The 57010-nt window shown below is 53.7% G+C and carries 53 protein-coding genes and 1 tRNA gene (1 of these 54 cut by a window edge); 24 read left to right on the top strand and 30 right to left on the bottom strand.

Annotated elements, in window-relative coordinates:
* Nucleotides 1-1614: the 5' portion of a Tex family protein gene (locus ACJJIB_RS00635; protein ID WP_252083812.1), read on the bottom strand. The gene continues 741 nt to the left of window position 1, outside the view; the window shows 1614 of its 2355 coding nt (coding positions 1-1614); its start codon is at nt 1612-1614; its stop codon lies beyond the left edge, outside the window.
* A 295-nt stretch (nt 1615-1909) separates the two neighbouring features.
* Between ACJJIB_RS00635 and ACJJIB_RS00630 the strand changes: the two genes are divergently transcribed.
* The 6 genes from ACJJIB_RS00630 to ACJJIB_RS00605 all read left to right on the top strand — a co-directional run bounded on the left by ACJJIB_RS00630 (nt 1910) and on the right by ACJJIB_RS00605 (nt 8909).
* On the top strand, nt 1910-3151 hold the full coding sequence (locus ACJJIB_RS00630) for an efflux RND transporter periplasmic adaptor subunit (RefSeq protein WP_444887540.1): 1242 nt from the start codon (nt 1910-1912) through the stop codon (nt 3149-3151).
* Nucleotides 3151-6282, top strand: coding sequence for an efflux RND transporter permease subunit (locus tag ACJJIB_RS00625; protein ID WP_444887539.1), 3132 nt, complete (start codon nt 3151-3153; stop codon nt 6280-6282). Before ACJJIB_RS00630 ends, ACJJIB_RS00625 begins: the two co-directional genes overlap by 1 nt.
* A gap of 135 nt (nt 6283-6417) precedes the next feature.
* The gene (locus ACJJIB_RS00620) at nt 6418-7164 is read left to right on the top strand and encodes a 16S rRNA (uracil(1498)-N(3))-methyltransferase (protein ID WP_444887538.1); all 747 of its coding nucleotides are present in this window, start codon (nt 6418-6420) and stop codon (nt 7162-7164) included.
* Nucleotides 7165-7214: 50 nt separating this feature from the next.
* The gene (locus ACJJIB_RS00615; protein WP_252083806.1) at nt 7215-7580 is read left to right on the top strand and encodes a hypothetical protein; all 366 of its coding nucleotides are present in this window, start codon (nt 7215-7217) and stop codon (nt 7578-7580) included.
* A 14-nt stretch (nt 7581-7594) separates the two neighbouring features.
* Complete coding sequence (locus tag ACJJIB_RS00610; protein ID WP_252083804.1) at nt 7595-8242, top strand: HAD family hydrolase; 648 nt, start codon at nt 7595-7597, stop codon at nt 8240-8242.
* Between the two features lie 73 nt (nt 8243-8315).
* Nucleotides 8316-8909: an OmpA family protein gene (locus ACJJIB_RS00605; RefSeq protein ID WP_444883153.1), complete on the top strand. Its 594-nt coding sequence runs from the start codon at nt 8316-8318 to the stop codon at nt 8907-8909.
* Nucleotides 8910-8984: 75 nt separating this feature from the next.
* On the opposite strand, the gene ACJJIB_RS00600 is transcribed toward ACJJIB_RS00605, so the two are convergent.
* Nucleotides 8985-10688: a phytoene desaturase family protein gene (locus ACJJIB_RS00600; protein ID WP_444887537.1), complete on the bottom strand. Its 1704-nt coding sequence runs from the start codon at nt 10686-10688 to the stop codon at nt 8985-8987.
* Between the two features lie 154 nt (nt 10689-10842).
* On the opposite strand from ACJJIB_RS00600, the gene ACJJIB_RS00595 reads away from it, so the two are divergent.
* Complete coding sequence (locus tag ACJJIB_RS00595; RefSeq protein WP_152455728.1) at nt 10843-11049, top strand: ParD-like family protein; 207 nt, start codon at nt 10843-10845, stop codon at nt 11047-11049.
* Entirely contained in the window at nt 11042-11818 is a 777-nt protein-coding gene (map, locus tag ACJJIB_RS00590; RefSeq protein WP_444887536.1) for a type I methionyl aminopeptidase, read from the top strand. The genes ACJJIB_RS00595 and map overlap by 8 nt, the downstream gene beginning before the upstream one ends.
* A gap of 80 nt (nt 11819-11898) precedes the next feature.
* On the opposite strand, the gene ACJJIB_RS00585 is transcribed toward map, so the two are convergent.
* The 5 genes from ACJJIB_RS00585 to ACJJIB_RS00565 form a co-directional block, all read right to left on the bottom strand.
* Nucleotides 11899-13401 carry a tetratricopeptide repeat protein gene (locus ACJJIB_RS00585; protein ID WP_444887535.1) on the bottom strand — a complete coding sequence of 501 codons (1503 nt, stop codon included), beginning with the start codon at nt 13399-13401 and terminating at the stop codon, nt 11899-11901.
* Between the two features lie 96 nt (nt 13402-13497).
* Nucleotides 13498-14220, bottom strand: coding sequence for a DUF6058 family natural product biosynthesis protein (locus tag ACJJIB_RS00580; protein WP_444887534.1), 723 nt, complete (start codon nt 14218-14220; stop codon nt 13498-13500).
* A 227-nt stretch (nt 14221-14447) separates the two neighbouring features.
* A complete protein-coding gene (locus ACJJIB_RS00575) occupies nt 14448-15266 on the bottom strand; it encodes a prolyl hydroxylase family protein (RefSeq protein ID WP_444887533.1) in 819 nt (272 codons plus the stop codon).
* A 39-nt stretch (nt 15267-15305) separates the two neighbouring features.
* Nucleotides 15306-16634, bottom strand: coding sequence for an aldehyde dehydrogenase family protein (locus ACJJIB_RS00570; RefSeq protein ID WP_444887532.1), 1329 nt, complete (start codon nt 16632-16634; stop codon nt 15306-15308).
* A gap of 27 nt (nt 16635-16661) precedes the next feature.
* Entirely contained in the window at nt 16662-17588 is a 927-nt protein-coding gene (locus tag ACJJIB_RS00565) for a CmcJ/NvfI family oxidoreductase (RefSeq protein ID WP_444887531.1), read from the bottom strand.
* Nucleotides 17589-17604: 16 nt separating this feature from the next.
* Here ACJJIB_RS00565 and ACJJIB_RS00560 point away from each other — a divergent pair, with 16 nt between their 5' ends.
* Together ACJJIB_RS00560 and ACJJIB_RS00555 are read left to right on the top strand one after the other, a co-directional pair.
* Nucleotides 17605-18621 carry a LysR family transcriptional regulator gene (locus ACJJIB_RS00560; protein WP_444887530.1) on the top strand — a complete coding sequence of 339 codons (1017 nt, stop codon included), beginning with the start codon at nt 17605-17607 and terminating at the stop codon, nt 18619-18621.
* Between the two features lie 289 nt (nt 18622-18910).
* Nucleotides 18911-20248, top strand: a complete 1338-nt coding sequence (locus ACJJIB_RS00555; RefSeq protein ID WP_444887529.1) for a dicarboxylate/amino acid:cation symporter — start codon at nt 18911-18913, stop codon at nt 20246-20248.
* Nucleotides 20249-20278: 30 nt separating this feature from the next.
* Here the strand turns inward: ACJJIB_RS00555 and ACJJIB_RS00550 are convergent, their stop codons facing one another.
* The 4 genes from ACJJIB_RS00550 to ACJJIB_RS00535 all read right to left on the bottom strand — a co-directional run bounded on the left by ACJJIB_RS00550 (nt 20279) and on the right by ACJJIB_RS00535 (nt 23582).
* Entirely contained in the window at nt 20279-20713 is a 435-nt protein-coding gene (locus tag ACJJIB_RS00550; protein WP_444887528.1) for a DUF1810 domain-containing protein, read from the bottom strand.
* Between the two features lie 265 nt (nt 20714-20978).
* The gene (locus tag ACJJIB_RS00545; RefSeq protein ID WP_444887527.1) at nt 20979-21767 is read right to left on the bottom strand and encodes a YwqG family protein; all 789 of its coding nucleotides are present in this window, start codon (nt 21765-21767) and stop codon (nt 20979-20981) included.
* Between the two features lie 227 nt (nt 21768-21994).
* Nucleotides 21995-22420 carry an acyl-CoA thioesterase gene (locus ACJJIB_RS00540; protein WP_444887526.1) on the bottom strand — a complete coding sequence of 142 codons (426 nt, stop codon included), beginning with the start codon at nt 22418-22420 and terminating at the stop codon, nt 21995-21997.
* A gap of 646 nt (nt 22421-23066) precedes the next feature.
* Complete coding sequence (locus tag ACJJIB_RS00535) at nt 23067-23582, bottom strand: hypothetical protein (RefSeq protein WP_444887525.1); 516 nt, start codon at nt 23580-23582, stop codon at nt 23067-23069.
* A gap of 384 nt (nt 23583-23966) precedes the next feature.
* Between ACJJIB_RS00535 and ACJJIB_RS00530 the strand changes: the two genes are divergently transcribed.
* A complete protein-coding gene (locus tag ACJJIB_RS00530) occupies nt 23967-24128 on the top strand; it encodes a hypothetical protein (RefSeq protein WP_444887524.1) in 162 nt (53 codons plus the stop codon).
* Nucleotides 24129-24827: 699 nt separating this feature from the next.
* On the opposite strand, the gene ACJJIB_RS00525 is transcribed toward ACJJIB_RS00530, so the two are convergent.
* From ACJJIB_RS00525 to ACJJIB_RS00490, 8 genes are all read right to left on the bottom strand, one after another.
* Entirely contained in the window at nt 24828-25574 is a 747-nt protein-coding gene (locus ACJJIB_RS00525; RefSeq protein ID WP_444887523.1) for a DUF5677 domain-containing protein, read from the bottom strand.
* A 636-nt stretch (nt 25575-26210) separates the two neighbouring features.
* Nucleotides 26211-26286 (bottom strand) — tRNA-Phe (locus tag ACJJIB_RS00520).
* A gap of 125 nt (nt 26287-26411) precedes the next feature.
* Nucleotides 26412-26687, bottom strand: coding sequence for an oxidative damage protection protein (locus ACJJIB_RS00515; RefSeq protein ID WP_444887522.1), 276 nt, complete (start codon nt 26685-26687; stop codon nt 26412-26414).
* A gap of 15 nt (nt 26688-26702) precedes the next feature.
* Entirely contained in the window at nt 26703-27788 is a 1086-nt protein-coding gene (mutY, locus tag ACJJIB_RS00510) for an A/G-specific adenine glycosylase (protein ID WP_444887521.1), read from the bottom strand.
* Between the two features lie 552 nt (nt 27789-28340).
* Nucleotides 28341-28868: a hypothetical protein gene (locus ACJJIB_RS00505; RefSeq protein ID WP_252083777.1), complete on the bottom strand. Its 528-nt coding sequence runs from the start codon at nt 28866-28868 to the stop codon at nt 28341-28343.
* 361 nt (nt 28869-29229) lie between these two features.
* Nucleotides 29230-31398 carry an AsmA family protein gene (locus ACJJIB_RS00500; RefSeq protein ID WP_444887520.1) on the bottom strand — a complete coding sequence of 723 codons (2169 nt, stop codon included), beginning with the start codon at nt 31396-31398 and terminating at the stop codon, nt 29230-29232.
* A gap of 176 nt (nt 31399-31574) precedes the next feature.
* Entirely contained in the window at nt 31575-33710 is a 2136-nt protein-coding gene (locus tag ACJJIB_RS00495) for a TonB-dependent receptor (protein ID WP_444887519.1), read from the bottom strand.
* A gap of 87 nt (nt 33711-33797) precedes the next feature.
* Complete coding sequence (locus ACJJIB_RS00490; protein ID WP_444887518.1) at nt 33798-34097, bottom strand: hypothetical protein; 300 nt, start codon at nt 34095-34097, stop codon at nt 33798-33800.
* 116 nt (nt 34098-34213) lie between these two features.
* On the opposite strand from ACJJIB_RS00490, the gene hisB reads away from it, so the two are divergent.
* The 4 genes from hisB to hisF are packed head-to-tail and all read left to right on the top strand — an operon-like array spanning nt 34214 to nt 36996.
* On the top strand, nt 34214-34801 hold the full coding sequence (gene hisB / locus ACJJIB_RS00485) for an imidazoleglycerol-phosphate dehydratase HisB (protein WP_444883132.1): 588 nt from the start codon (nt 34214-34216) through the stop codon (nt 34799-34801).
* A complete protein-coding gene (hisH, locus tag ACJJIB_RS00480) occupies nt 34801-35451 on the top strand; it encodes an imidazole glycerol phosphate synthase subunit HisH (protein ID WP_444887517.1) in 651 nt (216 codons plus the stop codon). The genes hisB and hisH overlap by 1 nt, the downstream gene beginning before the upstream one ends.
* A 52-nt stretch (nt 35452-35503) precedes the next feature.
* Entirely contained in the window at nt 35504-36235 is a 732-nt protein-coding gene (hisA, locus tag ACJJIB_RS00475; RefSeq protein ID WP_444887516.1) for a 1-(5-phosphoribosyl)-5-[(5-phosphoribosylamino)methylideneamino]imidazole-4-carboxamide isomerase, read from the top strand.
* Nucleotides 36235-36996 (top strand): imidazole glycerol phosphate synthase subunit HisF, encoded by a 762-nt coding sequence (gene hisF / locus ACJJIB_RS00470; protein ID WP_444887515.1) that lies wholly within the window; start codon nt 36235-36237, stop codon nt 36994-36996. The genes hisA and hisF overlap by 1 nt, the downstream gene beginning before the upstream one ends.
* A gap of 86 nt (nt 36997-37082) precedes the next feature.
* Here the strand turns inward: hisF and ACJJIB_RS00465 are convergent, their stop codons facing one another.
* From ACJJIB_RS00465 to gpmI, 3 genes are all read right to left on the bottom strand, one after another.
* A complete protein-coding gene (locus tag ACJJIB_RS00465) occupies nt 37083-38444 on the bottom strand; it encodes a S41 family peptidase (protein ID WP_444883128.1) in 1362 nt (453 codons plus the stop codon).
* Between the two features lie 212 nt (nt 38445-38656).
* Complete coding sequence (locus ACJJIB_RS00460) at nt 38657-39784, bottom strand: murein hydrolase activator EnvC family protein (RefSeq protein WP_444883127.1); 1128 nt, start codon at nt 39782-39784, stop codon at nt 38657-38659.
* The gene (gpmI, locus tag ACJJIB_RS00455) at nt 39784-41331 is read right to left on the bottom strand and encodes a 2,3-bisphosphoglycerate-independent phosphoglycerate mutase (RefSeq protein ID WP_444887514.1); all 1548 of its coding nucleotides are present in this window, start codon (nt 41329-41331) and stop codon (nt 39784-39786) included. Before gpmI ends, ACJJIB_RS00460 begins: the two co-directional genes overlap by 1 nt.
* Before the next feature lie 227 nt (nt 41332-41558).
* Between gpmI and ACJJIB_RS00450 the strand changes: the two genes are divergently transcribed.
* The 6 genes from ACJJIB_RS00450 (at nt 41559) to smrA (ending at nt 44964) form a co-directional block, all read left to right on the top strand.
* Complete coding sequence (locus ACJJIB_RS00450; protein ID WP_252083767.1) at nt 41559-41975, top strand: rhodanese-like domain-containing protein; 417 nt, start codon at nt 41559-41561, stop codon at nt 41973-41975.
* Nucleotides 41976-42014: 39 nt separating this feature from the next.
* Complete coding sequence (gene grxC, locus ACJJIB_RS00445) at nt 42015-42275, top strand: glutaredoxin 3 (protein WP_444887513.1); 261 nt, start codon at nt 42015-42017, stop codon at nt 42273-42275.
* Nucleotides 42276-42433: 158 nt separating this feature from the next.
* Nucleotides 42434-42928: a protein-export chaperone SecB gene (gene secB / locus ACJJIB_RS00440; protein ID WP_444883123.1), complete on the top strand. Its 495-nt coding sequence runs from the start codon at nt 42434-42436 to the stop codon at nt 42926-42928.
* 120 nt (nt 42929-43048) lie between these two features.
* Nucleotides 43049-43501 (top strand): acyl-CoA thioesterase, encoded by a 453-nt coding sequence (locus ACJJIB_RS00435; RefSeq protein WP_444887512.1) that lies wholly within the window; start codon nt 43049-43051, stop codon nt 43499-43501.
* Nucleotides 43494-44357 (top strand): SDR family oxidoreductase, encoded by an 864-nt coding sequence (locus ACJJIB_RS00430; RefSeq protein ID WP_252083760.1) that lies wholly within the window; start codon nt 43494-43496, stop codon nt 44355-44357. Before ACJJIB_RS00435 ends, ACJJIB_RS00430 begins: the two co-directional genes overlap by 8 nt.
* A gap of 19 nt (nt 44358-44376) precedes the next feature.
* A complete protein-coding gene (smrA, locus tag ACJJIB_RS00425) occupies nt 44377-44964 on the top strand; it encodes a DNA endonuclease SmrA (RefSeq protein ID WP_444887511.1) in 588 nt (195 codons plus the stop codon).
* 168 nt (nt 44965-45132) lie between these two features.
* On the opposite strand, the gene ACJJIB_RS00420 is transcribed toward smrA, so the two are convergent.
* Nucleotides 45133-45630, bottom strand: a complete 498-nt coding sequence (locus ACJJIB_RS00420; protein WP_444883120.1) for an META domain-containing protein — start codon at nt 45628-45630, stop codon at nt 45133-45135.
* Nucleotides 45631-45694: 64 nt separating this feature from the next.
* Complete coding sequence (locus ACJJIB_RS00415; RefSeq protein ID WP_444887510.1) at nt 45695-46168, bottom strand: META domain-containing protein; 474 nt, start codon at nt 46166-46168, stop codon at nt 45695-45697.
* 181 nt (nt 46169-46349) lie between these two features.
* Between ACJJIB_RS00415 and pyk the strand changes: the two genes are divergently transcribed.
* Nucleotides 46350-47786, top strand: coding sequence for a pyruvate kinase (gene pyk / locus ACJJIB_RS00410; RefSeq protein ID WP_444887509.1), 1437 nt, complete (start codon nt 46350-46352; stop codon nt 47784-47786).
* A gap of 704 nt (nt 47787-48490) precedes the next feature.
* On the opposite strand, the gene ACJJIB_RS00405 is transcribed toward pyk, so the two are convergent.
* From ACJJIB_RS00405 to hutC, 5 genes are all read right to left on the bottom strand, one after another.
* On the bottom strand, nt 48491-48991 hold the full coding sequence (locus tag ACJJIB_RS00405; RefSeq protein WP_252083754.1) for a hypothetical protein: 501 nt from the start codon (nt 48989-48991) through the stop codon (nt 48491-48493).
* Nucleotides 48992-49088: 97 nt separating this feature from the next.
* The gene (locus ACJJIB_RS00400) at nt 49089-49430 is read right to left on the bottom strand and encodes a hypothetical protein (RefSeq protein WP_444887508.1); all 342 of its coding nucleotides are present in this window, start codon (nt 49428-49430) and stop codon (nt 49089-49091) included.
* Nucleotides 49431-49714: 284 nt separating this feature from the next.
* A complete protein-coding gene (gene hutH / locus ACJJIB_RS00395; protein ID WP_252083752.1) occupies nt 49715-51265 on the bottom strand; it encodes a histidine ammonia-lyase in 1551 nt (516 codons plus the stop codon).
* Between the two features lie 267 nt (nt 51266-51532).
* Nucleotides 51533-53209 carry a urocanate hydratase gene (gene hutU, locus ACJJIB_RS00390; protein ID WP_444887507.1) on the bottom strand — a complete coding sequence of 559 codons (1677 nt, stop codon included), beginning with the start codon at nt 53207-53209 and terminating at the stop codon, nt 51533-51535.
* An 88-nt stretch (nt 53210-53297) separates the two neighbouring features.
* Nucleotides 53298-54008, bottom strand: a complete 711-nt coding sequence (hutC, locus tag ACJJIB_RS00385; RefSeq protein WP_444887506.1) for a histidine utilization transcriptional repressor HutC — start codon at nt 54006-54008, stop codon at nt 53298-53300.
* Between the two features lie 187 nt (nt 54009-54195).
* On the opposite strand from hutC, the gene hutI reads away from it, so the two are divergent.
* Nucleotides 54196-55425 carry an imidazolonepropionase gene (gene hutI, locus ACJJIB_RS00380; protein WP_252083749.1) on the top strand — a complete coding sequence of 410 codons (1230 nt, stop codon included), beginning with the start codon at nt 54196-54198 and terminating at the stop codon, nt 55423-55425.
* Nucleotides 55409-56377, top strand: coding sequence for a formimidoylglutamase (hutG, locus tag ACJJIB_RS00375; RefSeq protein ID WP_444887505.1), 969 nt, complete (start codon nt 55409-55411; stop codon nt 56375-56377). The genes hutI and hutG overlap by 17 nt, the downstream gene beginning before the upstream one ends.
* Nucleotides 56378-56426: 49 nt before the next feature.
* Here the strand turns inward: hutG and ACJJIB_RS00370 are convergent, their stop codons facing one another.
* Nucleotides 56427-56849, bottom strand: a complete 423-nt coding sequence (locus ACJJIB_RS00370) for an organic hydroperoxide resistance protein (RefSeq protein ID WP_444887504.1) — start codon at nt 56847-56849, stop codon at nt 56427-56429.
* Between the last annotated feature and the right edge of the window lie 161 nt (nt 56850-57010).

The raw sequence follows: 57010 nt of genomic DNA, 5'->3' as shown, positions 1-57010 counted from the left end.
GCGGTTTTTAAAGGCGCCGTGTTGATCGCGGTAGCTGACGATATTGCTGGCGATGGAGGCAGTCAGGCCGGAAACCTTGGCCAACAGCGGCGCTGAGGCAGAGTTCAATTCGGCACCGACACCGTTTACACAGTCCTCTACTACAGCGTCGAGGGAACGCGCCAGCTGAGTCTGTGAAACGTCATGCTGATACTGGCCGACACCAATGGATTTAGGCTCGATTTTTACCAGCTCAGCCAGCGGGTCTTGCAGGCGACGGGCAATAGAGATGGCGCCACGGATGGTGACATCCAGATCGGGAAATTCCCGCGCGGCGAATTCGGAAGCGGAGTACACGGAGGCGCCTGCCTCGTTTACCACCACCTTTTGCGCATTTAATTTGTATTGCTTAATGGTCTCGCCGACAAATTTATCGGTCTCGCGACTGGCTGTGCCGTTGCCGATGGCGATCAAGCCTACATTGTATTTATTGCACAGGGCGGCAATAACCGCGGCGGATTCCTGATGACGGTTTTGCGGCGGATTGGGGAAGATGGCAGTGTGGTCCAGTATCTTACCGGTGGCATCTACCACTGCAACTTTCACACCGGTACGCAGCCCCGGATCCAGGCCGATAGTGGCCTTGTGTCCGGCAGGTGCGGCTAACAGCAGATCTTTGAGATTGCGGGAGAAGACCTTGATGGCTTCCTCTTCCGCTTTCTCGCGCAGCTCACCCAACAGGTCAGTTTCCAACGCGGTAAGCAGCTTGATACGCCAGGTCCAGCGCACCACTTCGCCAAGCCATTTGTCCGCCGGGCGGCCTTCGTCGCTGATATCGAAATGCCGAGCGATCATAGATTCACAGGGATGGCTGGCGGTGGCTGGAGTACCTTCCTCTTCTGGTAATCCAACACTGATGGCTAGGATGCCCTCGTTGCGGCCGCGGAAAATCGCCAGGGCGCGGTGGGATGGCACCTTGGACCAGTCCTCGGCGTATTCGAAGTAGTCGCGGAATTTGGCTCCCTCTTCCTCTTTGCCGTCGAGCAGCTTGGATTTAACCTGGCCATCGCGCTTGAGGAAGTCTCGCAGTTTACCCAGCAGTTCGGCATCTTCGGCAAAGCGTTCCATCAGGATAAATTTGGCCCCGTCGAGGGCGGCCTTGATGTCTTTTACCTGTAAGGAGGCGTCTTCATGATCGGTGTTGAGGTATTGCTGTGCTTCTGCGGCGGGATCGAGGGATGGATCGTTAATCAGGGCGTCGGCGAGAGGTTCGAGGCCCGCTTCGATGGCGATCTGCCCTTTGGTACGACGTTTGGGTTTGTAGGGCAGGTAGAGATCTTCGAGGCGGTTCTTGGTGTCGGCACCGTTGATTTGCTGCGCTAATTCTGCGGTGAGTTTGCCCTGCTCATCAATACTCTTGAGGATGGCTGCGCGGCGCTCTTCCAGTTCGCGCAGGTAGCGCAGGCGCTCTTCCAGTGTGCGCAGTTGGGTGTCGTCTAAAGCTCCCGTTACTTCTTTCCGGTAGCGGGCAATAAAGGGCACCGTGGCGCCTTCGTCCAGCAGGGATACTGCGGCAGTTACCTGTTGGGAGCGTACGTTGAGTTCTTCTGCGATGCGAGCGTTGATATCCAGCATTTGATGTCTATATCCGTTTTCCGGGGGTTCGTACCTTAAGGAGCGGCGTTTGACCGGGAAATAGCCTATCGGTTTCCTTGGCTTTGCGCGGCCCGTTGTCTCTCCTGCAACGGTAAATTGGGGCGGGCATTATGCGTTACCAGGGGCCAGCGAGGAAGGTTTGCGATAAAGCACAAACTCCTGCGGCGACCTGCATCCGAATCGACTCTTATCGGCGTCGAACTCCAGTAGAATGCGCGCTAATTAAAATTTGACCAGTATCGGTCACAGAATGGGGTAGAGGGTGCCTGTGAAAGTGTCGAGCAAGAACAAGCTTTTATTTACCGTTTTGGCTATCGGGGCGGCAGCCATTACTGCGGTGGTGCTATTGAAGCCCAAGCCGGAAGAAAAACCACCGGAGGCGGTGGTACCGCCGGTGGCGGATGTCCTGTATGCGGAACCGGGGCGCCAGACCCTGTTGGTACCGAGCCAGGGCACCGTGCATGCTCGCCATGAAATTGAGGTGGTGGCCCGTGTCGGCGGTGTGATTGAAGGTGTGGGCGAGGCCTTTGTGCCCGGCGGCTTCTTTGCCGAGGGGGAATCATTGCTGCAGCTCGAGCAAGCCGACTACATCCATAAAGTGACACGTGCCGAATCACAGCTGGCCGATGCCAAGTCCGCCCTGGCTCAAGAGCAGGGTCGCGCCAAACAAGCCAAGCGCGAGTGGCGCAATCTGGGCAGCGAAGCTGCCAACGCCCTGTTTCTGCGCAAGCCACACCTTGAAGCCGCCGAGGCCGCAGTGGCCGCAGCGCGAGCGGATCGGGACCAAGCCAAACTCGATCTGGCGCGCACCGCAGTGAAAACGCCGTTTGCCGGGCGCGTAGTGGAGACCTATGTCGATCTGGGCCAGTACATTACCCCCGGCACGCCTCTGGCAAAAATCCACAGCACTGGCATCGCCGAAGTGCGCCTGCCTCTGACCGATCAACAGCTGGCACTGCTCGATCTGCCTCTGGGTAAATCCTTCGAACATGGCCCCGAAGTGCGCCTGCGGGCGATGGTAGCTGGGCTTGAGCGCGAGTGGCGTGCCCAGCTGGTGCGCACCGAAGCCAGCATCGATACCAATAGCCGCTTTATTTATGCCGTGGCTCAGGTACAGAACCCTTATGAGGGCGATGTTCCGCTGATGAATGGCCTGTTTGTGGAAGCCGATATTGCCGGTCGCACTCTGGATGGCATAGTGGTTTTGCCGCGCCAGGCTTTGCACGAGGGCGACCACTTGCTGGTGTTGGATGAAGAGAGCAAGCTGGTGTTCAAAACTGTGGAACTGTTGCAGAGCATCGGCGAGCAGGTGTGGTTGCGTGGTGATATCGCCGTTGGTGATCGCGTCGTGGTGTCCAGCCTGGGCTACTCCCGCGAGGGCATGGCACTTACCGCTAATCCTCTCAACGAGAAGCCTGCCGGTCTGATCGATAGCGTTAAGAGCGATGCCGAAGCCGATTCAAGTACCTCCGGTGAGACCGCAGCCACGAATAGCGCTGCCCACGGAGGCCACTGATGAACGGCATTATTTCCTGGTTTGCGCGCAACAGTAAGGCCGCCAACCTGTTGATGATTATGATCATCATCGGCGGCTTCTTCGGAATCAGTGGGATTGATCGCGAGGTCTTTCCAGCGATTCAGCCCGGTATTGTCGAGGTGGAAATCTCCTACCCCGGTGCCGGCCCGGCGGAAGTCGAGCAGCAGGTGACCGTGCGTGTGGAAGAGGCTATCTCTGAGGTGAAGGGCATCAAGGAGGTGAACTCCGCCTCTCGCCGCAGCCACTCCTCTATCGAAGTTCAAGCAGTGGATGGCTACGATGAGCTGCGCCTGCTCAACGATATCAAGGTGCAGGTGGATAGTATTAACACCTTCCCCGAGGGTATCGAGCGCCCGGTGATTCGCCTGCAGGAGTGGGATACCCAGCTGATGATGATCGCCATTGGCGGTCCGGTTTCCGAGCGTCAGCTCAAGGAGACCGCGCTGGACCTGCGCGACAAACTCACCCTGATTCCCGGTGTGCGCCGTGTGGATATCTGGGGCGAGCGTCCGGATGAGCTGTCCATCGAGGTTTCCGAGCTGGACCTGCGCCGCTACAACCTGAGCTTCAATGACGTAGCCAACGCGGTGCGCCGCTCCTCCCTCGATCTGCCCGCGGGTATGGTGCGTTCGGATCGCGGTGATATCCAGGTGCAGACCCGTGGTCAGGCCTATACCGCCGAGGACTTCGAGCGTATTCCGGTAGTCAGCCGTGCCGACGGCTCTGTGCTGCTGCTGCGCGATGTGGCCACCGTGCGCGATGGCTTCGAGGAGTACAACAACGTCATTCTCTTTAACGGCAATCCGGCTATGAACCTGCGTGTGGTTCAGGGGGAGCCGCTGGATGTGGTGGCCACCGCCGAGCGTATCAAGGCGTTTATGGCGGAGGCGCGCACCCAGTTGCCGCCGGGTATGGAGTTCGACGTCTGGTTCGACTTCTCCAAAGCTTTTGAAGGCCGCATGAACCTGTTGACCACCAACGCCTTAAGCGGCTTCGCCATGGTCTTTATCATGCTGATGCTGTTCCTGCGCCCGGCACTGGCGATGTGGGTAACGGTGGGCATTATTGTGGCCTTCCTCGGTGCTTTCTGGTTGCTGCCGATTACCGGGGTCAGCCTGAATATGCTGTCGCTGTTCGCCTTCCTGCTGATTCTCGGGATTGTGGTGGACGATGCGATTATTGTGGGGGAAGCCGTGCATGCGGCCCACGATCGCGGTGTTACCGGTCTGGCCGCCGCGGAAGAGGGCGTGAAGCAGGTCTCCGCGCCGGTGATCTTCGCCGTGACCTCCACCATGGTGTTCTTTATCCCCATGCTGTTCCTGCCCGGTTATACCGCGCAGATGATGTTGGCACTGCCGGTGGTGGTGCTCTTGTGTCTGGTGTTCTCCCTGGTGGAGTCTCTGCTGATTCTGCCGGCGCACCTGGTGGGTATGAAGCCGGAGCAACCCGCCAAATCCGCCCTGGGTATCAAGTTGCAGAAGCTGCGTGGCCGCTTCGCCGGAGCCATGAAGACCGCCGGTGACAAGTACTATTTGCCGCTGCTCAAGAAGTCCCTTGGCAACAGCCGCACCACGGTGATGGTCTTTTTCATGGCGCTGGTACTTTCCATCAGTGTCTTTACCAGTGGTTATGTAGGTTCTTCCTTCTCGCCACAGGTACCGTCGGATCTGTTGGAATTGCGTGCCAGCATGGCCGATGGCGAGCCTTTCCATGAGGCCGAGCGCGTGATGAATCAGGTGCTGGAGGCCGCAGATAAGCTCGCTACCGATGAGGAGATGCTGAAGCTCAACGACGGCGAACCCTTCGTAATGAACTCCATGGTGTTCAACTGGCGCGGCAACATCTTTGTGATCTTGCAGCTCACCGACGGAGAGATGCGTGATGTGACTTCCAAAACCCTGTCGTTGCGCTGGCGCGAGCTGATCGGTGAAATGCCGGCCAGTGTTGAAGACCTCAATATTGATGCCACCATCAACGATGGCGGCAACGGTATGAGCTTGAACCTGAGCACTGCTTCGGGGGATATGGACGAATTGCGCGCTGCCGCCGATGCGGTGAAGAAGAAGATGAACGGCTATGCCGGTGTTTACGATGTGCGTGACAATCTCACCAGTGCGCGTCGCGATATCGAAATTCAGCTGAAGCCCCACGCCACTACCATGGGTATCAACCTGGCGGATGTGGCCAGGCAGGTGCGCCAGGGTTTCTATGGCGAAGAGGTACAGCGTATTCCCCGCGGTCGCGAGGACGTTAGGGTGATGGTGCGCTACCCGCAGGAAGAGCGCGCCAGCGAAGAGCAGATGGACCGCGTGCGTATTCGTACGGCGGAGGGAGAAGTGCCCTTCTCTGCGGTGGCCGATGCGGTCTATGTGCCCGGTTACACCACCATCCGCCGCAACAACCGCGAGCGCACCGTGCGCGTGTTTGCCGAGTTGACGCCGAACACCTCCACTGCGCAGGAAATTCTCAAGGATATGCGCGAGACTCTGGTGCCTGAGCTGGAGCGCCAGTTCCCCGGTTTCTCCCTGAGAACTGCCGGTGAAATGCAGGAGGAGGAAGAGTTCAACGGTGCGATCCTGGCGTTCTTCGTGCTGTCTCTGTTCGCCATTTACGCCCTGCTGGCCATTGCTTTCCGCTCTTACTCGCAGCCGCTGTTGATCCTTACCGCAGTACCGTTCGGCTTCTTCGGCGCGGTAGTAGGCCACCTGTTGATGGGCCACGATATCAGCATCATGTCCATGCTCGGCTTCCTCGCCGCAGCGGGGGTTGTGGTGAACGATAACCTGGTATTGATGGATCGCATCAACCAGCTGCGCGCCCAGGGTTGGGCGGTGATGGATGCGGTGGTACAGGCGGGTCGCGATCGTTTCCGCCCGATTATCCTCACCTCTATCACTACCTTTATCGGGTTGGTGCCGATCATGTTCGAGCGCTCTATTCAGGCGCAGTTCCTGATTCCCATGGTGATCAGCCTCGCCTTTGGCGTCCTGTTTGCCACCGCGGTAACCCTGGTACTGGTGCCGAACCTGTACAAGGTGATCGAAGTGCTGCGTCCGAAAGGCAAGCGCCAGGAGCTAACTGATACTCCGGTGTCTCTGGAAACTGCCTGATCGCGATTTTCACGCCGGGCAATGGTGGGGGTTTTCCGCCATTGCCTGGTCTGTGCATTAGTGCCTAAACTACCCGCCTGCAAAATGCCGACATCTCTGTCGGCTTTTTTATAGTGCTTTACAGGATCTTTACCCATGCGCATTCCGCGTATCTTCTCCCAGCAGGCCCTGGCCGGTGTTTCGCAAATCGAGTTGGATGAGGGCGCTTCCCGGCACCTGGTAAAAGTCCTGCGCCTCGGCGCCGGCCACCCGATGACTCTTTTCGACGGTTTGGGCGGCGAGTACAGCGCGGAATTGCTGGCAACGGGTAAGCGTGCACAAGTGGGGGTTGGTGCGTTTCGCGAAGACAATCGCCAGTCGCCTCTGGCGTTAACCCTGGCAATTGGCATCTCCCGCGGTGACCGATTCGACTGGGTGATACAGAAGGCCACCGAGTTGGGGGTGGCGGCTATCCAGCCGCTGTTTAGCGAGCGCTGCGAGGTCAAACTATCCGGCGAGCGCCTGCAAAAAAAACTCGGCCACTGGCGTCAGATTGCCATCAGCGCGTGTGAACAGTGTGAGCGCAATCTGTTGCCGGAAATTGCCGAGCCGGTAAAACTACCGCACTATCTGCAGACCTCAGCACAACAGGGTGCACCACAAACCAAGCTGGTATTACACCACCGCACCGAGCTGGATCTGCGCCGCTGGGAAGCGGACAATGGCAAGCCGGATTCGGCCCTGTTGATGGTGGGGCCAGAGGGTGGATTGTCCCAGGCGGAGATTGATCTGGCCTTGGGCCAAGGCTTTATGCCACTGCGCTTGGGACCGAGGGTTATGCGCACCGAAACCGCGCCTATCGCCGCACTGTCTGTATTACAGTTCCAATGGGGTGACCTGTAGGAGCCGGCGCAAGCCAAAACTGGATAGGATGAAAACCAGGAAGGGAAACTATGATTCGAGTAATTGTAGGGTTATTGGGTATCGCCATTGTCTTGTTGTCGCTGGCGGTTATTGCCAAGCCCAAGTTGGCGCAAACCATCAGTGAGCGACTCAGCGAGACGGGCTATTTCTTTTCCGCCTGGCTGCGCATCTTTATCGGTCTCTTCCTGCTGTTGATCGCTGACACGCGCCACTGGTATATCCTCTTCAACGCCCTGGGCGTATTGGTGCTGCTGAGTGGCGCTTATATGCTGCAAATGGGTTTTGAGCGCGGCAAGGCGCTGGCCATCAAAATCTCCCAGGGCAATGAAAATTTCCTGCGTATCAGCGGCATACTCGGTGTGGTTATCGGTATTATGCTGCTTTCCGCGCGCTGATTTTACGGGGTCCCATGTCTTCCATAGATTTGATCATTTTTGATTGCGACGGTGTGTTGGTGGATAGCGAGAGTATCGTCTGCCGCATCCTGGCTGAAGAAATGAATAAGTTGGGTATGGCCACCACTGCGGAGGAGCTGGATGAGCAATTCAGCGGCCGGCCCGCCAGGGACTGCCTACTGGAAATCGAGAAGCGTTTCGGCGGCCCCCTGCCAGACAATTATTTTGGCAATACCGAGCGCCGTATTCGAGAAGCATTCCACGCCGAGTTGGAGCCCGTAGTCGGTATTGAGGGCTTGCTCGATCACTTACAGCAGATCGGCATGCGCAGTTGCGTGGCCTCATCGGGCTCTCACCAGAAAATGCATCTCACCCTAAATAAAACCGGTCTCTACGACTACTTCGACGGCAGGATCTACAGTGCTGAGGATGTTTCCCGCGGTAAACCTTGGCCGGAGCTGTTCCTGCATGCGGCCACCAGTATGGGGGTGGAGCCGGGGCGTTGTCTGGTCGTGGAGGACTCTAACGCTGGCGTGGAAGCTGCGGTAGCCGCTGGCATGCGCGTAGTCGGTTACAGCACCCATAAGCAGAGAGCGCCACAGCTGGAGCAGCGCGGTGCCCGGGTAGTTAGCGATATGATGTCGGTGTTGAACTTCCTCTAACGGCTAGATATCTCCTGCCGCCGGCAGCTTGTTCTACACTGAATTTGACGTCTGCAAACCGGAAGTTTTGTCTATGGCGGGCAAGCCTTTATTCGTCTGCTATCTCGCCCTGCTGGTGCTATTACTTGCCGGCTGCCCCACCCCCGATCCCAATAGAAAATATGCCCTTGAGCCTCAGTCTGCGGTGCAGTCCGGAGACAGTGAGAAAGAGGCGCGGCAGGCGGCTCCCTTTGCCGATGATTTGGTGCGCTTTTTACGCGGAAATTCCCGTAAAGATGGGGATACTTTTAGATTGCGCCTGGAGTTTGACCCCGGTGGCTTTGCCCCGCGTATGGATAGCATCGCCGATCTGGAGGCGCTATTGGTGATCATGCGCGATTTCCCCGAGATGCGTATTACCATTGAGGGGCACACGGATAATGACGGTGACCCAAAGAAAAACCTGCACCTCTCTCAGTGGCGCGCAGACTGGGTACGCAATTTTTTGATAGAGCGCGGTATCGATGGCGACCGCATGCGTGCACAGGGCTATGGCGATACAGATCCTATCGCTGATAATGAGAGCAAGGCTGGGCAAAGGGAAAATCGACGCCTGGTTATCCGCGTCTTGAACTTCGATCGAATGCCGAGCAGATTGCCGCGATTAAATACATCCCCGAGCCCATAAATTTAATAAAAACCCGGCATTGATCGCCCGGGTTTTTATTATTGCAGTTGCCGAATAAGCGTTATTGCCGACAAATCAGGTGGATGCTTTGCCTAGCGCCTCACCATTATTTGCCGGTGTTTGAAAAGGCTGCCCACTAATAACCTGGCGCATCAACTTCGCCCCCTGGCGCAAGCCGAGAATACTTTGAGCGGTTAATACCCCCGAGATCATTGCCCCGGCGACACCACAACTCATCACATCCTGGCCGGTGAGATAGAGTCCATTGAGTCGTGTCTTGGGTCTCAGCCAACGCTGTTCAAAACGTTTGGGATCGTGGTCGAGGCCATAAATTTCACCGCGTGGATAGAAGCAGAAATAATCTGTCGACAGCGGTGTGGATAACTCGTAGTAATCGATTTGCCCGCGCAGATGGGGGAAATGCTTGTAAAGGTGCTCCAATAAGCGCTGGCTGAAGGCCTCTTTCAGGGCTTCATAGTCATCACCGCGCTTGCCCCAGGGTTTGTCATGCCACTGAGCGAACCAATCGTAATTGGCTGGTGCAACGATTTCGATAGTGGCGCGCCCAGGATAGCGCTGGGTAAAGGTGGGGTCCTTGGCCGAGGGGAAAGAGATATAGGCTAGCGGAATATCTTTGTCGCTATCCTGCAGGAAGGCCTGCATATCCTCCTCGTAGTTCTCACTGGTATAGAGCCAGTAATTGGTTTTCGGTAGTTGTAGTTCTTCGGCGGTCTTTTCCAGGCCAATATATAGGCACAGGTGAGACATAGATGGAGTGACGGTTTTCAGGTCGCGCAGGTAACCGAGGCGCTCACTGGCACTCTGGGGCAGTAATTTTTCGAAAGTATTGAATACTCCCGCTCCGGAAATCACCACGGGCGCCTCAATTTCGGTACCATCGCTCATGCGCAGGCCGCGAACTTTATTGCCATCTAACAGAATGGTTTCCACCTTGGCATAGGTAAATACATCGCCGCCACTGGCCTGAATTTGCGGAATAATGGTCTCGGAAATCTTGCTGGCACCGCCCACGGGGTAGTAACCCCCATACAAATAATGTTTGGCAATCAGGGCGTGAATAATAAAACTGCTCTGTGCCGGCGCCATGCCGTTGTCGCCCCACTGACCAGTGAGTACGGAGATCAGTTTCTCGTTGTTGGTGATTTCAGCCAACACTTCGCGGGTGGTTTTGTTCAGCCAGGAGGGGTCGCGCAGTTTACGCCAAAGCCGCAGGAGTGGGCCGCACCAGCCGGGAAACAGCTTCTCCATCGCAATGCGTTGCATGGATTTGGCCACCTCGTTGAGGCGGCCCAGATAGCGCTCGATATTTTCCCGCTCGTCGGGAAAATGTTTAACCAGTTCATCGATAAACGTTTGGCGACCGGCGCGCAGATCAAACTGCTCTTCGCCGATACAAATGCGATCGTAGATGTCGTCCATCGGCGCCCAATGCAACTTACCCCCGCTGATAAAGTCGAAAATCCGGCCTGTCATGGTAGGGTGCTCGCCCACATCGCCAATGTAGTGCACGCCGACATCCCACTCGTAGCCATTGCGGTCATAGGCATGGGTATAGCCGCCGGCGGTGTAGTGCTGTTCCAGGACCAGTACCTTCTTACCGGTGGCACTCAGCATAGCCGCAGTAGTCAGGCCGCCGATTCCAGAGCCGATTACCAGGGCATCGTAGGGGCCGTTCAAGCGACTGGCACGGTAACGCTGGCCAATACGCAGGCGGCTGGGCTTGGGGGCACTGCGTTTCTTCTCGGTGGTTTCGGACATGGTGGCCTCATCACTATTGTTTTTATCTCTCAACCATATCGTTCAAATATTGACTATGCAACAAGTTGCATATTTTTGATCTTGCTGGTCGGCTTGTACTTCTCATGAAAAGAAATATACACTTTGTATATGAACAATATATGCGGTGTATAAAATGGGTATCGTTAAGATCTCGGATGAATTACACGATGAAATCCGTAAAGCGAGTACAACATTGGCGCGTTCTATTAACGCCCAGGCCGAGTATTGGATAAAGATCGGCATGTTAGCCGAGCTGAATCCAGAGCTCAGTTACAGTCAGTTGTGCAAGAAATTACTGCGCACCGAATCATTTACTCTGGAAGAGCTCACTCGTGAATAACATAAAAATAAAGACCGCCAGGGAACAGGCGTTGATGCGTAACTCCGGTGAATTATTGAGCCGGGTGTTTGCCATGCTCGATGGTATTGTGAAGCCGGGTATTACTACCATGGAAATTAACGACCGAGTGGAAACGTTTATTACCCGGGAGTTGCAGGCGCGCCCGGCCAGCAAGGGGCAATACGACTATCCCTACTCTCTCAATACTTCGATTAATGAGGTGGTTTGCCACGGCATGCCACGTGAGGGGCAGGTGTTGCGCGATGGCGATATCGTCAACGTGGATATAACCCTGGAAAAGTCCGGTTATATCGCCGATTCCAGCAAGATGTATATGATCGGTAATGTGACTCCCATTGCCAAAAAACTGGTGCAGTGTTGCTACGATGCCATGTGGGCCGGTATTCACACCGTAAAACCCGGCGCTACTTTTGGTGATGTGGGCCATACGATTCAACAGTATGTTGAAAAGCGTGGGTTCAGTGTGGTGCGCGAATACTGTGGCCATGGTATTGGCCGTGAAATGCATGAAGAACCTCAGGTAATGCACTTTGGCCGAGCGGGCAGCGGAGCTGTTTTACGCGAGGGAATGACATTTACGATTGAGCCCATGATCAATCAAGGTAATCGCAAAACCAAACTCAAAAAAGACGGTTGGACCGTGGTGACCAAAGATGGCAGGCTCTCCGCGCAGTGGGAGCACACAGTGCTGGTTACGGCGGATGGATATGAAGTGCTGACTTTGCGGGAAGAGGAAAAGAAGAGTTAGGGGAGAGGCTAATTTCTTAGCTTTCATAGCACGTAGAGAGTAATTCTCTACGTGCTATGCGCTTGATCTAGCGCTCGGACTCAGGATACCTGTCCTGAACTCACTCCACTGTCAGTGGAGGTTTCCTTTGCTACCCAATCGAGCAATTTTTTAGCGCGTGATCGAACCTTGTGGTTGTGGGACCAGGCCAGAGTTCTCTCCAAAAATGGTTTTGCAAGCTTTGGCTTTTTAAGTTTTGCGAGGTGAAAGCCAATAGCGCTATTTATTTCAATACTATTTGGATTCTTCTGATAGGCCGCCATCATGGTTTTCAGTGCGGCCACACTTTCGCCTTTGTACTGCTGAGCCATCCATTTGTACTGGTAAGCCGATAGGGAAGCCGGATTTAGCGCTATAGCCATATCTGCATAATGCACCGTTTTGGTATAGCTCCCCTCATCCCATTGCCGGGATTCAAGCGTATCATGTAAGCTATATAAATGGTAAACAGATAGATTCGTTGCCGCTGTATGATTCAAATCAGATATTTCTGATACTTCCTGAAGTAAAGCCTGTGCTGCAGCCTCCTGCTGATTGTGCATTAATAGATTCGCTTTCAGAGCGATAACTCCTGGTAACTTGGCAGCATCTTTTTTTACTTTATTCAGATAGCTTAACGCCTGATCATATCTTTCAAGGTCAACCGCTCGCTTCGCCAATAATAGGGATTTTTCATTATGGTTCAGTTTGCGCTTTTCGATTTTAAAGACGTTTTTGGTTAGATTAACCTTGTAGCCCGACAGACGCCGTTCTTTTAGGTAGCGAGTTAATGCGATATCTAAATCTTCCTCTCGGATATCATAATGTTGTGTAAAGAGATCTAGTGGATCTCCTCCATTATTGATATCCGCTAGGTAATTTTTGGTTTTTTCATGATATGCATTTTTTCTGGCATCTTCGCTAAAAAATAAATAATGTAATAATAACCATGCACTGGCGTAATACTGGTTAGCATGTTTCCAACCTTTCCTGTTGTAGTTTGGTTGGAGAATTTCCCTGGCTTTCAAAGTGCCTTCTTCCAGAGAGTAAGCTCTCCACTCCGGAACGTTGCCGATGGTGATGGAATCCTTATCAATAGTCGCACTGGCTAATAATTCTGCGAAGCCCTCTGAATACCACCTGGGGTAACGCATGGAACCCCGTTCACGCATAAGATGGTGAACATATTCATGAAACATGATTGCTTGGCCGTTCAATATGCCACGTTTGTTTTCCTGAGAAAAAATTAAGGGGCCATCGATGGTATTGATGTAGAAGCCTGCGATACTTCTTTTTCCGGAGAATTTTTCAAATTCTCTAGACTTATTAAAGTGATAGACCCTAAGCCTAGAATTTTCAGGACGATCTTCCATGCCTGTTACCATAAGTGAGGCACTGCGAAATTTTTCCAGCTCGCGCAATAAGGCCTCAGCTTTTTTCGATGAAACATCGGAGTAGACGGTAAAGTTAGTGCTTTTATATTCCCGCCAATCTCTGGCGTAGGCTGATACCGTTAAGACGGATAGCAATAGAAAGGATATAAGGCAGTAAACTCTGCTTTTCATGGAATATCTCTAATAAAAGTGCGGAGAGGCTTGAGCCAATTAAAGGGGCGGGATTTTATAGAGGCATATACGTTTAGTACATGCCAAATCATATGGTCATTTGGTATAGGTGTTGTCCACCCTGCTTTTCTTGGCTTGTGGCGACAATATGTTTCTCAGTTTTTGACGTTGGCTTTTACAGTGTCTTTCTCTGAGATTAAATTGTTGACGAATATCATGAATCAGTATTTGCCTCGAACTCTTATGCCGCTCATGGGGTGCAAAAAGGCTGCTGGCGCTCTCTAGCAGGTCAACAGCCCTCTGTAATTTTTGTAGGCCTATTCTGCTGAGATTATCCTCTTTTGTTAATTCCTTGATCACTAGAGAGGCCAGCTCTTTACGTGCTATATCCTCGGGGAGTCCGCTTTTGGTGCATAGCCCATAAGTACCATCGATAAAGTGTTTCCATTCGTTTTCGATATGTGTGGTAAGCCCCTTGTTCATTTTTATGTCAGAACAGCTATGGCCAATAGACTTTAACTGATAGATTGTATCCGTGTATCTTGTTTTAAATAAATCAAAAATCTGTTTTGGATTATTTTGTAGCCGAAGGTCTTTTAACCAGGATACATAACCTTTGGCGTAGAACTCCTGGTTATGGGATTCATTATGGGTGCCGAAGAATGAATGGCATTGCAGGCCCAGTACCATCGTGTAGGAAGCTTTAGGCATAACAAGGGCATTCTGGTAGTTTGCAAACTCTTCTTGCCTTAAACCGCTTAGCGATAGAAGCTCCTCTTTGCTATAAAAGTGACTCTGTAAATATTCTATTAATTCCATAAGTACACACCCGAATGTGCCGTTGCGATCAGATTGGCAGTGCAGCTTGACATAAAACTTACGGCAACACTTCGATGGAGGGCGTAGTATATAAGTCGGGCTATAGATTATATGCAGAGACTTTAGGGAAGCTCTAAGTAGCGATTTATTGTTATTTAAGTTCGAGACGCTTCCCTGCGACTGAATGCTTTATTAAGATTTTTAAATAAAATTGTTAACCCTGTTAATCAATCCTGAAGAAATAATATATCTGTACGAATAATATATTTTATTCCACGAGTAATTGGCGTTGAGCTGTGGATCCTATGCAAGGCGTGCATACCATGGGGGAAACACAGTACGGATCCAGCGGGGGTTCTTACATCAATATCCATCATGGAGTGCCGGCTGGGCTGTTGGTAGGGGTTATCTGCATTGACACGAAAACGTGTGGCTCCGCCGTCAAAATCTTCACTGAGTAAAACTAGAAAAGTCATTTCGCTAAAACGGTCTGGAAAACCATTAGCGACCAACTTGCCATCTATGATTCGGCTGCCCGGCCAGGCTCCATCGGTGTGAAATTGAAAGTAATCACCTTCGCCATAACGATAAAAGCGAAAACGCTGATTGAGTCCCACTGGCTCCCGCCCTTCAAAGTAGCCATTGGGGTCCTGCATAAAAGCGCTGCACCGCTGCCAGATTAGCCGTTCGGTAGTTTCATCTACTACCCAGGTAAGGCTGTCGTTATGGCGTACCTCCCTGGGCAAAGAAACGGCGGCATCTGGCAGATAACCGATATTTTCAGTGATATCGATGAGGCGCTGACATTCCTCACTGGAAAATACATTGAGTAATTGAAAAGCACCGGGCACCTCAGCAATCTCTCTGCGCTGAACCAAAGACGGGGCGCTATCTTTGAGTGAGGCTGGGTTTTCCAGTCGTGCGGCCCAGGTGGGCAGAGCAGGATGCTCCGCACCGGGTTCCCTGGCGATAATAAAGAAATCCTGCTCAAGGCTGCTGTTGGCCTCAGTTGATGGATTCATCGCAATGTCTGGAGAGCTTGGCATAATGACTTCGTCCAAAATATCTGCACTCGAGTTTTTTAATTAATGATTAATAAGGGTGAGCTGGGCAAATTGTCGGTGTCCCTCAGCCCCGCCGTGGTAGCCAAAGCCACTCTGTTTGGCACCTACCCATGGTGTTCCACCGGCACCCTGGTTAATACCAATCATGCCTGCCTGTAGTTGATTCGCGACTTCCTGAGCATCCGCTTTGCCAAATACCACGGCCCCCAAGCCGTATACAGAGTCGTTTGCTCTGTGAATCCCCTCTTCAATGGTGCTGAATCGGTCTATTGCGACTACCGGGCCAAAAGTTTCCTCGTCCTCAAGTTGCATACCCGGTTTGATTCCACTGATGACCGTTGGAGGAACAAAAGGAGGTTTGGGGGATTTTTCTCCCAGCAAAAGCGTTGCGCCCTTCTCTATGGCGTCATGAATATGCTGAACCACTTTTTGATGCTGACGGGGATTGACCAATGGACCTATATCGACATCCCCTTCTGGCCAACCACCGGTGCGATAATTTTTTGCAATGGCAACCACCGCTCGCTCAAACTGGTCCGCAATGCGCTCGTCCACATAAACACGCTCGGTTGAAGTACACATTTGCCCGGCATTTTCAAAACTGGAAGCCACGGCGAATTGTGCCGCGCGGTGAATATCGGCGCTGGCCAAAACCAACATGGGATCATTGCCGCCCAACTCCATGATCAGGCGTTTTAACTTGGGAGCAGCATTGGCCATGATGGCTTGGCCGGTAGCACGGGAGCCGGTGAAAGCGACCATATTGATGTCCGCTTTGACCAGGGCTTCTCCGGTTTTCCCATCCCCATGGGCAATCTGTAATACCCCGCTGGGCAGCGACTGGTTCAGGGTTTTTACCAGTAGGTCCGCAACCAGAGGGGTTTCTTCGGAGGGTTTTAAAACCACGCTGTTGCCGGCAATCAGTGCCGGTACGATCAGGTTATTGGCCATTGCCAGGGGATAATTCCAGGGGGAAATAACCGCGACCACGCCCAACGGACGATATTGAATTTCACTATTACCCTGGCGCTGGCTGCGCAGGGCCTCACCGGAATCTCCGGCCAACCAGGGGCCACTGTGGATGGCGCCGCTAGCCTCATAGCTGGCCCGCCGCGCATCTTTACCCATCTCACGGCTGATCAGTTTTGCCAATTTCGCCTGTATGGGTTCAAGCTTTTTATAGGCTTGTTGTACAAGCTGTACACGCTGCTGAATGGATTTTTTGCCCCACTCAACCTGTGCCTGCTTGGCCTGTTGCAGCAATTTTTTTAAATCGTCTTCATAACAAATAGCGACACTGCCGACAACTTCGTTATTTAAAGGATCTATTGAGTTCAGGGTTTTATTCATGGGGTTTTGATCGATATTTCAATTTATTTAATGTTTAAACAACGCGATAGTGCGAATTTCCAGGCTGGTACGCCGGGGGACATTTTCGCTTTCCGGTAAGTCGAAGGCGCTATGGGGGCTGCCGGTAATCACATCGCTGTGTTCGCTATCAAAAACCCGCAGTAGCAACCCTTCGCCGGGGCGCATATCACTAAACCAAATCCAGCGGTGTTGAGGATTGGCGCTGATGACAGAAATCTGCCCTTCCCGTTCTGGGTAAATCAGGCGCATTTTGTGGAAATCCGCTGCTTCCACGCTGCGCAGGTCCGCCATAGCCAGGGGGGACTCTTCAACCCGATGCAGCAGCGGCAGCCACAGGTTCACAAACTTAAATCGGGGATATTCGTCCGGATTTAAGCCGTATTCCGGTAGCGTCTGCTTGAGCTGGCGCTGGGCAGACCAGGGCGTGTAATCGTTGTGCGCGATTTTTACCGGGGCGCGGCGACTGCGGCTCTGCTCAGCGATGGCGTCTGCTTTAGTCTGAGCGCGCAGCGTGTGATCGAAGGTCACAACCTGGTCCGCCCCCAAATAAGCAGCCAGCCATCGCTCAATCGCCGGATACCACTGAGTACGGATCAAGGTGTCTCGGGATTCTGGCGAAAGCACTGTGCTATTGGCTGAAGGCTTGTTGCTATCCAGCGCTTTTAAAGTGTCATCCAGCTGGTGCAGGTCGATACCGAGGCTGGGCTCTACCAGCTCAAACCCCTGTTCGTCCAAACGGAAGGTCTCCCCCGCAGCCTGCAGTTGCCTGCCGTCATGAACTGTCACCAGGTGGGGGATTACCTGATCGATCAGGCTAGCGGGGCCGGGGCCTGTATGGCGTTGGTCGTAGACCAGCTCTGCGCTGGGGTCTGCGTAGTTGATACTTGCCCGCATTAAGCCCGGTGTCGATGATTGCAGAGTCGCGCCTGGCATAGTGGGTTCCTCACTCATGAAGGTCTATGTATCGGCAATGCTAGGCTGGAGCAGATACAATGAAAATCAAGTAACGATTGTGAGTGATACAGGTTTGACTAGGGGCAACAGAGACGATCGCCTGGACCGGCTTGAACTAAAGCAACTGCGGTTGCTGCAGGCAATTCTGCGGGAGTTAAATTTATCCCGGGTGGCCGACCAGCTCGGTGTGACTCAGCAGACTGTGAGTGAACAGCTCAAGCGATTGCGGGAGATCTTTGGCGATCGCTTATTTATTCGGACCAGCAATGGAGTGGTAGCCACTCCCCTGGCAGAACGGCTGGCACCGAGGATCGATAGAGTGTTAAACGAAATCGCCTCACTGTTGCGTGGGCACGAATTTCTGCCGGCCGAGTACACTGGTATTTTTACTATCAGTGCCACCGACTTTGAACAGCGAGTGGTATTGCCGGGTCTGCTGAAAAAACTGCGTGAACAGGCCCCGGGTCTCAAAGTGGTTGTGCTCAAGCTGGAAATCGACCGCATGGCGCAGCAGCTGCAAACCGGTGAGGTAGATTTGGTCTTCAGTACACCCGGTTTTGTGCCGGACAACTGCCCGACAATGCTGCTGTATCGAGAGCACTATGTTTGCGTGTGCTGCCGGCATGCAAAAATACCCGGCCAGTTAACAGGGGAGACCCTGGCATTGGCACAGTTGGCGGCGCTACCGCAATTGGTGGTGTCTCCCTCCCGCGGAGAACTGCGTGGCATGGCCGATACCTGGTTCGAGGAGTTTGGCCTGCAGCGCAATGTGGTGTTGTCGGTTCCCTCTTTTGCCGCTGCAGCCGAATGTATTGCCTCCACCAATACCGTGGCTTTTCTGCCGTCGCGCCTGTTGCCCGATGAACGCCTGAGTACCCTGCCGATTGCCGACCAGCCCCCCGGTTTCGATGTGATCGCCGCCTGGCACAGTCGCAGCGGGCAGGACCCGCTGCATAAATGGATTAGGGAGTTATTGGCGCAGCAATTTGCTCCAGCGACGGATCATCAGTAAAAACGTGCAAGAGTATTCTTTAGCGGCCTCGCTATTAGATAAAGCATTGGTGTTGAATGTGGGTAATCAGGCCGTAGTATTTTTAGAGTGGTGAACGATCTACCCCTTGCCCTTTTCCACTAGGGACTCACGGTGTCATCTTTCTGCAACCACTCTTACCAATCATTGCCTGGGATTGCGTGATCGCCCTCACTTGATCTGACTAAAGAGTTTTGCTCAAGAGTTGCAGGATACTGGTGGCTTTCCTTTTGGGTGCCGAGTTAATGAATTTGAATCTGGTAATTCTCGTATGAATTATGGTTCCAATGTTTACCTGTTCAGGATGGTGGAATCCCTGGGCCTGTTGATGCGCACCCGCCTGTGGATGCAAATCCTGTTGGCTATGGTGCTGGGGCTCGGTATTGGCCTGCTGCTGTCGCCGGAAGGGGCTGGGCTGGTCGATGAGAATCTCAGCGTAATATTGGCCAGCTGGTTCAAGCTGCCCGGTGCCCTATTCCTGAATATGATCCAAATGGTGGTGATTCCACTGGTGGTCTCCTCCATTATCCTCGGGCTCTGTGGCAGTGGAAATGTATCCCAGCTCAAGCGGGTTGGCTTGCGTATAGCGCCCTATTTTATTGCCACCACCACAGTAGCGGTGATTATCGGCATAGTCCTGGCCCAATTTATTCAACCGGGTAACTATATCGATGAGGCCCTGCTCACGGCAGCTACTGAATTACCCGGCAGCCCACCACCACAGATGCTGGAATCCAAGCCGCTACCGGAGCGAATTGCCGAACTGATTCCGGCCAACCTGAATCAGAGCATCGCCATGCGCAATATGCTGCAGCTGGTGGTTTACGCGATTTTTACCGGAGTGGCAGTGATGTTGCTGCCGCAAAAGCAGCGTGAAACTGCAGTCTATGCCTTCGGCATAGTGCAGGAAATCGCCTTGAAAATAGTCGGTTGGGCCATGCTGTTCGCGCCGCTGGCGGTATTCGGATTATTGGCAGATATCGCCATTCGCGTGGGTTTAACCGCAATCGTGGGGATGTCTGTCTATGTCGGTACGGTTATTCTGGGGCTACTAATCCTACTGCTGTTTTATCTGTTGATTGTCGCACTGGCCACGCCAATGCGGCCTCTGAGCTTTCTGCAGCGCATCAGTGGCGTACAGCTACTGGCCTTTTCCACCTCCAGCTCCGCGGCCGTAATGCCGCTTTCAATGCGCACTGCCGAGACTTCCCTGGGAGTGAAACCTTCTATAGCCAAATTTATTGTGCCTCTTGGCGCTACGGTGAATATGGACGGCACTGCCCTCTATCAGGTAATTGCGGCGATTTTTCTCACCCAGGTTTATGGCATTGACCTCAGCACGGCACAACTGGTGGGACTTACCGTAACTACTGTGGGCGCTTCAATCGGTTCCCCAAGTACACCGGGTGTGGGGATAGTGATTCTCGCCAGTATCCTGGCTGGGATAGGTGTCCCACCAGAGGGTATTGCACTGATTCTCGGTGTGGACCGCATACTCGATATGTGCAGGACCGCCGTTAACGTCACGGGCGATCTCACCGCCTGTCTGGTGATGGATAAACTACTGGGCAGCGACAGTCTGGAAGAACCTGAAACCCAAACTGCTTAAGTGTTTTTTCGGGAGGTTTGGGGCTAGAGGTTAATGGAAGCTTTGCAGGATCTCCAGGGTACGGGGGTCCTGTTTGCCCTCATAATATTTCTCTAAAACCTGCATAAATAGATTATCAGCGCCACCCGCAGCAAGGGCGAACAGGGTCATACTGGATCTGACCTTGATCGCATCAAGACTACCGAATATTTCCAGGGCGCTGAGATCTTGCAGGTGTAATAACTCCTGACAACACTCCCGCAATCGCGGTCCAAGTTGCGGGTGCTTCAGGTAAGCCTGCGCCTCCTCTAGACCTGTCATCCCATATCGTTGTGACGTAGCGCTGTGTCCCAGTCCCTTGAGCTGCGGAAAAATATACCAAATCCAGTGACTGCGTTTGCGCCCCTGCCGCAACTCCTGCAGGGCCTGTGCATAAGAGTCGTTTTGTGCCTGGCAGAACCGCTCCAGGTCAAAATAATCACTCATAAACATTTTTCCGTAAAAGGTCATTGATGTTTTACAGAAAGAAAAGCGTAGCATGAATGTTTATAGGCTAAATTATAGGGGCCATGTTCTGGCTGGAATAGTAAAGAGGTGGTACTTACCCTCTAAGCAGCTGCTTTTGAGCAGCGCTTATTGAAACCGTGGAATAACCACCCTGTAAATTACGTCTTGTGAGATAGTGAAATTTTTCAAGATGAATGAAATAGAAGGCGGAATTAACCGCCTTTTTATCGTGAGCGGCTTAGGTTCAGCTGCACTGCATAATCATCCAAGAATTATCAAAGTTACATTTCTTTGCGTCACTTTCCCTAACCCAGATATAAAGCATGCCACAATCTCCCCACATAACCTCAACATCATCGTCGGAATCAAACTGTAGTAGTAATTTCCAGTCATTTGGCTGGTCCCTTAGTTGTTTTGCTTTTTCTGAGGTAAAGCCTTCAGGTTCACCGCAATAGACGCCACCGCTAACCAGCTGACATTTCTCCTCCATTGTGTCATTCTGCACGGGCTTTGGGTAACCTCCCACTTGATGGTAAGGATCATCCCCATAATTATTCGCGATAAATTCATAATAATCGCAGTGATCTTCATCCGATATTTCTGTGTAAGAAATATCTAGACGATCTAAGTCGGGGTAGCTGGTGAACCGAGAAGACCTTAAATATTTGATTTCTGGAGCAATAGATTCGGGATCTATATTGATGGGTAACGGTTGTTCAAAGGGTTCTTCGCTACCATTTTCATAGATGACGGCCCATCCGTTCTTATCTTTTGGGGCAAAGCCCCAAGGGCACTCTTTAAGGTCATAAAAAAATAAAAGTCGCCCCTGTTTAGGTAGCCAATCAATACACTGGTCGGCATTAATTTCAGATAAATCCAGCTGGGCGATAAAGCTTAAAGGTTCATCATTATTTTCTGGCCACTTGACTTCCTGACAAACAATGGGAATTCCACCTAAAAAACTGTTTGTCTCAGTGGGGGAGCTTAGTAAGCGTAAGCATTTATGTCCAAGATTTTTAACATCTTCAATCATTACAACATCCCTTTAATTTCGTAACAGAGAGGTAAACTCTGTACTTCCAATCAGTGTTCTTAATTTACTATCAATTAACACTTGTGTATTGAAAGGAAAGAACACACTGACCCGAGATGTGTTGCGAAAAGATCTCTGCAGGTTTGCACTCGACATCCGTATCTGATTTTTCCAGAGAGTAGTCTATTCTTTCCTTCTTCCGTCTTAGTCGGTTGACGGAATCCAATTTAAGCGGTGGGCAATAAAGTCCGTATATCATCAGGCACTGGCATAGATTTTCCAGCCTGTTGGTCTACCCAAACAATCTTAGCTTCACCGGTGGTGTAGACTTTATCGGTGTTATCCGCATCTCTGATCTCGTAATAGCTATTAAAGCTACTACGCCCAGGAGTGCCGCCATACATACTAACAGTAATGTTGGCTGGAAATACCAAAGGTAAATGAAAATTGGCCGAAGCATTGAGTAGTACTGGGCCATCTCCTTGATTACTGCTTACCGCGCCGGAGCGTTTAATAGCCGCTAACCAGCTGCAGCGGCACTGCTCAAAGTAGGTGAAGTAGGTAGCGTTGTTGATATGCCCTAAGGCGTCCATATCACCCCAGCGTACAGCTAAGGTTTCCTGATGTAGAAGGTTGCGGGGGGCTTCATTCATTGTCATTACACTTAAATCAAAACAGTAAAGCGGTTAATTGTAATGGGCCGTCGAGGCTGTGAGTAGGTTTATATTTTATATTCTTAAGTGAATGCAAGAAAACATCAATATTACTTTTGTCTTTCCTGCTTACTCCTACGTTGCGGCGGTTGACTAGTAGTAAGTGCCAGCAAAAAATAGTTGACATCAAATAGTTACTTGCCGGGCCGCTTCCACAAACTGGAGCCGGGAAACCCATGGGAATGTTCGCAAGAAATCACTGCTCCGTATTATTGAGGCAGCCGAAATACAGTCTCTCTGTGACAACGAATACGCCAAGCTCGTTAGTATACCATGGAATATCCAGGAGATAATGTGAAGTCAAAGAAAGTGACTTCTTTTTCGCAGGCGTTTAATGGTCGTGTGGTAAATTATAAATGGCTCTTGTATGTAGTGGACATGTAATCTTTATAGTTTTGTATCTTTGTTATAGGGCTGAAAGGTTTTTTAATTTCATATTTAAAATTTATGGCTGCTTTGAAAGTGGTAGCCATTGAGGCTGGTGATAGTTTTAAAATATTATTTTAGTGGGAGGCCTCACTTACATGATGCACAGGAGTTAATATCCCGCGCATCATGATTGATTTTCTAAATTATTTTTGCTGGTTTATTCGGCTTCAACGGTAATTCGTAGTGTTCCAGAAAAGGGAGCCGATGCTTGATTGGGATCCCACTGATTTTCGGGGATAATAATAACAAAAGTGGCGTTATCATCCGCGCAGTTGGACGCTTGAAGGACATTGTTGGTGATGGCTTGTCCGGCTGGAGCCGGTTCAGGAAGTGCACCATCATTCTGGTAGACCACATCGTAACTAATTGAAGTCCCGTCAGATCCAATTAAACTATATGTAGGGTCAGCACCATCATTTTGAAAGGTTATGCCATAAAGTGAAAACCCATTTCCGGCAACACAAAACCTGTCGTCGGCTATTGCGTCATTTCCCGGTGTGGGGTTTGAAATAGTGATTGGATCAACATTATCTATTGTGATAGTTGTATCAAATTGAAGGGTTATCAAACTGGTTGCACTATCTGTGGCTTGGGATAGCGCGGATGGAGTAAAGCCAATGGCTAATCCGGTAACTACTATGGGTGCCAGAAAATTTGCTGTAACAATTCTCATTGTGAACTCCCTTTCATATTAGATCACACAATATCTGTAAATCAATAACGACAAAACCAAATGAGAATGAGTGGTTTCTGTATTGAAATGTTAGTCGTGAATTTTCTGTGGAATCTTGCTGGGCGGTTATCTAATTATTTTAGAGAGATAACTACTAGTTATAGAGAGAGGTTTCTTATTTTTAGGTTGGGGCTTTGGCGGTTAAGTTGCTTTTATAAATATTCTAGTGAAGGTTGTTTTGAGGTTTCTGGATCTTTACACCTGTTGTTAGGCGGCGGTTTCAATTTTTCGGCGCCGGAAAATTTAAATCTGATAGGCTCAAGTGACCCCAATCACTAAGCAGACCGTTACCTAAAAGGTCAAATAGGGAATATTCACGAATCATTGGCCAAGGTCCGCCAAGCTATCAAAGTAAAAGACGGCGGCGAGGTCTGGCTAAGCAGTGAATTTTTAAATGTGCTGAAGGTTTTAGAAGATTTAATCGGCGTAGTGTCGGCCCTGGCCGGCATACTCACTACACATGCACTTAGCAATGGAAAAACCTGACCAGGATGCAGCAATCAACGGCAACAAAAGCAGCGCGGATAGTTTGGGGTCTCAACTTAGGCCAATAAGGGCCTAAGTTATTTATTGTGTTAAAGGATGTTGTTTATGGAAAAGAATATAAGCAGATACGGCTTTTTTCTGAGAGAGTCCACCTTATGAATGGTAGAGCAAAGAGTTTCAGAGGTTCAGCACCTACAGAAGTAACGGCAATGGAGCTGGTGGAAGAGATTGCGAAGTCTAAGTAAGCAGATTTTTATTCTTGGTTACAGGATTTGAATATTGTGACAGGGAAGTTTACCGAATACTCGATTGAGTGGGGCGAGTTTCTCGTGGAACCTTGCTCAGATACTGAAGAACAGCACAAAAACTAACTTGCCCAAGCTGGTATTGGCGGCCCCTAGTCACTAGAAATAATTTCTTTGATGGAGAGACAATACAGATCAATCTTTTTCTTTCAGGCAATCATATAGGCCGGTGTACGCTATTAGCATCTTGAACTATAAAAAATATGTTGGAGCTTGTCTGTTGCCGTGGGCGTGAATCTTCGAAAGGAGTTAGAACTAACGCTTACACAGATGCGTGGAATTGAAAGTAGTATGGATTGGCTAGCAAACCACACTACGGAAATGCTTAACCAGTAAAGTTACTTTTCTAGCTGTATTGCTTTGAGTCGACATACTGAAATTTAACTATTTAATATTAATTGGTGGTTGATGGTATGTTATTAAAATGCTGCTCAATCTCTAGGAAATTATCAGTTACTTCTTTTAAATATGCTGGGCCATGTATTTTTGATACAGCTATAGATGCATCTTTTAACATATACGACAGGTAGGTTATTGCTTCAGCTTCTAGGTAATTTGGTTTGCTTTTAAATAATGACTCCCCGGATAGCTCATTAACTTTGTACCCACTTTCTAATCTCGCCATGAATAGATTGACTCCGCTGTGCGTGTGTGCGGAAAAATAGTCGTAGATTTTTATGCTGTTTTGGTTGTGCTCGGCTAATTTGAATTTTTGAGCCACGCTTAATTCTTTGAATTCTTCGTTTGGTTTATAAAGCTTATAATAATCACCCCTCCTTTTCTTTGACTCTCTTTCATTTGATCTACCTTTTATGGAATCTTTTTTCCTGTTCTGCCTTTCGGCGAGCAGATAGTTCGCATAATTTGGATTTTTTTCTAAGTTTTTAATATCTATATAGACTTCATAGGTAGTGCGAGCGATTGGCAGTGTTGCTATATATAATTTGTTTTGAAAGAGTTTAGAGAAGGCCGTGCTTAATTCTATCATTGAGGCATGTAGTCCCATAATAGATTGGTAAGGCGCATCTTTGTTATCCTTGTTGCAGCACCCTTCGAATATTACTTGGGAATATTTTATGATTGCATCAAGTTCTTTTAAGTAGTTCTCATGCTCATCAAGTGTTTTTGATGTGTATTTCATTCGTTTTAATTAATTTTTTTGTTGCTGGAATTTCTGGAGTTGCTGAAGTTGTTTTTTCAAAGAGTATACCCTTTAAGTAGTTCTGCCTTTAGAGGTTTTATTTTCTTTCCCTCTCTTTAGTTAGAAACCAATCAATTGAAGTGCGTAATTTATTGATGAGCCGTCAAAATCCTATCATCCTAAGGCGATGCTTTAAAATCTGGAACACGCAGCAGCAACGGTCCAACCAAATTTCAAAACTCTTCACACTTTCCTGAGGTAATCAAAACCACCAATTTTCCCACAAACCCCACAGCAGCTAAGGGCTCCTAGGCTCACTGGTGAAAAAAACATACCGAAAAAGGGGCTGCCATTCACTCCTCCCGATTTTGGGTGCTCTTTTAGTTGATGAAATGAGATTGGCGGCGAGGGCCTGAACTGGTGCGGGGGTTGGTTAAGAGTTGGGTTTCACACTTTGAAGAGTTGGGAAGAAAGGTGAAGAAAGATTGCACGACCAAAAGGCTTGAGCAGCGGCAAAGTGTCAGCGTGATTTTGCGGTGACACAATGTGACATTTTGGGGAAATATGGCGCCAATTTTTTAGAGAGGGGGAGAATTAAAAAACCCGCGAAAGCGGCTGCTTGCGCGGGTTTTAATATGGTGCCCGGAGGCGGAATCGAACCACCGACACGGGGATTTTCAATCCCCTGCTCTACCGACTGAGCTATCCGGGCTTTGCGATTTTGCTGGGCTTCCCCTGCGTCGCGAGGCGCGTATTAAAGCCTTATCGCGGGCCTGAGTCAACCCCTTGATTGTAAAAAGTTTTTTTTCTTTTGGGGGGAGGCTTTGCGGGGCCCGTTTACTGCTGTTCCGGGGGCACGTAGCCGTCGGCTGCGTCGTACTCTTCACCACTCAGGAACTTCATCATCTGCTCGCTCAGGTAGGCGCGGCTGGAGGGTTCCATCATGTTGAGGTGCTTTTCATTGATCAGCATGGTCTGGTGTGACATCCACTCCTGCCAGGCTTTTTTGGAAACGTGCTCGAAGATATCGATGCCTTTGGGGCCGGGGAAGGGCGGTGCGTCCAGGCCTTCCAATTCCTCTTGGTACTTGCGGCAGAATACGGTTCTGGACATGGACTCCTCCTGGTTCTAGTCGGCCGTAGTTGGGGCGAGCAGGGGTGCCTGCAGCGCCAATAGTTGTTTTGCCAGCTTTACGATCGGGGCGGGTAGCCCCAGTTCCTGGGCCGCGCGGGCGCGGTTTAGTTGCCGCAGTTTATACCAGCCGGCGCCGCTCTCCGCCACCTGGGTGGAGACTTTGTCGAGCTGTACCCACAGCGGGGTAATATCCAGGTGGAAGTGAGTAAAGGTGTGGCGCAGCAGCGGCAGCGTTTGTATTTCACTGGCGCGCCAACGCTGTTGTTTGAGCCAAGCCTTGGCATCTTCTGCTTGGGGAGGGCACCAGAGGCCGCCCCAGATGCCGCTGGCGGGGCGCTGCTCTAGATAAATTTCGCCCTGGTATTCCAGCAGTAACAGGGTGGCGCTGCGCACCGGTTTTTCCTTGCGCGGTTTTTTGCCGGGGTAATCCTGCGGATTGCCTTGGGCGTGGGCCACACAGGATTTCTTTAACGGGCACTCTTCACAGCGGGGTTTGCTGCGGGTGCACAGGGTGGCACCCAGATCCATCATCACCTGGGTGTAATCGTTAGCGCGTTTGTCCGGGGTGTAGGTCTCGGCCAGCTCCCACAATTGATTGGCCACGGCACTCTGTCCCGGCCAGCCTTCCACAACGTGGAAGCGCGCCAGTACCCGTTTTACATTGCCATCCAGAATCGGCGCTCTGAGTCCCATGCTGATACTGGCGATAGCGCCTGCGGTGGAGCGGCCAATGCCGCTCAGTTCGGTGAGCGCTTCTACATCCTGTGGAAATTCCCCACCGTGTTCCTGCAACACCGTCTGTGCACATTTATGTAAATTGCGCGCGCGGGCGTAATAACCGAGGCCGCTCCAGTGGGCCAGTACCTTATCCAGCGGCGCGGTGGCGAGGCTCTCCAGGGTGGGAAAGCTCTTCATAAAGCGCTCGAAGTAGGGGATCACCGCGCTGACCTGGGTCTGCTGCAGCATGATCTCGGAAACCCACACGCGATAGGGATTGATATTCTGCTGCCAGGGCAGGTCCTTGCGCCCGTGTTTGTCGAACCATTTGAGAACGGCGTTTTGGAACTGCTTTGGGGTCATGGAGATACTGCGGGCTGATGTTTGTGATGGAAACCTTGGGCTGTGCGCGGGATAACCTTGGTGCACTTTGCTTTGAGCCTTAGCGGCTGAAGAGATTTTTCATGGTTTCTTTCCATTCGTCGACCTTTTCTTCTACCCAATCGCCATATTTTTTCTTGGTGTTGTATTGAAGCTCTTTTGTGCACTGGGTCTTCAAAGCGACTTATGTCGGGTGTTGCCGTATCTATATCTTCAACGTCAGCCTTGTGGCGCCGTGGCAACAGGTCGATGTGCCAGCGGGTTACAAAGAGAGGGCCGGTCAATGGAGGGGTAAACGCGCTATCAGATCAGTATTGATCAGTTGGAACTTGAGCGGAGGAGATTACTATCTGCCCGAAGCAGAAATTGTCTCTGCTAGAAGCCCCCCGCCGGCTGTGAATAGCCTGGGGGAGCTTCCACTAGCGTTGCGGACACTGGGTGGACCGCTCTGGTGAAAATTCGGTGAGGGCAGGCTTTGCTGCCCATCTTATCTAGCTCAGACTGAGTAACACTGTGACGACCTGCGCTTAGCGTTCAGACCTGAATACCCTCTTCCGGCACATAGAAATAGCCGACAAAGTGATAATTTGTGGCAGCCATGCCATAGTTATGGTTTGCCGTCTCCAGCTGCTTGGGCAGAATCACAAAACCGGGCCCGTAGTTTTTCACTCCGTGAGCGCCTGGTTTGTGCGTCCAGTAGCCGGTTTCCGGGTCCCGTCGGTACCAGTGGTGATCGGTTGTGGACTTATACAGGGCAACACAGTAATAACCCTTGGTGAAAGGCGGGGGATTGTTTGCTGGGGCGTTGGCTACATAGGCCATCCCATCGCGTTTGGCGCCCTCAATCAGGCGGTCATTATCCAAGCCCGCGACATAGCCGGAGTTGGAGCCAGGGTCTGGCTTGCCCTTGTGGGGCTTCTCGCAGTTTGCGGCCCAGGCATAGCAGTTCACGTGGTGGTTACCCCAGGCCTCCTCTGCAGGTGTGTTTTTCGCAGCGCTAGTAACCAGCTTGGTGATCACCTGTTTGGATTTATTGTCTTGCGCTCGTTGCATTAATGGCATTTGTTATTCCCTTTATATGGCCGATCAAGCTTGTACTGATCTTGGGAAAAGAAAGTGCAAGTAATAAGGAAAATGTCGCGCAATGGGAAAAAATATAAATAAAAGTAAAAGATGGCCGGGGTGATGTAGAAGCACCTGATGACAGCTCCCGGCACCGGCTAGGGGCCGCGTTAAGTAAATCGCACTAACCCCGTTCTTTAACGGTTTATTCGCAATCTATGCGCTTCGTGGTCATTGGTTGCTGCAATTTAGCGCGGTATTTTTGTCGTGGCTTTGGCGCTATGGAGAGGATTCGGAGATGGAATAGCGTGCAATATTGGGGGCGGGGTTATGCACCGGGCGAAACCCGGTGCGGCTTACATTAACGGCCGAAAAGATTTTTTAGTTTTTCTTTTAGTTCGTCGACTTTTTCTTCCACCTTATCGCCATATTTTTTCTTGGCTTTGTATTTCAGCTCTTCGCGCACCAAGTCATCGAGGCGGCGGCTGTCGGGTTTACAGGTTGTTGGACCCACATCGTCGAAGTCGCCTTTACAGCGCAGTGGCAGCGGGCGGTTGCGCCAGCGTTTGTTCTTTACGGTGCAGCCATCCGCGGAGGTGCTTTCACCCACTAGAGCGAGGCCGAGGGCGAAGTCGAAGTCCTGTTTCTTCAGGTCCACCTCGCCATCGCCGGTCATAGCGATATTCTCGATTCCGGCGAGAATCTCGGTCACTTTTACTTCGTCCCCTTTCACCGCGATTGTGGCGCGCACATCTTGCAGATCGGTCTGGGCGGGCCAGTTCTTCTCCGGCAGTGGAGTATTCTCGGCGTAGCTGAACAGCTGACACATGCTCTTCTCCAGGTTGAACGGCGCTATGGATAGCTCTTTACTGGACACATTGACGGCGGCGCGCAGGTTCTGCTGCAAGTCTGTGGAGGTCTTGCCCTTGGTCTGCCCATCCCAGTTGACACTGGCTTCGCCGGCCACCTGTACTTTTTCATTGGGGAACAGCGCCTCCTGTACCTTGCCGATATCCACACCGACAAGGCCGCCGCGCACCTGTCCCTCTGCGGTCTGGGCGCGAGCATTGAACTGGCCGTTGCTATTGAGCTGGCCGCCGTAGAGGTCCGCGCTGAGTTTTTGCAGCTGGTAGAGACCGTTATCCACGGTGAGCAGAATTTCGGGGCTGTCCAGCTGTAGGCCGGCGGCCTGTAATTGGTCCAAGGCCAGGTTGATATTGGCGTTAAAGCCGCGCAGATCACTCAGAGGTAGGGGCTCGGCGGATACCTGTTGGGCACCGGCTTTGGTGGTGGCTTTCTTTTCTGTCTGTTGGGCACTCAGGGTCTCCGCGGAAGTTGGGGTCTGGGTAGACTCTACACTCTGTGCGGTGGCTTCAGTAGAGGGCGCCTTGGTAGTTGACTCTCCACTGGTTTTTTCGCCCTGCTTACCACCTTTTTCATTGGCGGGTGGCAAGTAGTTGTCCAGATTGAAAGCGCCACCGCGCAGACTCAGATCTAACCCCGGCATCTCCGCATTGCGCAGCTGGGCGTTGCCGTTAAAGGTGGTGCCGTCGAGCTGCAGTTGCAGAGGGGTCAGGTTGATCTTTTGTTCGGTGCCTTCGATGCTGGCTTCGATACTCAGCTTTTGCAGTGCGGCGCTATCGCGGGTCACTACTTCACTGCCGGTCAGCTCCAGCCAGGGGCGCAGGGGATCGGCGCTGGCGTTTAGATTCATCTGCACGCGCCAGGGCTGGTTGCCGTTGTCACGGCGCACATAGCCGCGCAGGTGCATCGTGGCTTTGGCGTTGTTGTCGGAGGTGAGCACCAGCTGCAGAGGTTGCAGGCGCAGGCCGTTGAGGCCTTCATCCAGGGCCAGGGTGCTATCCATTTTGAGTTTGAGCGGATAACGTAAGTCGCTGCCTGTCACGCTGGCATCGGCGTTGAGTCGCCCAGGCTCGCCGCCGGGCACCAAGTTGTCGGCGGTTATGCTCAAGTTTTCAACCTTGTAGGCCTTGCCGCTGCGGGCGTCACTGTAAGAGAGCAGGCCTTTTTCAATACGCAGTTTATCCAGGCTGAGCTCAACCTGTTGCGCGGCAGGCTCTTGCGTTTCCTTGGGAATCTCCAGCTTGGGTGGCTGTTTTTTCTTTGCCTCCAGAGCCTCACTGATCAGCTCCCAATTACCGCGCCCCTCTTTGTCCACGGAGAGTTCGATCTGCGGTGCCACCAGCACGATTTCCTCGGCTTCCACGCGGCGCTGCAGCAGTGGCTTGAGGGCCACACCCACGGCGATTTTGTCGGCGCGCACCAGGGTCTCTTTCGGCAGCTGCAATGGCGCCATGGTGACATCATCTAATTGCAGCCCCAATTTGGGCCACAGCTGCCAACCGATATCGCCCTGGAGTTGCAGGGAAATGCCCTGTTTGGCGGCGAGTTTTTCCAGTTGCGGCTTGTATTGATTGATGTCGAGGCCGGCCAGCAGCCAGGCGACAGCGCCGGCGAGTAGCAGGAAAACGACCAATAGAGCGATAAATGTGCGCTTGATCCAGGCCATGGAGTGGATTGTCCCTGTGTTTTTTTAGAAGGTACGTCGAGCGTGTATTAATACTTCAGACGCCGCGGTGGGGGTTGATGTTCCCACAGGTGTTCACCGAGAGCCTATCCGGGAAGTGTAGGAGATGCAGCCCCGCGGAGCTGGGTGCGCCGCGGAGCCATTGAAGCAGTTGTGGCTTAGAAAATAAACCGCACGCCGGCTTCGATACTGCGGCCTGGAGCCGGGGCATAGTCGCGCAGCAGAGAGGTGGAATTGCGGATTTCTTCGTCGAGCAGGTTGCGGGCGCTGGCGAAGAGCACCGCGTCGCTGCCGCCGATATTGAGGTTGTACTCGGCGCTCAGATCCATGCGAGTGTAGCCATCGGTGGGCTCCTCATAGGCACCGGCGCGGTCCTGGTCCGCCGCCTGTACGGTGCGCCACTCCCAGCCCCACTGATCGTACTCGGCCCCCAGGGCCAGGCCCATACGCAGCGGCGGCATACGTGGTACATCGGAGCTTTCGCCGGCGATGGCATCATCGAAGCTGGCGCGCACCATATCGCCAAACAAGGTGACATAGTGGCCTCCCTGTAAGGGGAAGGTCACCGAGGCCTCGGCACCGTAGAAAGTTGCATCGCGGTTGGCATAGGCATAGACCGGTAATTCCTCTTGCTCACCGCCGGTGTTTTGCGCGTAGATATAGTCACCGATCTGGTTGTAGAACACACTGGCCTCAATACGCGCAGCGTGCCAGCCGTTGGCGGCTTCGTTGTGGTGGTGATAACCCAGTTCCAGGTTAACGCCGTTCTCTTTATCCAGCTGGTTGTTGCCCAAGAGGTAGCGGGATTCTGCCAGGTGCGCTCCGTCGGCAAACAGCTCCTCGGCCACGGGCGCGCGCTCGGAGTGGGTAGCGCCGAAACTGATATGCTGGTGCTCGGCGAGGAAGTACTGCAGCGTCGCGCTGGCGCCGATCAGGCTGTAATCGCGGTCGCTGGCGGTTTCCGGATCTATATCCACTCGCTCCAGGCGGGCGCCCAGATCCAGGTGCCAGTTACCCCACTCGCGCTCTTTCATGGTGAAAAAGCCAGCGCTGCGGGTGCGTGAGGGCTGGATAAAGGCTTCGTCACCCACTGCGGCAAAGTCTTTGTCGGTCAATTGCAGGCCGTAGGCCCCGCGCCAGCCGTTGCCGGCATCGTGGGTTATTTCAACCCGGCTCTCCCAGGCCTCGTTGGTGAAGCGGGTGCCCGGATTACCGGCATCCAGCTCCACATGCTCATAATCGTTGTAGCCGATGCGCAGGCTCAGTTTGTCCCAGTAATCGCCGTCGAAGCGGTGCTCACCTTTCAGGTCATAGCGGGTTTGCACCAGGTCGATACGTACCGCATCGATCTCACTGGCCTCGGCGTGCTCCTCGTGTTCATCATGGTCGTGATCATCGTGGTCTTCACCCGCATGGTCCTCATCGTCATGGTGATGCTCATGGGTGCCCAGGGGGATGCCGTAATTGTTTTCCAGTCGGTTTACGGAGAAACCGATAAAGCCGCTGTCGGTGATCCAGGAAACGCCACCGCTATAGCTGTGGGCGCGGGCATTGGTGTTGCCCACGAAGCCATCAGTGTTGAAGGCCTCTTCGTGTTCGCCTTCTTCTCCGGCGTGCTCTTCATGATCATGGTGTTCTTCATGTTCATCGTGCTCAACAATAGCGAGGCCCGGGATTTCGGTATTGTCATTTTCCCGGTAGACACCGTCCACATACCAGGCCAGCTGCCCGGCGCCACCGGTGAAGCGAAATACCGAGGCATCCTGATTGTCGGCGCTGTTGTGGCGCAGCTCTACCGCGCCTTCCACTTGCTCGGGCACGGCGGTGGGAATGCGTCCGTCGGTAATATTCACCACACCGCCCACGGCGCCACTGCCGTAACGCAAGGCGGCGGGGCCGCGCAGTATCTCAATGCGCTCGGCCAGTAGGGGTTCGATACTGGCGGCATGATCGGCGCTGGTATTGGAGGCGTCAGACACATCCAGGTTGTCACTGAGTATTTTTACCCGGTTGGCGCTTTGGCCGCGGATAACCGGCAGGCCCACGCCGCTGCCGAAGGAGGCATTGGCGACGCCGGGCTGGTCTTGCAAAGTCTGGCCCAGGGTTGCGGCTGCTGATTTGCGCAGTGCGTCGCCGGAGAGAATAGAAACTGGTGCCGCTACAGCATCGGCGGGTTTATCCAGCGGCGATACGGTAACGTTGACCTCTTCCAAGGGCGAGTTGTATTCAGCGGCGTAAATAGTGGGCGCAGCCAGGCTGGCAATAGCCAGGGCCAGAGTATTGAGCTTGATCATTTGTTTTTTTATGTCCTGTCACAGGCGGATGCTGCCGTACGCGCACAGGCGCGGGCATCCACAAAATAAATTGTTGGTTTTTTAGGGTTAGCTGAGAGACAGGGACAGGGGAGGGGCGCGCGCGCTCTGGCGCTCCGGCTGGCGATCGCGCGCTGCTAGCGCAGAGGGCCGGTTGTAGTGACTTTGGGGCTCAGCCTGAACGAGCAGTGGCTCGCTGCCGAGTGCTGCGGGTGAATGCATGCAGCACAGGTCACACAGTTCCACCTGGCTGTTACCAAGGTGGAAGTGCTCCGCCCACAGCGGCTGAGCTGCTACTAATGCAAGTAGCAGGAACAGGCTGGCCCAGTAATGGGATTTTCGGCGCTTTAAGGTAACCATACCGCGCATGATAGGTGCTTACGGTTACGAATCAAGTTTCATCTGACACTAGCGAACCACAGAGGGCATCATTCATCTTATAATCTGCGCCCTCTGTCTTATTGCTCATAAAAGGAACGCTTTCGATGCGCAAGGCTAGCGTCACCCGCGACACACTGGAAACCAAGATTCAAGTCAGCGTCAATCTGGACGGCCAGGGGCACGGCCAGTTTGCTACCGGCGTTCCTTTTCTCGAGCATATGCTCGATCAAATTGCCCGCCACGGCATGATCGACATGGATATTCATTGTGATGGGGATATCCATATCGACGACCACCATACGGTGGAAGATATCGGTATTACCCTCGGCAAGGCCATTACTCAGGCGCTGGGGGACAAGAAGGGGATGACCCGTTACGGCCACAGTTATGTCCCCCTGGATGAAGCTCTCTCCCGCGTGGTGATCGATTTTTCCGGCCGCCCCGGTCTGGTGATGGATGTGCCTTTTACCCAGAAACGCATCGGTAATTTTGATACCGAGTTGTTCTATGAATTCTTCCAGGGCTTCGTCAACCACGCATTGGTAACAGTACATATCGATTGCCTGCGCGGCCACAACGCCCACCATCAGGTAGAGACGGTATTCAAGGCCTTTGGCCGCGCCCTGCGCATGGCGCTCACCCTGGACCCGCGCATGGCTGGCACCATGCCCTCTACTAAGGGGGTGTTGTGATGGGCAAAATCGCGGTCCTCGATTACGGCATGGGCAATCTGCACTCGGTTGCCAGTGCTCTGGATAAGGTGGCGCCGGAAGCCGAAGTGGTACTGGCGCAAACCCCGCAGCAGGCCCAAGGAGCGGAGCGCTTGTTGGTACCGGGGGTGGGCGCCATTCGCGACTGTATGGCGGGATTTGTTGAAGCCGGTTTTGCGCCGTTGCTCAAAGACGCTATCGCGGCGGGTACACCGGTATTGGGTATCTGCGTGGGTATGCAAATCATGATGCGCCACAGTGAGGAGAATAACGGTATCGATTGCCTGGATATCTTCCCGCAACCGGTGAAGTTTTTTGGCAAGGACCTGCCGAGAGTTGCCGCGGGTGAACGTTTAAAGGTTCCACATATGGGGTGGAACCGGGTGCAACAAACCCGCGAGCATCCACTGTGGGCCGGTATCGCCGATGGCAGCCGCTTCTACTTTGTGCACAGTTACTATGTGCCGGCTGATGATAATCGGGATCTGGCTGGGCGCACAGATTATGGTGTCCCCCTGGCGGCTGCGGTGGCGCGTGAGAATATCTTCGCCACCCAGTTCCACCCGGAAAAGAGCGCCGAGACTGGCCTGCAATTACTAAAGAACTTTGTCAGCTGGAATGGCCGGGCCTAAGCCCAGCAGACCTTTCCTGACATCAATAACTACCGCCGACGAAAGACAGAGCATGATTGTAATTCCCGCTATCGACTTAAAAGACGGCCAGTGTGTGCGCCTGCGCCAGGGCGAGATGGACGACGCCACCGTATTTTCCGATGATCCCCTGGCTACCGCCCAGCACTGGGTGGACCAAGGGGCCAAGCGCTTGCACTTGGTCGACTTGAATGGTGCCTTTGCCGGCAATCCAGTCAACGGTGAAGCTGTAACTGCCATTGCCAAGCAATTTCCCACATTGCCGGTACAGATCGGCGGTGGCATCCGCGACTTGCATACCATCGAGCGCTATCTGAATGCCGGTGTGACATGGGCCATTATCGGCACCGCTGCGGTGAAACAGCCGAAACTGGTCGAGGAGGCCTGCCGCGAATTCGAGGGCCACGTTATCGTCGGGCTTGACGCCAAAGATGGCCTGGTGGCCACTGAGGGCTGGGCCGAGGTGTCAGAGCTAAAGGCCACCGAGCTGGCCAAGCGCTTCGCGGATTGTGGTGTCAGCTCCATTGTGTACACCGATATCGCTCGCGACGGCATGATGCAGGGCGTCAATATCGAGGCCACTCTGGAAATGGCCCGTGCGGTACAGGTGCCGATAATCGCCTCCGGTGGTGTCAGCAGCATTGAGGATATCGAGCAGCTGTTGGAAACCGGTGAGATCTACGGCGCGATTACCGGCAGGGCGATTTATGAGGACAAGCTGGATCTGCGCGCGGCGCAGCAGCTCTGCGATCAACGGAGCAAGTAATGGCACTGGCGAAACGTATTATTCCCTGCCTCGATGTCGATGCCGGGCGCGTGGTAAAGGGCGTTAATTTTGTCGACATCCGCGATGCCGGTGACCCGGTGGAGATTGCCCGCCGCTACAACGAGGCGGGTGCGGATGAAGTTACCTTTCTCGATATCACCGCTACTCACGAGCAGCGCGACACCCTACTGCACACCGTGGAAAAAATGGCCCACGAGGTGTTTATTCCACTTACCGTGGGTGGCGGTGTACGTACCCTGCAGGATATCCGCAACCTGTTAAATGCCGGCGCAGACAAGACCGCGATCAACTCCGCAGCGGTGAAAAATCCCGAGTTTGTGCGTGAGGCCGCAGAGCGTTTTGGCAGCCAGTGCATCGTAGTGGCGATTGACGCCAAACAGGTGGGGGAGAACCGCTGGGAAATATTCACCCATGGCGGGCGCCAGCCCACCGGCATAGACGCTGTGGCCTGGGCTCGGCAGATGGCGGAGCTGGGTGCTGGGGAAATACTGCTCACCAGTATGGACCGAGATGGCACCAAGAACGGTTTTGATTTGGCCCTGACCCGCGCGGTCAGCGAGGCGGTGCCAGTGCCGGTCATTGCCTCCGGTGGCGTCGGCAATCTCCAACACCTGGCCGAAGGTGTTCTGCAGGGCGGCGCCGATGCGGTGCTGGCGGCCAGTATCTTCCACTTTGGAGAATACAGCATCGCCGAAGCCAAGTCGTTTATGCAGGAAGCGGGAATAGAGATGCGAGTTTAGTCTGCGGGTTGACGATCGCGGAGGCTTGATGTCACTGCTGAGGCGGATGCGCTGGCGGCGGGCTCAAGCCCGCCGCGCGCCAGTTACTACTGTTTATCTGCGCGGGCAAAGCGTTCGCGCAGACCCCGGTCCCTGTGAGCGTAGAGATTCAGCCCTTTAAGTACATTGAGTGCTTCGAAGATCTGGTTGTCGCGATCCATCCAGTTGTCGCGCTCTCCCTCTTCCCGTTCCCGCGCACGGTCTTCCGAGGTGCGATCAGCCCCGCCGTTGCCATTGTTCAAATGGCCGGCCAGGTCCGCCTCGGTGGGGCGCTGCATATCTTTCAAACGGGTGATCTTGGCCCTTTCCACAACAATATCTGGCGTGATGCCCTGGGCCTGGATGGAGCGGCCATTAGGGGTGTAGTAGAGCGCGGTGGTGAGTTTGATGGCGCGTTCGCTATTGATAGGTATCACGGTCTGTACCGAGCCCTTGCCGAAGCTGTCGGTGCCCATCACCACGGCGCGGCGATGGTCCTGCAGGGCTCCGGCGACAATTTCTGCCGCCGAGGCGGAGCCGGCATTGATCAGCACTACCAGCGGGGCGCCTTCGGTGAGGTCGCCGGGTTCGGCGGAGTAACTGAGATTGGCGGCCTCATTGCGGCCTTCGGTGTAGACCACCAGCCCTTCCTCAAGGAAGGCGTCGGCCACTTCCACCGAAGACTGCAGCACGCCGCCGGGGTTGTTGCGCAGATCGATAATCAGGCCTTTGAGCGCCCCTTTCTTTTGAAGTTTGATCAGCTCTTCCGCCACATCGGCGCCGGTATCCAACTGAAACTGGCTGATGCGCAGATAGCCGTAGCCTTCATCGAGCACCTTGCTGCGCACACTGCGCACACGCACGGTGTCCCGCTTGAGGGTGACGTCGAAGGGCTGTTTGCGGCCCTTACGGGCGATAGTCAGGGTGACGCTACTGCCTTTGGGGCCGCGCATCCATTCCACCGCCTCATCGAGGCCGACCCCCTTCATGGATTTGCCGGAGAGGCGCAGTATCACATCACCGGCTCTGAGACCCGCGCGCGAGGCGGGAGTGTCATCCATGGGGGTGATCACAGTGATATGGTCATCTTCGATACCCACCTCAATCCCCAGGCCGGCAAATTCTCCGGTGGTGTTGGCCTGTAGATCGTCGAAAGAGCGGCGGTCCAGGTAGGAGGAGTGGGGATCGAGTCCTTGCAGCATACCTTTGATGGCGTACTCCAATAGGGTGCGATCATCCACTTCTTCCACATAGCCCTGACGGATCTGTTCGAACACCTTGGCGAAGCTGCGCAGGTCTTCGAGGGGGAGGCGCCCGCTGTTCTCGGTGGCGAGATTGGGTTGTTGGCCACCTTCGCTGAGACCCATTAACGGCAGGGCTGTGAGGGCGGCGGCTCCGAGAAATGTGGTGAGCGCCTTGGAGATGAACATATTGTTGTGACCTCTGCCTTATTTCTTCGCTGCTTTGCGAAAGTGTAGACCGCAGAGATTGGCAGGGATTCTAATGCGCCGCCAAATTCTACTGTGCCACAGGCTTAGTCGTGAAAAGCCCAACTGCCTTACAACTCCCTTTTGCACTGGTGCACAAGTCCGGCGTCAGGGGAAAAAATGGGCGTATCGTCACAGAAGAGAGCGGCAAAGTTTCAGCCACGGCACCAGCCGGTAGGATCACGGGCCTGGCCGCGATGGCGTATTTCAAAATAAAGCCCACTGTGGGTGAGGCCGCCACTGTTGCCTACCCGAGCGATAGTGTCACCGCTCTCCACCCACTCACCGACATTGCGGCTGAGGGATTGGTTGTGTGCATAGAGGCTCATATAGCCATCGCCATGATCGACAATCACCAGCATGCCGTGGCCGCGCAGGTAATCAGAAAAGACGACGCGCCCGCGGTGGATTGCCTGCACGGGCTCCCCCTCGGCGGCGCGAATAATCACCCCCTTCCAGCTGATTCCATTGGCGCGGCGCTGTCCATAAGCATTGGCGCGGCGGCCCTTGACCGGCCACTGTAATTTTCCCCGCTGCTTTGCGAAGGGTTTGTGCTGGTCCGGATTTACCAGGGTGGCGATTGCGCGCCCGACTTCATCGATCAGGGTCTGCAGGCGTTTTCGGTCCCCTTGCAGTTGCTTGAGTTCACCACCGCCATTGGCGAGCCGCGCCGCGAGTTTTTCCAGGGTGCGCTTGCGTGTTTGTTGCGCGCTGCGCAATTTGTCCTGGCGCTCCTGCAGCTGTGCCCGTTCCGCCTGCAGGCTATTGCGCTCGCGCTCGATCGAGGCGGAAACCGTTTCCAGCGAGGCGAGGGTTTGCAGGTAGTTGTCGATAACGCGGCTGCGTTCTTGGAGGAAGTAATCGTGGTAGCGAAGTTGGCGGGCGATATTCTGTGGATTTTGTTGGTTGAGAAGGAGCTTGATCTGTTCTTGTCGGCCCAGTCGGTAAGCGGCGGCGATCTCCTGCTCGACCCGCCGCTGCATACTTCGTCGCGCTTCTTGCAGCTGTTTCTGCTCTCGCTGCAGTTCGCGCAGCTTGTCCGTGCGGCTGCGCATATCTCGCTTGATCTGGTCTATGCGCTGGTACAGCCCGGAGATATCTTTCTCGTTCTCTTCCAGATCCTTGAGCAACTGGTCGCGCTGGCCGCGCACCTGGTTGAGCTCCTGTTGCAGGGAGTCGATGCGCTGCTTGATTTCCGCGAGGCGTGCCTGCTGGTCCGCTTCCGCCTGGCTCCAGGCGGGCAGTGACAGCAGGGCAATCAGGAAGAGTACGAGAGTTTTCATCAGTCCATTTTTACCAAACTGTGGCCGGTCATTTCCGCCGGCTGTGGCAGATCCATCAACGCTAACATGGTTGGCGCCACATCCGCCAGACTGCCTCCGTCACACATTTGCACATTGCGTTCGCCGATGTATACAAAAGGCACCGGCAGGGTGGAGTGCTGGGTACTGACCTGGCCGGAGTTAGTGTCGAACATCTCTTCCACATTGCCGTGGTCGGCGGTGATCAGCACTTCGCCACCGGCGCTCAGGGCTGCATCCACGACACGCTCAACACATTGGTCCAGGGCTTCTACCGCTTTTACTGCCGCTTCAAAAACACCGGTGTGGCCGACCATATCACCGTTGGCATAGTTGCAAATAATGGTGTCGTACTCGCCGCTCTCAATCGCCGCGACCAGCTTGTCGGTTACTTCCGGCGCGTTCATTTCCGGCTGCAGGTCGTAGGTGGCTACGTCCGGAGACTTGATCAGCTCGCGGGTTTCGCCGTTGTAGGGCGCTTCGCGGCCGCCGCTGAAAAAGAAAGTCACGTGGGCGTATTTTTCGGTTTCGGCAATGCGTAGCTGGGTCTTGCCCTGGGCAGACAGATATTCACCGAGGGAATTCACCAGGTTTTCCGGTGGGAAGGCGCAGCTGGCGTGGATGTCTGCGGCGTATTCAGTGGTCATGACAAAGTCTGCCAGCTTGGGCTGGGCCTTGCGCTCGAAGCCGCTGAAGTCTGCTTCGGTAAAGGCGCGGGTCAGTTGGCGTGCGCGATCTGGGCGGAAGTTCATAAAGATCAGAGCATCGCCATCTTTGATGGGAGCGGGCTCGCCGATCACTGTCGGCGCAACGAATTCATCATTTTCACCGCGCTCATAGGCCGCAGCTAATCCCGCCAGGGCGTCAGTGGCTTTGTGTTCTGCGGTACCCAGGGTGAGCATGTCGTAGACAGATTCGGTGCGCTCCCAGCGCTGGTCGCGATCCATAGCAAAGTAGCGGCCTGCCAAAGTGGCCATGTGGGCATTGCCGACGGTGTCGCATACCTGCATCAGGCGCGCGATGGAGGGCTCGGCGCTGCGCGGCGGCGTGTCGCGGCCATCCAGGAAAGCGTGTACGTAAATGGCGCGGGCTCCGCGCTGGGCCGCCAGGGTCACCATAGCGACGATATGGTCCTCGTGGCTGTGTACGCCGCCCTCGGACAGCAGTCCCATAATATGTACCGCGCCGTTGTTGGCGATGGCCTTATCTACCGCAGCGGTGTAGGCGGTATTGCGGAAGAAGTCGCCGTCCTGAATGGCCTTATTGATACGGGTGAAATTTTGGTAAACCACACGGCCGGCTCCCAGGGTCATGTGTCCCACCTCGGAGTTACCCATCTGCCCTTCGGGCAGCCCCACCGCCATACCGGAGGTCTGGATCAGGGTCTTGGGGCGCGTCGCCCAGATGTTGTCCCACACTGGGGACTTCGCGGCGCGAATGGCGTTGTACTCGGCATTGTCGCTGTGGCCGAAGCCGTCCAGAATCAGCAGGACCAAGGGGCGTTTGTGCGGGGCTTGCGAAGCGGCCATAGCGACGGATTTCCTCTATCGGGTGGTTTGGATTGCGGACGCGGATTTTAACCCGTTCGGCCATCGTTTAACTACGTCGAATAGTGTTGGGTGAGTCCATTTGAGTCTATATCCATGCCGTTGGAGTATGATTTTGCTGGTTAGAAATTCGCCACAATCGTGTATACTCCCGCCAGCTTTGGCGCAGCTGCGCCGTAACGATAACCACGATGGATTTTGGGGGCGGAGTGGATTTTTTCGTTTTTTTAAGTGAGCAATGGCTGCTGGTCGGCCTGCTCGTGGCACTGCTCTATGCGCTGGTTCTGAGCGAGCGTTACAAGGCGGGCGTACCGGTTTCCCTGCACGAAGTGACCCGGCTGATCAATAGTGATGGGGCCAAGGTGTTGGATGTGCGCGATCGCAGCGAGTTTACCGCCGGGCATATTGTCGATGCACTGCATATCCCCCACGGGGAAGTGGCCGAGCGGTTCGCCGAACTGGAACCCTTTAAAGATAAGGTGGTGATTGTCGCCGATAAAATGGGTCAGCACGCAGGTCCTGCGGGCCGCCTGCTTAAGCAGAAGGGCTTCCAGGTACGTCGCCTACAGGGCGGTATGAGCGAGTGGACTAATCAGAATCTGCCCCTGGTCAAAGGCAAGGGCTAGCTCAGTAGTTTTATAGATGGCTTTAGGCGGAGTTTTATTATGCAGGATGTAGTCATCTACACCACCCGTTTTTGTCCCTACTGTATTCGCGCCAAGCAGCTGCTCGACAGCAAGGGTGTGAACTATCGCGAGATTGCGGTGGACAATAAACCTGAGCTGCGCGCACAGATGGCAGCCAAGGCTGGGCGCCGGTCGGTGCCGCAGATTTGGGTCGGCGACTTCCATGTGGGCGGTTGCGATGATCTGATGGCCCTTGAGCGCAGCGGTAAGCTTAACGGCTTGCTTAAGTCAGCTGGCTGATAAAGGTTGACGCCGCGTGCCTCACGCGACTCTTTATATTTGCTATTAATCCGGTCCGGGCCTTGAAACGGTATTTGCAGGCCCCAATCTGAAGGCTCATACAGGGAGTCTTTCTCACGGAAGGCATCAATAAACTTTTTATAAAAACAGGCAGTAACATGGCTGAAGAATTAAACGGCGCGGCAAACGCAGAGGCTCCACAAGTACAATTCGCGATGCAGCGCATCTACCTGAAGGATCTCTCCTTCGAGACTCCCATGGGCGTTGAGGTTTTCAAGAAACAGTGGAAGCCCCAGGTAAATCAGGAGCTGAACACCAAGACCGCCAAGGTTGAAGAAGACCTGTACGAAGTAGCACTGACGCTCACTATCACCGTGAAGCTGGAAGAAGACACCGCTTTCCTGGTGGAAGTGAAGCAGGCTGGTCTGTTCGGTATCAAGGGACTGGAAGGTCAGCAGCTGGCTCAGGCCCTGAATACTGCCTGCCCACAGATCCTGTTCCCATACGCTCGCGAAGTGATCGACAACGCGGTTGTTAAGGGTTCTTTCCCGGCTCTGATGCTGCCGCCGGTCAACTTCGACGCCCTGTTTGCCCAAGCCCTGAATCAGGCGCAGCAACAAGCGGAAGGCGCACAGGCTAACGCGGACGCATAATCCGGTCAGCTTGCAAAAAAGGTCCCATCAGGGGCCTTTTTTTATATCTGCTATTTGCCCACTTAGCGAGATAAATAAAAATAAATACCAGTCATTTATGAGATCCAGCGGGGGCTGCCTATGCAATGGGATTTACCCAATCCCTTTATCCACAGAGTTAAGGTAAGTGCTGAGCATGTGGATGGATTACACCATGCCAATAATGCCGAGTATGTGCGTTGGTGCGAGGCTACCGCCTGGGCCCATAGTGCCGCATTGGGTCTGGATGTCATAAATTACCAGGACCTCGACCGGGGAATGGCCATTCGTCATGGGCAGTATGACTATATACTGGCGGCGAAAGAGGCGGATGAACTGGTATTCGGCACCTGGCTCACCGAGGTGGATGGGCGCCTGAATATGACCCGCCACTTTCAAGTCTTTCGCGCCGCCGATGGAGCATTGGTATTGCGGGCCCAGTGGCGGTTGGTATGCATCGAACTTTCCAGTGGTAGACCGAAGCGCATGCCGGCGATCTTCAAGGAAATTTACAGTCCGGCAGTGACTGCCCCGGAGGCTGAAAAAAATGAGTGAAGAGTTTGTAACCCTGACAGAAAACACAGGGGCGCTTAAGGACAAGACCATCTTTATCACTGGCGCTAGCCGCGGTATTGGCCGTGCTATAGCGCTCAAGTGCGCGGCGGATGGCGCTAATATTGTGATCGCTGCCAAGTCCGCAGAGCCCCACCCGAAGCTACCCGGCACCATCTTCTCTGTAGCGCAGGAGGTGGAGAGCGCTGGCGGTAAGGCCTTGGCCCTGCAGGTGGATGTGCGCGATGAGCAGCGGGTGCAGGAAGCGATGGCGCAGGCAGCCGACAAGTTTGGTGGTATCGATGCTGTGATCAATAACGCCGGCGCGATCAACCTGAGTAATGTCGAGTCCACCCCGCCCAAGCGTTACGATTTAATGCAAGACATCAACAGCCGTGCAGTGTATCTGACGGCGCACCTGGCGATTCCCTACCTGAAGAAATCGGATAGCGCCCATATCCTCAGCCTGTGTCCACCGCTCAACCTACAGCCCAAGTGGCTGGGGCCTTTTGCGCCCTACGCATTGTCCAAGTTTGGCATGACAATCCTCAGCTTGGGATTGGCGGAGGAGTTGCGCGAGGCGGGGGTTGCCGTTAATACTCTGTGGCCGCGCACTCTGGTGGCTACCGCCGCCATTGAGTTTGCCGTGGGTAGCCGCGAGATGTTTGAACAGAGCCGCAGGCCGGCGATTATGGCCGATGCTGCCTACGAAGTACTGATCACCAAGGAAGCCGCCTTGAGCGGGTGTCAGCTGATCGATGAGGAACTTCTGGTGGAACGCGGGGTAAAAGATTTTACCGACTATGCCCACAACCCCGATAATGCGGGGGACCTGACTAAGGATTTATTTTTGGACTGACGCTGGCGGGGGGTACTTCATGAGCGGCGACAGCAAGTTATTCAAAGACGCTCTCGGCGAGCTGGGAGATGTGAAACCGCTGGTGCAGGAGCGCCGCGTCACCCTGCGCAAGGAGAGCGAGCCATCCGAGCGTATCTTGCGCGAGCGCCGTGCTGCTGCGACGCGTTTGACCGAGCGCGAAATGAACCCCCTTTCCGGTGAGTATATTGAGCTTGTGGCGCCCTGGGACCCTATCGAATTCAAGCGTGATGGGGTGCAGAACGGTGTGTATCGCAATCTGCGCCTGGGCAAGTACACGGTGGATGCACGTCTCGACCTGCATCGTCACTCGGTGGAAATGGCGCGCAGCTCCGTTGTGGAGTTTGTGCGTGATTGTGTCGAGGCGGATGTGCGCTGTGCGCTTATTACCCACGGCAAGGGTGAGGGCCGCAAGCAGCCGGCACTTTTGAAAAGCTGTATCTATCACTGGCTGCCGCAACTGGATGAGGTGCTGGCATTCCACAGCGCGCAAAAACAACATGGTGGTATGGGCGCTACTTACCTTTTGCTGCGCAAAAGCGAGCGTAAGCGTCAGGAGAATCTGGAGAGACATCAGCGGCGCTTTTGAGGTCCGTTATGTCATTTTTCTGTCATCTGTGAGCACTATGATGCGCGCCGAGGCTTTCCAATGCGATTGCGCATCTGACTCATCTTTTTGATTCTTCTTGATTGTAATATTGGCGACCCTCTGGGTCGCCTTTTTTATGGCTGCGCTACAGGCATTGGTGTCGGGAATTCAACGCATAATGTCATCGACCCGGTTAAATTCGAGCCGTGTGGATTTGTCATTACTGCTCAAGATCAGCTTGTCACCCACCACTTCGAGAAAACGGGTTTTGCGCAGGGCTTTCAGGTAGTCGGCCTCTAGTTCATCACTGGGGCGGCGGTTCCCCACTCTGGAGATAATCGGCGACCTGGGCCAGGAAAGTTCGCCGCTGCTCTCGAGAGAAAAACGCCCCAGATAGGGATTGATGCCACCGTTACCCCGTACGTAGCCGAAGCGATCACAGGTAAAGAATGGGCGCTCGCGCCAGAACTTTTTCCACAGCAGCGTGTACTCGTAGGTGTTCTCGCCATCTCGGAGGTTTGAGAGTATCCAGTCGTGCTCACAGGCAGACCACGCCGGCTGTTTGGGGGGCTGGGGAGTGGGCTCCCTGAAAGACATACACCCGGAAAAAAGCAGGCTCAATACGGCTGGGACCACAAGCTGCAAGCGTAAGTGAGATCGCGGCATGATGTCGTTCTCATTGTTTTTGCGACATTTAATCGTAAAAGCTATCAGTGGTCTGTGGTGGTGTTCAAGATCCTGCCCTGACATATTCAATATAAATATCGCCAGAGGCGTCGCGAAGGATCAAACGCTTGCCGCCGGACTTGGTAAATGCCTGGCGAGTACCGGCCAGGGCGCGCAGGTAGGCATTTTCCTGCTGCAGTAGGATCTCCGGGCCGCTCATCTTGGTCGAGGCGAAGCTGGAACTGTCCCACAACATCAGGCCGTTTTCAGTTATCTGCAGCTCGCCACGGTAGGTATTAATACCGCTGCGCCCCATCACATTGCCATCGAGATTACACACGAAAGTAAAATCTGCAGGCTTCTGGATCGGTACCGCAGCGCCGTTAATACGCAGGCGTACCAGCTGCCACTTCTTATTGCAGACTGAACTTGCTGTTCCCGCACTCTGCACAACTCGGGCTTCTTCCGCACTGTTCGACAGGCATCCGCCAATGACCAGTAGGGCCCCCAGCAGCCACAGTTGCACCAACCTGCTCATCGGCGAGTTACTCCCTGACCCTTGCACCTACAATCTCAAACGGGCCTGTCGCTTTAGCCTATAACCCGCTCTATGCAAAGCTTAGTCGCTGGCCTCTGTTGAGAGACGACAGGTGTGACAAGCTATGCTTCTCCTGTGAAAGCGAGTGCTATCCGGGCAGTAAAACGAGGCTAGGTGCGGCATGATCCGGCGGACAAAAATAGTCGCAACACTGGGTCCCTCAACCGATAAGGGGGACACCCTGGGGCAACTGGTCGCCGCCGGGGTGAACATCGTGCGCCTGAATTTTTCCCATGGTGAAATCGACGAGCACCGCCGCCGCGCCGAGCAGGTTCGGGCAGAGGCCGCTCGCCAAGGGTGTCATATCGCCATGTTGGGTGATCTTCAGGGGCCGAAAATTCGTGTGGGCAAGTTCACCGATGGTGGTGTGCATCTCAGCACTGGTGCCGAGTTTACTCTGGACCCCACTTGGCCAAGGGAGCAGGGCAACAGCGCCGGGGTTTCGGTGGATTACGCCGAGCTGGCCGAGGACTGCCGCCCCGGAGATACCCTGCTGCTGGACGACGGGCGGCTCAGTCTGCAGATCAAGAAAATTGAAGGCAGTGCGGTTATCACTGAGGTACAGGATGGGGGCTGGCTCTCCAATCGAAAAGGAATTAACAAGCGGGGCGGTGGCCTCACCGCGCCCGCATTAACGGACAAGGATTTGTGCGATATTCAAGTTGTCGCCGATCTGCAGCTGGACTACTTGGCGGTGTCCTTTCCTCGCGATGCGCGGGATATTCATAGGGCGCGGGAGCTTCTACAGCAGGCGGGGGGTAGCAGCCAGATTGTCGCCAAGATTGAACGGGCCGAGGCGATCTCTTCTGATGAACACTTGCAGGAGCTGATTCTGGCGAGCGATGTCATCATGGTGGCACGCGGCGATCTGGCAGTAGAAATTGGCGATGCGGAATTGATGGGGGTGCAAAAACATTTAATTCGTTTTGCCCGCTATCTGAATCGCACGGTAATTACGGCAACACAGATGATGGAGTCAATGATCTCCAGCCCTGTGCCTACGAGGGCGGAGGTGTGTGATGTCGCCAATGCGGTGTTGGATGGCACCGATGCGGTAATGTTGTCGGCAGAAACCGCCAGCGGGGACTACCCGGTGGAGACTGTTCGGCATATGGACGAGGTAATTATTGGGGCGGAAAAACACCGTGCAACACATCGCCCTTCGGATAGTTTGCGTGGCAATTACCCTGCTGGGGATGCCTGTATCGCCATGGCTGCCATCACCATTGCCAATCACTGTCGAGATATCAAGGCTATTATCTGCCAGACAGAAACGGGCAACACAGCCCTTTTGATGTCCAGGGTTCGCGCAGCCATTCCTATTTACGCCTTTTGTCGGCACCGTAGAGTTTGTAATCGGGTTGCCCTTTATCGCGGCGTCGATCCGGTTTTAATGGCGGTGGCAGGTATGGATGGTCCCTCCCGTGACCACAAGGCAATCGACCATTTGAAGCAGCGCAGTCTTTTAAAATCGGGGGATTTTGTCTTGGTTTCCCGTGGCTATCGACAAGATGCCGGCGGCCAGACCGATACCCTACGGGTCGTAAGAGTTGAGTAAGCATTTTTTCTGCTCTGGGCGAAAATTCAATTTTTATTTTTTAAATCTAAATCCCGACTTTTTTATCTGTATTTTTCTGGCAATTAATAAATTCGTTTTTTAGCCGGGACGTGCGCAGCGCACTAGAGTTTTTGTTTCCAGTTCCTGTTCAACGCAGTGAAATTTTTTCCCGTTGAGTGATAAAGATTTTGGGGTGCCCTGTGATTTAGTTGTGGAACAGCCGGTAATGCTTATTACCAGTGTCACAGCAAGCAGTTTCGGCAGGAGTTTCTGCACTGCACTTACCTCGCAAGGTTTACAGGATTCGCTTTCTTAACTCAGGGTAGTGGTAATAGCTGTCAAAGTGAGGAAAAGAACGCCAATTTGCAAAAAGTAGCGACAGAGCTGTTGAATGGCTAAAGATAAAACAGGCGTTGGTACCCAGTGAGTAAACTCGCTGGTCACTATTGTGGAGTGGATGTGAATTATCGAAGAGAGATTTTTCTGATCACTCTTTTTTTGCGCGCAAATAAGTAATCAAATATTTCTAAATGATTAATTCAAAGTTATTAGAGGACCAATTTAAAATTTGTATTGATGTTGTTTTGTGGATTGGTGAGCCCGCAAAATACCAGTAATGTTATTGATCTGTACCGGCATTTTGCGGGCAAAATGAAATATCTGGATTTCAGCTATTTCAAGGCTGGATTAATAGCAGCTAAACGCTAGCGTCTTCTATGGTGATATCCACCGCGGACGCGATGGTGCCCACGCACTCTGTAGCTGCGGTGGCTGCGATATCCTCGGTGGCCACCGCGATAGTAACGGTGCTGGGCACGATAGCGGATTTGTGCAGCACCGGGGGAGTTAAAGCGGTTGTAGTAGGGAAGCCCGCGATAAAAGTACCTGGCCCGGTAGCGGGGGTTGCCGCGATAACCTGGTGCGCGGTAATAGGAATAGGCACCGCGATAATAATAGCCATAGCGCGGGGTTGCCCGGTAATACTGGTAAACCGGTGTGCGGTAAGAGACATAGATATTACTGGAGGGATAGTAGTTCGGGGTTGCGTAAGGGTAAACAAAGGAAGATGTGTAGGCCACTCCCCCTCCTCTGTAGTAACCGCCGTAGTAGCCACCGTTATAGTAACTATCGGTTGCACAGGCACCTAAAGTTAGGGCCGTGCATACCGTGACGGCAATAAAAGCCGTCTTAACAGCTCTATTCATAGTGCAATCTCCGGTAAGCGAAAGTTCCCCCCGGAGAGGCCCGGCAGGGGCCAAGCCCCTTTATGTGTGCCAAATGGACGCACACAGAATTTCTTTCTCAGTAGGGCCTGGCCTGGTAGGGCGGATCGGGCAGATCAATTACCTGGTAACTTGTGTTCACCACCGCGGGCGGCCTCAGGCGATAAAAATTCCCATCCCAGTAAAAGTTGCAATGCTGCATGTTGTGGCAGGTTCCATCGGGGTGGCAGTGGGCATAGCGGCCCCGTAGGTTGTAATATGACTTGCTGTAATAAGGGCTATATCCGTAATAGCTAGCTGAGCAGTCATAGCCTCCTCCGCAGGGGTAACCTGTTCCGTTACAGGCTGACAGGGCAAAACTTGTGGCAATAGCCAGCGCGTAGCCCGAGTGGCGGAGCAGCCGAAGCGACAGCGGTTTCATCTAGACCTCCACACCTTTTGGCGGGTAAAACGTCTAATTGTCAGCCTAGCACTTTTGGCGCAAATTTCCTCACAAAGAAAAAAATTTGTTCTAGCGGTACCTGATAAAGAAAAACTTGTCTCTTTACTGATTTTTTTGTTTTAAATCGCGACCGCGGACAAACAGCTACTTTAGAGTCGCTGTTGCTGGCGGACCAAAGACAGAGAAAAAAATACCGGGGTTTTGGCCCCGGTATTTAGTAACGAAATATTCTATAAAAATTAATTTATAGAAATTAAAGGAAATTAATGACTACTTGGGAGCAGGGCTGGATCAATGGATTCCAGGTAGGCGCCGCTGCTCAGCAATTGCTTCGCCTCTTCAATATCCGGGGCAAAGTAGCGGTCCTTGTCATAGAAGGGTACTCGCGCGCGCAGTTTTGCCTTGGCGGCCTCCAGTTTTTCCGTAGATTTTAACGGCGCACGGAAATCCAGTCCCTGGCAGGCAGCGAGTAACTCCACCGCCAGGATGCCACAGGTATTGTCGGCCATATCCCGCAGGCGACGGCCGGCAAAGGTGGCCATGGATACATGGTCTTCCTGGTTGGCGGAGGTGGGCAGTGAGTCCACGCAGGCAGGGTGCGCCATGGATTTGTTCTCACTGGCAAGCGCCGCTGAGGTGACTTGGGCGATCATAAAGCCGGAGTTCACCCCGCCATTTTCCACCAGGAAGGGAGGCAGGCCGGATAGGTTGCTGTCGATCAACAGCGCCATACGACGCTCGGATAGGGAGCCGATTTCTGCCAATGCCAGCGCCAGGTTGTCGGCGACCATAGCAACAGGCTCCGCGTGGAAGTTACCGCCGGAAATAATGTCGGAGTTATCCGGATTTTCCTCGTCGGTAAATACCAGCGGGTTATCGGAAACACCATTTGCCTCGGCCAACAATACTTCGGCAGCGAAGCGCATCTGCTGCAGACAGGCACCCATTACCTGGGGCTGACAGCGCAGGGAGTAGGGGTCCTGCACTTTTTCACAGAACTGGTGGGAATCACCGATCTGGCTGGTCTCACCGAGCAGGTCCCGATAAATTGCCGCTACGTCGCGCTGAGCCTGTTGGCCGCGGGCGTTGTGAATACGATCATCGAAAGGGCGGCGTGAGCCCTTGGCGGCTTCCAGGGTAATAGCACCGGTTACCAGGGCGCCGGCGAACAAGTCTTCACTGGCGAACAGGCCGAGCAGGGCAAAGGCGGTAGAAGCCTGGGTGCCGTTTAGCAGGGCGAGGCCCTCTTTGGGAGCCAGGGTAATAGGCTCTAGCCCTGCCGCTTTGAGGCCTTCGTGAGCACTCTTGCGCTCACCCTTGATAAATACTTCCCCTTCACCGAGAAGTACCACGCTCATATGAGCCAGCGGCGCCAAATCGCCAGAAGCGCCGACAGAACCTTTCTCAGGAATAGCGGGGTATACACCGGCATTGACCAGTTGCATTAAAGCTTCGATAACCTGCGGGCGCACACCGGAGAAGCCGCGCGCGAGCGAGTTGATTTTCAACACCATCAGCAAACGCACGGTGGCTTCACTCATAAAGTTGCCGGTACCGGCGGCATGGCTCAGTACAATAGCGCGCTGCAGGTTTTCCAGGTCGTGCTTTTCAATGCGGGTGTTGGCCAATAAACCAAAACCGGTATTAATTCCGTAAACCGTGCGCCCCTCGGTAATAACCTGGGCAACAGTGTGGGCAGAGGCTTCAATAGCGGGGTAGGCGCTTTTCGCTAGGGACAGCTGCACCGACTCGCGGGCTACCCGGCGCAGTTGCGCAAGGCTCAATTGACCGGGATCGATTTCCAATTGATACATAAATTCATTCACCAAAAAATATTTACTGCTTAGCAGGCTGTTGAAAAACAGCCTGCGTGGGCGGTGCGAAAGCGCCTGCCGCAAAATCAAGCACTGCAAATGCTTTATTTGAGTGCCCATCTTTGTGGACATGTGCCGCAAAGATGGCTTGAAAAAGTCGCTTGTTGGCTTTTTCAACACCCAGTTAGGTGCCGGCGGCGCAGCCCGATCAAAGTTATTCGGGCTGTAAAAGATTTCCGCCGGCGGTATTTTTATTGCGGTAAAAAATCAGTCGTTCAGCATGGGCAGGTCTAGGCCCTGCTCTTTTGCGCATTTTTTTGCGATCTCATAACCGGCATCGGCGTGGCGCATTACGCCGGTGGCGGGATCATTCCAGAGAACCCGTTCGATACGTTTGCGCGCAGCTTCGGTACCGTCACAGACAATGACCACCCCAGAGTGCTGGGAGAAGCCCATGCCTACGCCACCACCGTGATGCAGGGATACCCAGGTAGCGCCGGAGGCAGTGTTCAGCAGGGCATTCATCAGCGGCCAGTCGGAGACAGCGTCGGAACCATCCATCATGGCTTCAGTTTCGCGGTTGGGGCTCGCTACAGAGCCGCTGTCGAGGTGGTCGCGGCCGATCACTACCGGTGCTTCCAATTCACCGTTGGCTACCATCTCGTTAAATGCCAGTGCCAGGCGCGCGCGATCTTTCAGGCCCACCCAGCAGATACGTGCGGGCAGTCCCTGGAAATGAATCCGCTCGCGGGCCATGTCGAGCCAGTTGTGCAGCTGCGGATTGTCGGGAATCAGTTCCTTAACCTTGGCATCGGTCTTGTAGATATCTTCCGGGTTGCCGGACAGGGCCGCCCAGCGGAAAGGACCGACACCTTCGCAGAACAGAGGGCGAATATAAGCGGGTACAAAGCCGGGGAAATCGAAGGCATTTTCCACACCTTCCTCGAGAGCCATCTGGCGAATATTGTTGCCGTAGTCGAGGGTCGCGGCTCCGCGCTTTTGTAGCTCCAGCATGGCTTCAACCTGAACCGCCATAGACTGTTTGGCTGCCTTTACTACTGCGGCTTCATCTTTCTTGCGCATCTCCGCTGCGTATTCCATGGTCCAGCCCTGGGGCAGGTAGCCATTTAAAGGATCGTGTGCGGAAGTCTGGTCGGTAACCGAATCCGGCAGAATATTGCGTTTTACAATTTCCGGGAAAATATCTGCTGCGTTGCCCAGCAGGCCAACGGAAATGGCTTCACCTTTTTCCATCGCGGCTTCAATCATTTGCAGGGCTTCGTCGAGGCTGGTGGCTTTTTTGTCGACATAGCCAGTACGCAGACGGAAATCGATTCGAGTTTCGTCGCACTCTACGGCGATCATGCTGAAACCGGCCATCGTCGCCGCCAGTGGCTGAGCGCCACCCATGCCGCCGAGGCCGCCGGTAAGAATCCATTTGCCTTTCGCTTCGCCCTTAAAATGTTTGCGTGCGACTGCGGCAAAGGTTTCATAGGTACCCTGGACGATGCCCTGGGAGCCGATATAAATCCAAGAGCCGGCAGTCATCTGGCCGTACATGGCCAGGCCTTTTTTATCCAGCTCGTTGAAGTGTTCCCAGTTGGCCCAGTGGGGTACCAGGTTGGAATTGGCAATTAATACCCGGGGTGCATCGGCGTGGGTTTTAAAGACTCCGACGGGCTTGCCGGACTGCACCAGCAGGGTTTCGTCGTCTTCCAGGCGCTTTAGCACCTCGACAATTTTGTCGTAGCACTCCCAATCCCGTGCGGCGCGGCCGATACCACCGTAAACCACCAGGTCCTCCGGGCGTTCAGCTACCTCGGCATCCAGGTTGTTCATCAACATGCGCAGGGGAGCTTCGGTGAGCCAGCTTTTGGCATTGAGCTCACTGCCGCGAGGCGCGCGGATTTTGCGGCTGGAGTCGTGGCGTTTATCAGCGGACATACATTCCTCTCAAATTATTTGTTAAAAACTCTTGCGCCCTATGATTGGCAATCCAGTGTTGCCAGGACGTATGAGATACATGCAGAAATTAGAATCTCAGCTGTGCCCCCAGGCGGTAGCGTTGACCCGGGTGTACCAGGCGGGCAAAGCTCACAGTGCCGGCGCTACTCTTGGTACGCCGCCACACCTGTAGGCAGGCATCGCCGGTGGCGATCTCCAGTGCGTAGGCAATAGAAGCTTCTGCTGCGATTGCCTCAACCGTGGTATCCGCCTCGGTCAATGGTGCGACCCTGGAAAGATAGGCGTTTGGCGTGGTGTGGGCGAAATCCTGTTGTAAGTATTCGGGAGCCAGGGCCGGATTGGTAAAGCGCTCTTCCCACTGAATGGGAACGCCGTTATCACAGTGCACAATAATGGTGTGAAAAACCTTGGCCTGTTCCGGCACTTCCAGGGCACTGGCTACTTCGGCATTAGCCATACAATGTTGTGCCAGCAAAATTCTATTGCTGTAGCTGTGGCCTCGTGCGGAAATTTCATCAGCAATATTGCGCACTTCTAACAGGGAGCCAGCCGGTACTGGTTCGGCCACAAATGTACCGAGTCCCTGGGAGCGCATCAGCACTCGCTCATCGGTCAATTCACTTAAAGCGCGTCTGGCGGTCATACGGCTGACACCGAATTCCTGTGCCAGCTGATTTTCTGAGGGCACCTGGAAATGCACAGGCCAGCTGCCGTTTTCGATGTTTTGCCGGATATGGCGCTTGATCGCCGCGTAGCGGGGTTCGCTTGCAGTATTCATACTCGGATTTAATGCCTTTATGGCTTGTATATGGTTGTATATACAAGAAATAATAGAAGCTACTATGGTTGTCTTAAAGATGACTGTCAAGCCGGGGCGATGGTCTGTATGCTGACTGCCCAAATCCCGCTCGGTATTGCACTGGGCATCTATGGTTAAAGAAGGAAAAGCGCGCCGCTAGAAGCTTATGACAGAACGCTGTGACCTACTGATTACGAATGTGAACGCCGCTACCATGGACCCTTCGATTGCCGGGGGCTACGGTGCTGTAGAGGATGCCGCAGTGGCGGTAACCGGCGGCAAGATTGTTTGGCTGGGGCCGCGTCGCGAGTTACCGGACTGTGCTCCAGATAAGGTGATCGACGGTGAGGGGCAGTGGTTGACACCGGGCCTGATCGATTGCCATACCCATCTGGTATACGGCGGTCACCGCGCCGGAGAATTTGCCCGCCGCCTGGGCGGGGAGAGCTATGAAGAAGTAGCCCGTTCTGGTGGTGGCATTATTTCCACTGTGAGGGCCACTCGTGCCGCCAGTGCTGAGGAATTATACCGTTTGTCGGAGCCCCGCCTTCGCGCCTTGATGTCCGAGGGGGCCACCACTGTCGAGATCAAATCCGGCTATGGCCTGGATCTGGATACGGAGTTGAAGCAACTTCGCACCGCTCGCCGTTTGGCGCAGCACAATTCGGTGGAAATCGTTACCACCTGTTTGGCCGCTCACGCCTTGCCGCCGGAATACGATGGTCGTGCCGATGAATATATCGATTTGATCTGCGAGCAGATATTGCCGGCAGTTGCGCGCGAGCAACTGGCCGATGCGGTGGATATGTTCTGCGAAACCATCGGCTTTACGGTAGAGCAGTGTCAGCGGGTAATTGATGCCGCCAAGCAGTTGGACATGCCCATTAAAGTGCATGCCGAGCAGCTGGCACGCACTGGCGCCACTGAGATGGCAACCAAAGCCAGCGCCCTCTCCGTAGATCATATTGAATATATTAGCGATGCGGATGTGCTGGCCATGGCTGAAAGCGGCACCGTGGCAGTTTTGCTCCCTGGAGCTTTTTATACATTGCGCGAGACCCAGATGCCACCGGTAGAGAAACTGCGCGAGGCGGGAGTTTGTATGGCCCTGTCCACAGACCTGAATCCCGGTAGCTGCCCTATCGGTTCTCTGCGGTTAATGATGAATATGGGCTGCAACCTATTTGGCCTTACCCCAGCGGAGGCGTTGGCCGGGGTGACTCGCGCAGCCGCGCGCGCCTTGGGGCTCTGCTGTTCCCGCGGAGTACTGCGGCCCGGATTGCGCGCAGATATGGTGTTATGGCCGATGGATACCCCAGATCAGCTGGCCTATGAATTTGGCGCGCTGAAACCCGCACAGATTTTCCTGGGAGGTAAAGATGTTACAGCTGGCTGATATGCGCTTATGGAGTGGCCGCACAGACAGCGAGGACGGTCGCGCCGGGGAGCGTTGGCACCAACGTGTTTCGCCGCTGCAGCTGGATAACCCCCCTGGAATTGCCATCCTCGGTTTCGCCTCGGATGAAGGTGTGCGCCGCAATAAAGGGCGTATTGGCGCTGCGAAAGGGCCGCGAATCCTACGCTTGGCGACTGCCAATCTGCCCGCCACCTTTGATTTACCTCTTTATGATGCCGGCAATGTGCGAGTCGATCGTGAGGATTTGGAATCCGCACAGGCACTACTCGGTGCGCGTATCAATGAGTTGCTGGCTAACGGACACTTTCCCCTGGTTTTGGGGGGTGGACATGAAATCGCGTTTGGTAGTTATCAGGGAATAGCGCGATGGATGCGCGAGCTTCACCGAGAGAAGACCCTGGGTATTATCAATTTTGATGCCCATCTGGATTTGCGCATCCCTTCACCCAAGGGTTCCTCGGGTACACCTTTCTATCAAATTGCGGAACAGTGCCAGATCAATGGCCGCCCTTTCAATTATCTGTGTGTCGGTGCTGCCGATAATGCCAATACGCCGGCGCTTTACAATCGTGCCGATGAACTGGGTGCAGAAGTCATTCGCGATCGAGAAATTAGCAGCTGGAATCTGGATAAAATAAAACAGCAGATCCGGGACTTTACCGTTAAGGTGGACTTTGTGTACCTCACAGTATGCCTGGACGTATTACCAGCAGCAGTAATGCCTGCGGTCAGTGCCCCCTCTGGGCGTGGAGTCCCGCTGGAATTACTCGAAGAGCTATTGGATACCGTTCTGGACTCAAACAAGGTTTGCTTGGCGGATATGGCCGAGTTTAATCCCTATTTCGATATTGAAGATCATGGTGCGCGCACTGCAGCAAGGTTGGTTTTCCAAATAACCAATGGGGCCGCGCGCTCAACTCGCCAAGAGTAAGAGGGTAAAGTGGCCTGTTAGGCTGCCAGGGGTTGGCAGCCTTATGCTTCTAAACCGTAATATGCAGCCTCACGGTAATATTATTGCGGGTTGCATTGGAGTAGGGGCAAACTTCCTCGTGAGCTTTTAAGGCCACGCGTTCAGCTACCACCTGATCCATGCCGGGTAGCTCTATATAGAGATCAACTTCCAGCCCAAAGCCTTTCCCGCTGGGTCCTATGCCAACTTCAGCTCGCACACTGGTATCGTTCGGTGTAGCGACCTTTTCCTTGTCCGCAACAAATTTCATTGCACCGATAAAGCAAGCCGAATAGCCTGCCGCAAATAATTGCTCAGGGTTGGTACCACTTCCGCCATCCCCGCCCAGCTCTTTGGGAATGCTGAGCTTTACGTCTAGGGCGCCATCCGACGAAGCCGCCTGTCCATCACGTCCACCTGTCGCCGTTGCGACTGCCGTATAGAGAGCCTTCATAAGTGTGTCCTCAGAAATTTTGCAGACCAAGTGTAGTTGTCTTGGCTTGTGTCGGTATGTAAAGCCTGAGGTAAATCCGAGTTATCGGATCAAACGAAGATATCGACACCGATTGAAGATGTAGACGAAATTTTTTGTAAGGTTCTTGGCGTCGCCGGTAC

Source organism: Microbulbifer mixtoriginis (SeqCode) (assembly GCF_052467705.1).
Note: the sequence above shows the minus strand (reverse complement) of the source record. Positions and strands in the feature narration are given on the sequence as shown.

Excerpts from the sequence above, each read along its gene's own strand:
- ACJJIB_RS00625 (WP_444887539.1), top strand. The coding sequence starts at position 3,151 with ATGAACGGCATTATTTCCTGGTTTGCGCGCAACAGTAAGGCCGCCAAC.
- ACJJIB_RS00620 (WP_444887538.1), top strand. The coding sequence starts at position 6,418 with ATGCGCATTCCGCGTATCTTCTCCCAGCAGGCCCTGGCCGGTGTTTCG.
- ACJJIB_RS00615 (WP_252083806.1), top strand. The coding sequence starts at position 7,215 with ATGATTCGAGTAATTGTAGGGTTATTGGGTATCGCCATTGTCTTGTTG.
- ACJJIB_RS00610 (WP_252083804.1), top strand. The coding sequence starts at position 7,595 with ATGTCTTCCATAGATTTGATCATTTTTGATTGCGACGGTGTGTTGGTG.
- ACJJIB_RS00605 (WP_444883153.1), top strand. The coding sequence starts at position 8,316 with ATGGCGGGCAAGCCTTTATTCGTCTGCTATCTCGCCCTGCTGGTGCTA.
- ACJJIB_RS00600 (WP_444887537.1), bottom strand. The coding sequence starts at position 10,688 with ATGTCCGAAACCACCGAGAAGAAACGCAGTGCCCCCAAGCCCAGCCGC.
- ACJJIB_RS00595 (WP_152455728.1), top strand. The coding sequence starts at position 10,843 with ATGGGTATCGTTAAGATCTCGGATGAATTACACGATGAAATCCGTAAA.
- ACJJIB_RS00585 (WP_444887535.1), bottom strand. The coding sequence starts at position 13,401 with ATGAAAAGCAGAGTTTACTGCCTTATATCCTTTCTATTGCTATCCGTC.
- ACJJIB_RS00580 (WP_444887534.1), bottom strand. The coding sequence starts at position 14,220 with ATGGAATTAATAGAATATTTACAGAGTCACTTTTATAGCAAAGAGGAG.
- ACJJIB_RS00575 (WP_444887533.1), bottom strand. The coding sequence starts at position 15,266 with ATGCCAAGCTCTCCAGACATTGCGATGAATCCATCAACTGAGGCCAAC.
- ACJJIB_RS00570 (WP_444887532.1), bottom strand. The coding sequence starts at position 16,634 with ATGAATAAAACCCTGAACTCAATAGATCCTTTAAATAACGAAGTTGTC.
- ACJJIB_RS00565 (WP_444887531.1), bottom strand. The coding sequence starts at position 17,588 with ATGCCAGGCGCGACTCTGCAATCATCGACACCGGGCTTAATGCGGGCA.
- ACJJIB_RS00560 (WP_444887530.1), top strand. The coding sequence starts at position 17,605 with ATGAAGGTCTATGTATCGGCAATGCTAGGCTGGAGCAGATACAATGAA.
- ACJJIB_RS00555 (WP_444887529.1), top strand. The coding sequence starts at position 18,911 with ATGAATTATGGTTCCAATGTTTACCTGTTCAGGATGGTGGAATCCCTG.
- ACJJIB_RS00550 (WP_444887528.1), bottom strand. The coding sequence starts at position 20,713 with ATGAGTGATTATTTTGACCTGGAGCGGTTCTGCCAGGCACAAAACGAC.
- ACJJIB_RS00545 (WP_444887527.1), bottom strand. The coding sequence starts at position 21,767 with ATGATTGAAGATGTTAAAAATCTTGGACATAAATGCTTACGCTTACTA.
- ACJJIB_RS00540 (WP_444887526.1), bottom strand. The coding sequence starts at position 22,420 with ATGAATGAAGCCCCCCGCAACCTTCTACATCAGGAAACCTTAGCTGTA.
- ACJJIB_RS00535 (WP_444887525.1), bottom strand. The coding sequence starts at position 23,582 with ATGAGAATTGTTACAGCAAATTTTCTGGCACCCATAGTAGTTACCGGA.
- ACJJIB_RS00525 (WP_444887523.1), bottom strand. The coding sequence starts at position 25,574 with ATGAAATACACATCAAAAACACTTGATGAGCATGAGAACTACTTAAAA.
- ACJJIB_RS00515 (WP_444887522.1), bottom strand. The coding sequence starts at position 26,687 with ATGTCCAGAACCGTATTCTGCCGCAAGTACCAAGAGGAATTGGAAGGC.
- mutY (WP_444887521.1), bottom strand. The coding sequence starts at position 27,788 with ATGACCCCAAAGCAGTTCCAAAACGCCGTTCTCAAATGGTTCGACAAA.
- ACJJIB_RS00505 (WP_252083777.1), bottom strand. The coding sequence starts at position 28,868 with ATGCCATTAATGCAACGAGCGCAAGACAATAAATCCAAACAGGTGATC.
- ACJJIB_RS00500 (WP_444887520.1), bottom strand. The coding sequence starts at position 31,398 with ATGGCCTGGATCAAGCGCACATTTATCGCTCTATTGGTCGTTTTCCTG.
- ACJJIB_RS00495 (WP_444887519.1), bottom strand. The coding sequence starts at position 33,710 with ATGATCAAGCTCAATACTCTGGCCCTGGCTATTGCCAGCCTGGCTGCG.
- ACJJIB_RS00490 (WP_444887518.1), bottom strand. The coding sequence starts at position 34,097 with ATGCGCGGTATGGTTACCTTAAAGCGCCGAAAATCCCATTACTGGGCC.
- hisB (WP_444883132.1), top strand. The coding sequence starts at position 34,214 with ATGCGCAAGGCTAGCGTCACCCGCGACACACTGGAAACCAAGATTCAA.
- hisH (WP_444887517.1), top strand. The coding sequence starts at position 34,801 with ATGGGCAAAATCGCGGTCCTCGATTACGGCATGGGCAATCTGCACTCG.
- hisA (WP_444887516.1), top strand. The coding sequence starts at position 35,504 with ATGATTGTAATTCCCGCTATCGACTTAAAAGACGGCCAGTGTGTGCGC.
- hisF (WP_444887515.1), top strand. The coding sequence starts at position 36,235 with ATGGCACTGGCGAAACGTATTATTCCCTGCCTCGATGTCGATGCCGGG.
- ACJJIB_RS00465 (WP_444883128.1), bottom strand. The coding sequence starts at position 38,444 with ATGTTCATCTCCAAGGCGCTCACCACATTTCTCGGAGCCGCCGCCCTC.
- ACJJIB_RS00460 (WP_444883127.1), bottom strand. The coding sequence starts at position 39,784 with ATGAAAACTCTCGTACTCTTCCTGATTGCCCTGCTGTCACTGCCCGCC.
- gpmI (WP_444887514.1), bottom strand. The coding sequence starts at position 41,331 with ATGGCCGCTTCGCAAGCCCCGCACAAACGCCCCTTGGTCCTGCTGATT.
- grxC (WP_444887513.1), top strand. The coding sequence starts at position 42,015 with ATGCAGGATGTAGTCATCTACACCACCCGTTTTTGTCCCTACTGTATT.
- secB (WP_444883123.1), top strand. The coding sequence starts at position 42,434 with ATGGCTGAAGAATTAAACGGCGCGGCAAACGCAGAGGCTCCACAAGTA.
- ACJJIB_RS00435 (WP_444887512.1), top strand. The coding sequence starts at position 43,049 with ATGCAATGGGATTTACCCAATCCCTTTATCCACAGAGTTAAGGTAAGT.
- ACJJIB_RS00430 (WP_252083760.1), top strand. The coding sequence starts at position 43,494 with ATGAGTGAAGAGTTTGTAACCCTGACAGAAAACACAGGGGCGCTTAAG.
- smrA (WP_444887511.1), top strand. The coding sequence starts at position 44,377 with ATGAGCGGCGACAGCAAGTTATTCAAAGACGCTCTCGGCGAGCTGGGA.
- ACJJIB_RS00420 (WP_444883120.1), bottom strand. The coding sequence starts at position 45,630 with ATGCCGCGATCTCACTTACGCTTGCAGCTTGTGGTCCCAGCCGTATTG.
- ACJJIB_RS00415 (WP_444887510.1), bottom strand. The coding sequence starts at position 46,168 with ATGAGCAGGTTGGTGCAACTGTGGCTGCTGGGGGCCCTACTGGTCATT.
- pyk (WP_444887509.1), top strand. The coding sequence starts at position 46,350 with ATGATCCGGCGGACAAAAATAGTCGCAACACTGGGTCCCTCAACCGAT.
- ACJJIB_RS00405 (WP_252083754.1), bottom strand. The coding sequence starts at position 48,991 with ATGAATAGAGCTGTTAAGACGGCTTTTATTGCCGTCACGGTATGCACG.
- ACJJIB_RS00400 (WP_444887508.1), bottom strand. The coding sequence starts at position 49,430 with ATGAAACCGCTGTCGCTTCGGCTGCTCCGCCACTCGGGCTACGCGCTG.
- hutH (WP_252083752.1), bottom strand. The coding sequence starts at position 51,265 with ATGTATCAATTGGAAATCGATCCCGGTCAATTGAGCCTTGCGCAACTG.
- hutU (WP_444887507.1), bottom strand. The coding sequence starts at position 53,209 with ATGTCCGCTGATAAACGCCACGACTCCAGCCGCAAAATCCGCGCGCCT.
- hutC (WP_444887506.1), bottom strand. The coding sequence starts at position 54,008 with ATGAATACTGCAAGCGAACCCCGCTACGCGGCGATCAAGCGCCATATC.
- hutI (WP_252083749.1), top strand. The coding sequence starts at position 54,196 with ATGACAGAACGCTGTGACCTACTGATTACGAATGTGAACGCCGCTACC.
- hutG (WP_444887505.1), top strand. The coding sequence starts at position 55,409 with ATGTTACAGCTGGCTGATATGCGCTTATGGAGTGGCCGCACAGACAGC.
- ACJJIB_RS00370 (WP_444887504.1), bottom strand. The coding sequence starts at position 56,849 with ATGAAGGCTCTCTATACGGCAGTCGCAACGGCGACAGGTGGACGTGAT.